The organism is Noviherbaspirillum galbum (genome assembly GCF_010974945.1).
In the GTDB taxonomy this organism is placed as follows: Bacteria; Pseudomonadota; Gammaproteobacteria; order Burkholderiales; family Burkholderiaceae_D; genus Noviherbaspirillum; species Noviherbaspirillum galbum.
On sequence record NZ_JAAIVB010000007.1, the window covers coordinates 1 to 56,100 of the forward strand.

Genomic DNA, 56,100 nt, shown 5'->3' on the forward strand with positions numbered 1-56,100 from the left:
TGACGTCCAGGCCGGTGCTCTGCAGGCCGGCGGCCAGGGCGGCGGCGAGCTCGGGTCCGGAGAGGCGGCCGTCGCGGCCGATGACGACGGTGCGCTCGCCCTTGGCCAGGGCGGCGGCGCCGAAGGCCTGGCCGATGCGCCGCGCCACCGAGGCGTCGAGCGTCTTGCCGATGATGCCGCGGATGTCGTAGGCCTTGAAGATGCTTTGGGAAATGTCGAGGGTCATGGCGTTGCGATGGGTTGGGTTGCTGCCGTAGACCTCTGGCATTCCCGTTCCTCCACTGTCATTCCCGCGAAGGCGAGAATCCCATTTTCACGCGCGCCGGACAACCGAAATGGGATTCCCGCCTTCGCGGGAATGACAGAGAGGACGCCGGAAACGACAGGGTCGCTGGCAATGACAGGAAAGCAATCACGGGATTGCCGGACGAAGGCGATACACCGATGTGTCGGAACAGGCCCATCGGGATTGCTCCGATGGGCCATGCCGGTCAGCGCGCCTCGATCAGCGGCGTGTTGCTAGCCGGCGCCGCGCGGTAGTTGCCATAGCCGTAGCCGTAGCCGTAGCGTCCCGGCCGCGACTTCAGGTCGTTGAACAGGACGCCCTTGGCGGCGAGGCCGGCCTGGGCCAGGCGCTTGAGCGATTCGTTGATCTCGCCGGGCGTGGTGACGCCGGCCCGGGTGGTGATGTAGATCGCGCCGACGTGCGAACCGATGATCAGCGTGTCGGCCACCGCCAGGATGGGCGGCGCGTCGATCAGCACCAGGTCGTAGCCGGAGGAAAGCTGCTCAAGCATGTCGGTGAAGCTCGGGCGCAGCAGCAGCTCGGCCGGGTTGGGCGGCAAGGTGCCGGTCGAGATGAAGTCCATGTTCTCGATCACGTTGCGGTGAATGACCTGGTCCAGGCCGCGTGCGCCGGCGATGGCGTCCGACAGGCCGTCCTGGCGGCCGAAGCCGAAGTACAGGTGCAGCAGGCCGTTGCGCAGGTCGGCGTCGATCAGCAGCACGCGCTTGCCGGTCGCGGCCATCAGCGCCGCCAGGTTGGCCGACACGAAGGACTTGCCCATGCCCGGCGTGGCGCCGGAAATCAGCACGATGTTGTTGCGGAAGGTCGGCATCGAGTGCTGCAAGGCGGCGCGGAAGCTGCGCAGGCTTTCGATGGCCGCGTCTTCCGACGACACCGCTGCCAGCAGCGGCACCTTCTGCTGCTTGCCGCTCACCGAGCGATACAGTTCCTTCTGCTTCTTGCTGTGCGGGATGGTGGCGTACACCGGCACCCCGATCATGTTTTCCACCTGCTCCGGCGTGTCGATGGTGCCGGTCAGCGACTTGCGGAAGAAGGCGATCAGCACGCCGAGGAACAGGCCGCCGATCACGGCCAGCGCCAGGATCATCGGACGGTTAGGTTTGACCGGCTTCTCGGGCAGCATTGGCGAGTCGATCAGGCGCACGTTGCTGACCTTGCCGACGGTGATCAGTCGGAGCTGCTGGGCGGTATTGAGCAACGCGGTGTAGAGGTCGGTGTTGACCTTCACCTCGCGCGTCAGGCGCACCAGGTTCTGCTCGAGCAGCGGCAGGGTCTTGATGTGCTCCTGCATCTGGTTCAGCTCGCCGTTGATCTCGCGGAGCTGGGAGTCGATGCCCTGCACCAGCGGATGTTCGGGCGTATAGCGGGTCAGCAGCTCGAGGCGCTTCTGCTGCAGCTCGGTCTTGCGCAGCTTGGCCTGCGACGATTGCTGCAGCGTGAGCTTGGACTCTTCGCTCAGGTCGACGGTGCCGTTGCTGTTGCGGAATGCGTTGTACTTGGCCTCGGACTGTTCGAGCTGTGTCTTCAGTTCGGGCAGCTGCTTGTTCAGGTAGGCCAGGGACTTCTCGGCTTCCTCGGTCTTGCGGGCCGCGTTCTGCTTGACGTATTCCTTGCCGATCTCGTTGAGCACCAGGTAGATGGTCTTCGGATCGGAGCCCTGCAGGTTCGCGCCGATGATGCCGGAGGTCTTGCCGCCCTGCTCCGTGACGGTCAGCGCGGTCTGGATGTTCTCGATGGTCGCCAGGCGCGAGCTGCGGTTGAGGCGGAATTCCACGCCAGGCTTGCCGGCGAGCTGGTCGACGCGCAGCTCGATCGGCCCTTGCGGCAGCTCGACGATGCTGGTCTCGCCCACCTTGCCGCGGAAGTCGACGCCGAAGTCCTTCTGCGTCACGCGGTAGTTGCCGTCGGCTTCGGCGGTCAGGATGAATTCGCGGTTGAGCATGGTGTCCGGCACGTTGAAGGTCGAGACGTCGATCTTCTCGCGGCCCCAGGCATAGCCGCCATAGCCGGCGACGCCCGGCGTGGAGAGCGACTTGTTGAAGCCGGAGAGCCAGTTGCCGACCACCGGGAAGCGCTTGGGCTCGGCGCCGATGTAGAGGCGCAGGTTGTCGATGGCGCGCGACACGACGAGGCGCGAGCGCAGCAGTTCCATCTCGGACGTGGCCGAGGACTTGACGTTGAACATCGAGGACAGGTCGCCGACGATGTTCTTGGATTCCTTCTGCCCCTCCTCTTCCACCTGGATGAGCATGTTCGCTTCGTACACCGGCTTGACGAAGAACGCGTAGGACGCGCCTGCCAGGGTAACGATCAGGGCTATGGTCGCGATCAGCCAGCGGCTTTCCCAGAGAATGTCGAAGTAGGTCGCCAACCCGATTTCTTGTTCATCTTGCCGTACGCTGGTAGGGCCGGCCAACAGGGGTATGGATTGATTCATCATAGGATAGTCTGAAAGAAGATTGATTCACACGGACCCGACTCGGCTTCGCCGCCACCCGCCAGCCCTGCGTACGGCAGGGCCGGTCTTCCGGCGGCGAAACTTTGAACGGGATCGTTACCTCTGCGTCGCCGGCGTGACCGCGCCGACCGCGCCGGAAAGCGCGCTGGGCAGGATCAGGCTGATGCTGCGGTGCCAGTTGGCCAGGGGCGTGGCGGCGACGAACACGACGTCCTTCGGGCTGAGCTCGAAGTTCTCGGCCATCGCGATTGCACCCGCCTTGCTGCCATCGAGCTGGTACACCACCTGGTTGCCGCCGTCGCGCCGGATCACGTAGATCTGGCTGCCATCGCCCGACAGCGGATTCACGCCGCCGGATTCGCCGAGCGCCTCGTTCAGCGTCAGGCGTCCGTTGTGCATCGGCAGCGCGCGCGGGCTGACCACCTCGCCGGAGACGAAGACCTTGCTTTCGTCACGCGAACGCACGCGCACCACGTCGCCATCCTTGAGCATGATGCTCGCCGGGTTCACGCCGCGCTGCACCAGCTGCGGCAGGTTGATCTGGTAGTTGACGCCGCTGCGGTTGACCACCACCTGGCTCTGGTCGCCGGTAGGCAGCACGCCGCCCGCCCGGTTGATGGCTTCCACCAGCGTCATCGGAATGTCGTTGATCGCCTGCAGGCCCGGCGTTTTGACTTCGCCGTCGACGTACACGCGCTTGCTGCGGTAGGACTGGACGCGCAGCGTGACCTTCGGATTACGCAGGTACTTCGACAGCTTCTGGCCGAGGACCTGCGATGCCTGGTCCTGGCTCATGCCGGCGACCTTGATCGAGCCGGCATACGGGAACTGGATGGTGCCGTCATGGTCGACCATGAAGCCTGCCGGCGGTGCGGTCGCGGCGGAGGTCGAGGCATCCGCGCCCTGCCCGCCGTAGCCGCCGACGGGAACGGTGGCGGAGTTGGACAGTTCGGGATGGTCCCAGACCACGACGGACAGCACGTCGCCCGCGTCGATCTTGTAGGACGAAGGCTTGGAAATGAGGCTGCTGATGTCCTGGGTCGCCTGCTTCTCGCGCGTCTCCTGCAGCGCCTTGACGAGCTGCGGCGTGATCGGCTTGAGTTCGGCGTTCATGTTCTCGCCGCCGGACGCGCTGGATGCGGCCGAGGAGCCGGATGAATTGAAAGAGCTGCGGTCGAAATGCATGCCGGGCACGGCGGACTGGCATCCGGCCAGCCACGGCAAAACCAGGACCACGCTCCATGTCGCGAGTGTTGCCTTGGAAGTGAAACGCATATGAAGACTCCACGTGAAGTATGCAAAGCTGCCAGGCACGATGGCGAGTGCAGTGTTTAGGGGATCGGGGCGAACCGTCGACAGTCGTGCCTTGCGGACAAGGCCCCTTGTCTGGTGTCGCGGATGGCGAGTTCACCGGAAGAACAACTCCACGCCGGCTCCGCATCCTGCCCAGTTCCTACCGGACTTATCTGATCTACAACTCTACGTTTCCTCCTGTTCGCTGTTTTGAGACGTATCAACCGTGCCCGAGATACGAAAACACTGAAAAACAAGCGTTGTAAATCGATCGCACGCACGCTTTTTTCCTCTTGCCGAAACGATTGATGCACAAAAGGAAAACCGGTGATGAAGGCAGGATAGTGTCGCGATGTCATGCGGAGCTTGCGCAAAAGCACGCGTGCACACAGTCCTGTTTAATTTGCATTAAGGCCAGCATTGGTCTTCATCGCCGCGCGGAAAGAAACGCAACGAATGCGTTGTTGGCGATGGAAAATAAAGTCAGGCGTGGAACGCTCGAATGGAGTGCTTGGCTTGGCTGATCGAAAAGGAATGCGAGGGATGAGCGCAGCCTGGAGCAGGCTGCGCTGAAACATCTGGATAAGAGTTTTACAAGCCGGCGAAAAGACGTCGGCTCAGTTTCCGCGCAGTGTCATCAAGGGCGGATGCTTGAGCACGTGGCGCAATCCTATCCAACCGCCCGCGAATGCGCACAGGCAGCCGACAAGCAGGCCGCTGACCCACACCGCCGGGCTGAATGTCCACTCGAAGCGGAACACTTCGCGCGCCAGCACCCATCCGATCGCGGCCGCGCCGGACGCGGCAAGCAAGCCGGCCAGTCCGCCGACGAGCGCGAACTCAATCCATTGCGCGCGCGAAAGCTGTTTCCTGGTCGCACCGAGCGCGCGCAGCAGGCCGGACTCGCGTATGCGTTCATCCTGGGAACCCACCAGCGCCGCATAAAGCACGAGCACGCCCGATGCGAGCGTGAAGAGGAACAGGAATTCCACCGCGCTGATGACCTGGTCGAGCACGCTTTGCACCTGCCTGATCATGCTGCCGACATCCACCACGGTCAGGTTGGGATAGTCGCGCGACAAGGCATTGGCGACGTCCTGCCTTCCCTTCGGCAAGTGAAAGGCGGTGATCCAGCTCTGCGGCGTGTCCGCCATCAGCGACGGGTTGAGGATCACGAAGAAGTTGACGCGCATCGATCCCCAGTCGAGCTTGCGCAGGCTGGTGATCTTTGCCTCGACCGCCTGCCCCGCGATGTCGAAGCGCAAGGTGTCGCCCAGCTTGAGTCCGAGGGTCTTCGCCAGGCCCTCCTCCACCGAGGCCTCAGGCGCGCGGTCATCGAACCAGCGGCCGGCGGAAACGGTGTTCTGCGGCGGCAGGTCGCGCATGGTGGAGAGATTGAATTCGCGGTCCACCAACCTGCGCGCGCGATCGTCCGCATACGAATCCAGCGTGACCGGCTTGCCGTTGATCTGGACGAGCCGGCCGCGGATCATGGGAAACAGCAGCGCCTTCCCCGCGCCGCCCTCGGCAAGGCGCTGCTCGATGCCGGCCTTCTGGTCGGGCTGGATGTTGATCACGAAATGATTGGGCGCATCGGCGGGCGTTGACTGCCGCCAGGCGCTGACCAGGTCTCCGCGGATGACGGTCAGCAACAGCAAGGCCATCAGTCCGAGCGACAAGGCAACGATCTGCACGATGGTGGCCGAGGTGCGCCGCTGGAGCGCGGTCACCGCGAAGCGCCAGGAAGGATGCTCGATGCCGGCGCGGGCAAGCCGCAGCGAACGCACGGCCAGCCAGCCGATGACGGCGAACACCGCGACGCCCGCGAGGAAGCCGGCCGCCGTCAGCAAGCCCAGCTTGGGATTGCCCGCCTGCCACAGCAGCAGGCCGATGAAGGCCAGCAGGCCCATGCCGTAGGTCGCCAGCGCCGCGGGACGCGGCGGATCCTGTTCGCGCCGGATCACGCGGTTGTGCGGCACGTTGCGCAGTTGCAGGATGGCAGGCAAGGCGAAGCCGACCAGCAACAGCAGGCCGGTAGCGATGCCCTGCAGGGCAGGCGCTAAGCCGGGCGGCGGAAGCACGTTGGTCACCAGGCGGCCCAGCCATTCCAAAAGCAGGAAATGCGCGGCGAAACCCGCCGCGACGCCGACCGCGCTGCCGGCCAGGCCGAGCAGCCCGAACTCCGCCAGATAAAGCATCGTGACCTGGTTCTGCGTCAGGCCGAGGCAGCGCAGCATGGCGCAGGCGTCGAGGTGGCGCAGCATGAAGCGGCGGGCGGCCATCGCCACGGCAACGGCCGCGAGCATGGCGGACAGCAGGCCGACGAGGGAAAGGAACTGTTCCGCGCGGTCGAGCGTGGCACGCATTTCGGGGCGCCCCGATTCCAGCGATTCCAGGCGCACGCCTTTCACGTTGTCGCCGGCGATGCGGGACTGCAGCCACGTCTGGTAGGCCGCCGTGTCGCGCGGCGCGCCCGCCACCAGCAGGCGATAGGTGACGCGCGAGCCGTTCTGGACCAGGCCGGTGGCGTCAAGGTCCGGCAGCGCGATCATCACGCGCGGCGCGAAGTTCATGAAGGCCGCGCCGCGGTCCGGCTCCACCGCGATCACTTCCGCCACGCGGAAGCTGGCGTCGCCGAGGCGCAGCGAATCGCCCTTGCGGACATGCAGGCCGGAAAGCAGGTTCGAATCCACCCAGGCGGTGCCGGCGGCCGGCGTCTCGCGCGTGTCGACCGGTTCCGCCTCGGCATCCGCTCCCTCGAGCTTGAGGTTGCCGCGCAGCGGGTAGTCCTTCGACACCGCCTTGATGGAAGCCAGCATCGACTGCGTGTCATCGCCGCTGCCGGCCAGCGCCATGCTTGGAAAGGCCACGGTTTCCGCCAGCTGCAGTCCGCGCCGCCTCGCCTCCTCGCGCCATGCCGACTCGATGGGCTGGTCGGCGTTGATCACGAGATCCGCGCCGAGGAGCTGGTGGGCATCGCGCTGCAGGCCCGCCCGCATCCGGTCGACGAAGAAGCCGACGGACGACAGCGAGGCGACCGCGACGATCAGCGCCACGAGCAGGAAACGGAGTTCGCCCGCGCGCCAGTCGCGCAGGGTCATGCGGAGAGCTTGCAGGAGCATCAGGTACTCAGCTTTCGGAACAGCCATCGCAGGCCGCGCCACAGCTTGGGCAGCAACCACAATGCAACGAGGAAAAAGATGGCGAGCAGGGTGAACAAGACCCAGGGATGGTAGAAGGCCGCCCACAAGCCGGACATGACCACCATGTCTTCGGAAAACGAGGCGGCCCAGTTGCTGAAGGGTTCCGGCGAGGTGTTGATCAGGGCGCGGCTGCCCGCCTTGGTGATGTGCGCGCCGGCCGCGAATGTGCCGCCGAGGATGGCGGCGATGGTGGTCCACTCTGGCGAGAGATGGCCCAGCGACGCCACCGCCAGCACGGCGCCGGCGGGAATGCGGATGAAGGTGTGGATGGCGTCCCATGCGGAATCGACGCCGGGGATCTTGTCGGCAAGGAATTCCAGGACCAGCAGCGCGCCCGTCACCATCAGCACCCAGGGCGATTGCAGTATCTGCAGACCGGCGGGCAGTTCTATCCAGCCGGCGCGGCCGAACCAGCCGGCGATGAAGAGGGTCATGTAGAGCCGCAAGCCGCTGGCCCAGGACAGGCCGCCGGCCAGCGCCGCGGCGGACATCGATTCAACCATGGCGGTCTCCCTCATCCGGTCCGCCCATGGGGCGGGACATGCGCGACAGGCGATGCCGGCTCTCGGGAATGGAGGGCGAGCGCGACACCAGCATCAGGATGCCGGCCGCGATCAGCATGACGGGGATGATGACGCCCCAGCCGACACGATAGGTTTGCCGGCAGAACGACATGAAGCCGGCGAGGATGAGCAGCGGACCGGAAATGACCGACGACTTGGTGAAGCCTTCGACGAGCAGGATGCCGACACCCGCTCCCGCGAGGCAGATGATCCACAACCAATGCACGTCCGGCAGCAGGTTGAGGCTGTGCAGCAGCCATCCCGCGCCAAGGACGATCAATATCACCGGCAGTCCGGCATCTCTCATCGCATCTCCGTCAGGGTATCAACCAGGGCAGGCACCGGGGCAGGCGTCCGGACATCGCGGGCGCCCTTCCCCTGTCCTCCGTAACGCTTCAGGCAAAGCAGGCGTCGACTTCGTCCACGAACGCCTTCTTCTTGTCTTCGTCGAGGAAGGCGGCGACGAAGCTGTTGCGCGCGAGCTGCCATGCATGGCGTCGTTCCAGCGGGAGCGCCTCGAACATGGCAATGAAATTGTCGTTCATGTAGCCGCCGAAATAGGCCGGGTCGTCGGAATTGACCGTGGCCGCCAGGCCGGCGTCGAGCAACGCGCGCAGGTTATGGTCGGCATTGCGGTCGAAGACACGCAGCTTGATGTTGGACAGCGGGCACACGGTGAGCGGCATGCCTTCCCTGGCCAGCCGCTCGGTGAGCGCCGGATCTTCCAGGCAACGCACGCCATGGTCGATGCGCTCCACCTTGAGGATGTCGAGCGCGTTGCGGATGTATTCCGGCGGCCCCTCTTCGCCGGCATGCGCCACCCGGTGCAAGCCAAGCTCGCCGCAGCGGGCGAACACCCGCGCGAATTTTTCCGGCGGATGGCCGCGCTCCGAGGAATCGAGGCCCACGCCGATGATCTTGTCGAGGTGCGGCATGGCCTGTTCGAGTGTCTTGAAGGCATCCTCCTCGGAAAGGTGACGCAGGAAGCACATGATCAGTCCACCGCTCATGCCCCATTGCGCGCGGGCATCCTGCAAGGCGCGGTGGATGCCGTTGATGGCGATTTCGAAGGGCACGCCGCGGTCGGTGTGGGTCTGCGGGTCGAAAAAGATTTCCGCGTGCCGCACGTTGTCCTGTCTTGCCTTCTGGAGGTAGGCCCAGGTCATGTCGTAGAAATCCTGCTCCTTGAGGAGAACGCTGGCGCCGGCATAATAAATGTCGAGGAAGGATTGCAGATCGGTGAAGGCATAGGCGCGGCGCAGCGCCTCCACCGACGGATAGTCAAGCTTGACCTGGTTGCGTTCCGCCAGCGCGAAAATCAGTTCCGGCTCGAGCGAGCCTTCGATGTGGATGTGCAGTTCCGCTTTCGGCATGCGTTGCAGCAGGTCGCGCAGGGCTTGGTCCATGGTTCTCCCTTTCAGATGTCTGGATGACAGCGATTGTAAAACGTTTCGCTTCGATCACGATTCCTTGCCGCCATGGCAACGCCGGCAAGGCATGCGTTGCCAGGAGGCGAATCGGGCATCGGAGCGCGCATCGTCCGTGTCATCCGGGAAAGAAAGCATCAATGGCAGCCTCCAGGATATCCGGCGGAGTTCCTACATCGTCGCGCCGCGCGCGCCGTCGGCGTGGGTCTTCTCGTACTTTTCCTGGCAGGCGATGCAGCGTTCCGCGGTCGGCTGCACCTGCAGGCGCTCGATGGGAATGTCGCTTCCGCAATCGAGGCACTCGCCATAGCTGCCATCGTCGGTGCGCGCCAGCGCCGCCTCGACCGCGCGCATCTCGAAGATGTCGCGCGACACCGCCGCGTTGCCGAGGTCCACCGCGAGGTCGGCGAACGAGGAATCGCCGGGATCCGGCACTTCGGACGCAACGTCGATATGTTCATCCTTGACGTCGAGTTCACGGCGGATATCATCGCGCAGTTCCTGCGCGCGGGCGCCGAGACGGTCGCGGAATGCATTCATCTGCTCTTCTGTCAGTGCTGCCATGGCATGCTCCTGTTTCGATTGTGTGGGGATGTCATCGGGAAATGCCCAGCGCCCTGCCGGGGGCTTCCTCCTGCCGCGAGCGCAGCCAGGCGCCGAGGGCGAAACCTACGCCGACCATGACCGCCATGGTCGTCCTGGGATGCATGGCGGCCTTGGTGTACAGGCTGCGCTCGAACACCAGGCCGCCCATGCCCTGGCGCTCCATCAGGTCCCTGCCCGGCTCGTGCAGGCTGTTCTGGCTGCGGTCGCGGGCTGGCGTGCTGGAGCGCTGCTGCTTCATGCCGACGCTGCGCATAATGGCATCCATCGCGCGCGGCGCGAAATGCGCGGCGGTAGAGACTGCCTTGGCGGCGCCGCCGACGAAGAGGTCGCGCACCGGATGCTCGGCCGCATGCAGGATCGCTTCGGCAACCACGTCCGGCGCATAGACCGGCGGCGGAAGCTTGGGCTCGACGTCCATGTAATTCTTGGCATGCTCGATGAACATGGTGTCGATGCCCGCCGGCTTGATCAGGGTGAGCGACACCGGCGCGCCTTCCTCCTCCAGTTCCATGCGCAGGGAATCGGTGAATCCCTTGACAGCATGCTTGGATGCGGAATACATGCCTTGCAGCGGCACCGCCCTGTCGGAGAGTTCGCTGCCGAGATTGATGATCGCGCCGCCCTTCTGCTTGAGATGCCGCGCCGCCGCCATGGAACCATGCACGACGCCCCAGAAGTTCGTCTGGAACAGCCGGCGCTGGTCTTCCAGCGACACGTCCTCGGTGCGACCGAAGATGGAGATTCCGGCGTTGTTGATCCAGGTATCGAAGCCGCCGAAGCGCGCGATGGCGGCGTCCGCTACCTTGCGCATGTCTTCCTCAATGCCGACGTCCGCCACCACGTGGACGACTTCCGTTCCGCGCTTGGTGAGTTCGTACACCAGCTGCTTGAGGGCATCCTCGTTCCGTGCGACAAGCACCAGCCTGGCGCCGCGCTGCGCGGCCAGGCGCGTGGTGGTCAGGCCGATGCCGCTGGTGGCCCCGGTAATGACGATCACTTGCCGGTCGATCTTTTTCAGGCTCGTTTTCATGGTCCCTTCCTTTCCGGAACAAGCGGCAGCGAAATCCATGCCCGGCATGCCCGGGCGGTTGCCGGTGGGACGCGTCGGAGGCGCCTCCTCCGGGGCATCCTCGCCATCCATCCCGTCGTTCACCGCTTCAAGGGCAGGCCTTCAGACAGGAACCGCCAAGTGAAACGGCCCGGAAACACCGCGCGAAGGAATTTTTTACCTTGCCAGGGCTCTTTTTTGCACGGCCTTGCATAAATCGGCGGCCGGCCGGAACCGTTTGCAGGATTGCCCCTGTCGAACCTTCGGACCCGATCTGCGCGCGAAGCCTTGCCCGGCGTGAACACCGGGACCGGCCGCGGTCCGGTTGAGGAAGGAGGAAAACAATGCGTGTTGCAAGAAACCAATTCGGTGTGCCGCAATACCCGGAGCATGATGCGCGCCGGCTGTTCGTTTTGCTTTCCGCCGTGGACCTGCTGGAGCGGCCCACCGTGTCGGCCATCGCCGACCTGACGGGCATGGAGCAGCAGGTCATCGACCAGGAAATGATGAAGTTGCGGGAACAGTTCGGCGTGGTGCTGCACAAGGTAGGGGAGATCTACCACATCGAGTCCTGGGGCGATGTCTTGCAGAAGGATGGCGTCAAGCGCTACCTCAAGGCCAGCTGACCGGGGCTGAGTCGCCGGGGCGCACGCCCCCTCCCGGTGCAAGCCGTTGTACACTTGCTTCCCATCTCGAAATGCCGCAGCCGGCCAATGGCGGTCGGTCGCGGCCTGTTTGCGCTTCATGTTTGCGCTGTCACTGGAGTTGATTGTTGAAGAACGCTGAAAACACGGCGGGCAGCTGGCAACGGCGCTGGCTTCCCCCGCCGCTTGCCGTGGATGCAAAGGAAAGGTTGCGCGCCTGCCTCGGTGCCTTTCTCGGCATCCTCATGACCGGGCTCGTGGTCCGTGCCGCCTTCGGCACGGGACAGGCCCTTCCGCTGTTGATCGCGCCGATGGGCGCATCCGCCGTCCTGCTGTTCGGCCTGCCGGCCAGCCCGATGGCCCAGCCCTGGTCCATGTTGGGCGGAAACATGCTGTCAGCCGCTGCCGGCGTGCTATGCGCCCGCCTCATTCCCGACCCGGCCGCCGCCGCCGGCATCGCGGTCGCCGCGGCGATCGGCGTCATGTTCGCAATGCGCTGCCTGCATCCGCCTGGCGGCGCGGTCGCCATGACGGCCGTGATCGGCGGGCCGGCCATCCATGACGCGGGCTTTTCCTTCGTGTTCTTTCCGGTGGGCCTGAACTGCCTGCTGATGCTGCTGGCCGCGATCGCCTACAACAACCTGACGCGCCGGCGCTATCCGCACCTGCCCGTGCACGATCACGCCAATACCCACCAGACCCGCGATGCCACGCCCGGCGACAGGCTGGGCTTCACGACGGAAGACCTGGACGAAGTGCTGAAGGAATACAACCAGGTGCTCGACGTCAGCCGCGATGAGCTGGAGTCACTGATCCTGCAGACGGAAATGCATGCCTACCGCCGGCGCTTCGGCGAGATCACCTGCGCCGATATCATGTCGCGCGACGTGGTCGCGGTGGAATTCGGCACCGACATGGAAGAAGCCTGGGCGCTGCTGCGGCGCCACCATGTCAAGGCGCTGCCGGTCGTCGACCGCGCGCGGCGCGTGATCGGCATCGTGACCGTCGCCGACTTCATGAAGCATGCCGACCTCGACCTCTACGAGGGCTTCGACGCCAAGCTGCGCCGCTTCATCCGCCGCACGCGCGGCACCGACTCGGACAAGGCCGAAGTGGTCGGGCAGATCATGACGCGGCAGGTCAAGACGGTGGCCGAGGACATGCACGTCGTGGAACTCGTGCCGCTCGTCTCGGAAGCGGAAATGCACCACATACCCGTGGTCGACAAGGAACGCCGGCTCGCCGGCATCGTCACCCAGTCCGACCTGATCGTCGCGCTCTACCGCGGACGGCTCAACGACATGATGACCCGCGAGGCGGGCAATGCGAAGCAGGCCGTTGCCTGATGCCGTGCCGCTCCGGGCGGCCTGATCAGCGCGCGCCGGACCCGGCGCGCGCCTCCATGACTTGCTGCAAGGCGAGCGACAGGCGTTCCAGCGGCCCCTGCCCCGATATCATCATGCTGGGCAGGCCGCAGTCGCGGATCGCCTTTTCCAGCTGGCGAAGGGCTTGCAGTTCGGCTTGCAGCGTCGTCACGTCTTGCATGGTCGTTTCCCGGTCAAATTCAAGAAGGTGATGCCTAGACAGTGACGCCAGGCATTCGTTCCGTAGTGCAATTCCTGCCTCGCCTCTCTTACTGCTTCCGCGCGCAGCGGCGACACTGCGCCGTCTCAAGGCCCGTGCATGCGCGGCTGCTAGCATCGCAGCAAAGGAGGCTTCATCATGCAGATAGAGAATGTCGGGCCTTACCAGCTTCACCTGATCGCCCACGAACTGTCGGCGCCCAATACCTGGGACCCTTTCGTGGAAATCTACCGCTTCGATGAAGCGATGCAGGACTTCAGGTGCGTGCAGGAAAAACAGCGTGCGTCGGCGGAGCCGTGCGCAAGCTACGAGGAAGCCATCGAGCGCGCACGCGAGGCCGGCAACGCCCTGGTGCGGAACTGGCAGCACTGAACTCGCGTTCAGGCTGCCAGCGTGGAATGGTTTGGCTGGCGAAGCGAGTTCGGCCAGCCGGTGCGTGCCATCAAGTCTATCGGTGACTTGTATAGCAGACCTGCCATCATGTCTATCGGTGACATGTATCGCAGATGAGTCCATCTTAGCGGAAAAGATTTCCTGGCCTCATGAAAAATAGGATTTTGCTACGCTAAAATCTGCGTCCCGATGTATCGCAAAAGCGACGGCGGAATTGGCGGGCCAGCCCGCGGAATTATCCCCGCAGGATGTGGGCAAGCTTGTGGACAACCGCGGTCCAAACTTTTTATGTCATTGATTCACTGAACAATATCCGACCTGATGAAAATCTCGGCACCCCACTCGCTTCATCGTCCGCGCCCGCGCCGCAACCAGCGCGGCCTCACCATCATCCAGCTCATGGTCGTCCTGTTTGCGCTCGGTATCATCGGCTATCTCGCAGTGGACTTCCTGATCGACCAGCGCTGCGCGGACTCCCCCCAGGCATCGCTCTGCGCGGACCGTCGGCCAAGCCGTTGACCGGACCCGACCCCGGCGGTTTCGCTTTTCTTTGAAACGCCAGGCGTGTAGTTGAGGCGGACGCGACCGGTCCGCCCGAGGGAAAAGGCGGCAAGGAAAACGGGAATTGGAAGAAGGAAGATGGCGTCCGGCAGGACGAGGTTCGCGCAGGCGTAGAAAATTTCCAGGGCCGTAAACCAGAAAAGGGTCAGACCTTGCGATCTGACCCTTTGAAAAACTGGCGCGGCTGGCAGGAATCGAACCCACGACCCCTTGGTTCGTAGCCAAGTACTCTATCCAGCTGAGCTACAGCCGCGAAAGACAAAAGTATAGCACCCTTTCTATCCAAAATGGAAGGCCCCGCTGCGGCTTTGCACGGAATTTTTTCCCCTGGCAATTTTTGCGGAAGTCGCGGCCGGCACACGGTAAAGCAACTTAACTTCTATGATAAAGTCCGAGAGGAAACGTCTTTCCGGACAGCATCGGAAATGACGGCTTGCCGCATGTGTACATTCGCGAAACCAGGGACCTTTCCTTACATGAATCGTCTGACATCTTTCCTCGGCGCGGCGCTCGCGCTCGCCTCTTCCTTCGTGCATGCGGCAGCACTCACCGTGCAGGTGACAGACAGCGCAGGACGCCCGCTGGCGGACGCGGCGGTCTATGCGGAACCGGCATCGGGCGCGGTCCTCGCCAAGTCGGGCAAGGCCGTCGACATCGAGCAGAAGGCACGCAAGTTTATGCCGCTCGTGACCGTGGTCCAGACCGGAAGCGACATCGCCTTCCCGAACAACGACACGGTCCGTCACCACGTATATTCGGTGTCGCCCGCCAAGCCCTTCGACATCAAGCTTTACTCGGGACAGCCGGCCAGCCCCATCCACTTCGACAAGCCCGGCACCGTTGTCATCGGCTGCAACATCCATGACCAGATGCTCGCCTACGTGCATGTCGTTTCCACACCCTGGTACGCGAAGACCGATGCCAGCGGCGTAGCCAGGATCGACGGCCTGCCCGCCGGCAAATACGAACTCAAGGGCTGGCATTACAGCCTGCCGCTCAATACCAGCCTGCCGGGCCAGCATCTGAACATGGGCGCCGCCGACATGACGGCGGCGGTCCAGGTCAACGTGAAAACGCCCGGAGCCAACTAGGAACACGCCATGCGCTTGCGCAGTCTGGAAAGCCGCATCGTTATTCTCTTCCTGGTGCTGATCCTCGCGGTGCAGCTCGCGGCCTTCCTGTCCATCCGTTCCGCCATCGACGTGAACGGCCGCGCCGCGGTCCGCAACGAACTCGCGGTGAGCGAGAAGGTTTTCAGCCGGCTCGTCGACCAGTACGCGCAGAACCTCACCCAAGGCGCCCGCCTGCTGGCCAACGAGTACGGCTTCAAGACCGCCATCTCCACCAATGACCGCGAGACCATCGAGTCCGCCCTCGCCAACCACGGCGACCGCATCGAGGCTTCGCATACCGTGCTGTTCAACCTCGACCACAAGGTATCCGCCTCGACCACCAGCCTGCAGGCCGACGTCGAAGCCTCGCTCAAGCGCATGGTGCTGAAGGCGGAACAGTCGGGCACCACCACTGGCATCGCCATCTTCGGCACCCAGCCGTACCAGATCGTCGTCGTGCCAGTCAGGGCGCCGGTAACGATCGGCTGGGTGGCGATGGCGTTCCCGATCGACAAGCGCCTCGCCAAGGACATGCGCGACCTCTCTTCCATGCAGGTGTCGATCTTCACCACCCGGGGCGGCGCCTGGATGCCCGACGAATCCACGCTGTCGCCGGATGAGTCGGCCGCGCTCGGCGCGCGGCTGCAGGAACTGAACGCCCAGCCCGGCTTCATGCCGCAGCTCCAGGTTGGCGGCAACGACTACAGCGCGCGCCTCATCGAGCTTGCGCAGAGCGGCGACGCGCGGGTCATCGCAGTGATGCAGCGGTCGATCAGCGAGGCCGTCGCGCCCTACCGCCGCCTGCAGCTCATCCTCCTGATCCTGACTGCCGTTGGCGTGATCATTGCCATCGGCGGCAGCATCTTCATCGCCAAGCGCATCACCGGCCCCCTCAAGAAGCTGGGCGAGACCGCACGCCGCCTGGGCGCCGGTGATTACCAGGGCGACATCGACGTCACCCGCGACGACGAGATCGGCGAACTGTCCAAGACCTTCGCCAGCATGCGCGACGACATCGCCAACCGCGAAATCGAAGTCCGGCGCCTGGCTTACTGGGATACGCTGACCGACCTGCCGAACAGGGCGCAATTCGCTTACCTGCTCCAGGGCGCGATCGAGCAGGCCGATGGCGGCGGTTCCTGCTTCGTGCTGATGATGGACCTCGACCGCTTCAAGAACGTCAACGACATCATGGGCCATGCCTTCGGCGACGCCTTGCTGCGCCAGGTCGCGCAACGGCTGCAGCAGCAGGTGGCCGCGCCGGCGCGTATCGCCCGCCTCGGCGGCGACGAGTTCGCCATCCTGCTTCCCGGCGCGACCCTGGAAGATGCCACCGGCCTCGCGGCGCGGCTCCTGAAGACGCTGGAACAGCCCATCGCGCTCGAAGACCAGAACGTCGACCTTGGCGCCGGCATCGGCATCGCCGGCTACCCGGAGCATGCGCGCGACGTCCAGTCCCTGCTGAGCCGCGTCGAGGTCGCCATGTACGCCGCCAAGAACGGCGGCAGCGGCGCGGTAGTCTACGATCCCGACATCGACAAGGCCAGCCAGCAAAGCCTGTCGTTGCTGAGCGAGCTGCGCCACGCCGCCGAACAGAATGAATTCCGCCTTTTCGTACAGCCCAAGGTCGACCTCGCCAGCGGCGTGGTGTCGGGCATGGAAGCGCTGGTGCGCTGGGTGCATCCGGAACGCGGCATGGTGTTTCCCGACAATTTCATTCCCTTCGCAGAGAAGACCGGATTCATCCGCGTGATCACCCAGTGGGTGATGGAAAAGGCGGCAGCCACGGCGAGCGAGCTCGCGCGCCAGGGCCTGCGGATGCGCGTGTCGGTGAACCTGTCGACGCGCGACCTGATGGACCAGGAACTGCCGCAGAAATTCGCAGCCGTGCTGGCACGCCACCAGCTGACGCCCGCCGCCTTCTGCCTCGAAATCACGGAAAGCGCCATCATGGACGATCCGGTCCGGGCGCAGCATACCCTTGAAAGCCTGCACGCCATGGGGGTGGCCTTGTCGATCGACGACTTCGGTACGGGCTACTCCTCGCTCGCCTACCTCAAGCGGCTGCCGGTGCAGGAACTCAAGATCGACAAATCCTTCGTGCTGAAGATGGAACGCGATGCCGGCGACGCGAAGATCGTCCGCTCCACCATCGACCTCGGCCACAACCTGGGCCTGAAGGTCGTCGCCGAAGGCATCGAAAGCCAGGCGGCCTGGGACATGCTCGCCGCGATGGGCTGCGACCAGGGCCAGGGCTATTTCATGAGCAAGCCGATGCCGGCTGAAGACTTCGCGGGCTGGCTGGCCCGTTGGACGCCGCCATTGAAGCAGTCCGCGGCCGCGCGGGAGGTGGCGTGATGACGCGCGCGCGCCAGCCCGAACCCGCTTCCGCGCACGCCGATCTCGCGCGCGAGCAGGAGCGCAAGCGGATCGCGCGGGAAATCCACGACGAAGTCGGGGGCAACCTGACCGCCATCAAGATGGCGCTGGCCCTGCTCACGAAACGCCTGCCCGGCGAAGACGTGGCGCTGACGCAGCGCGCGGACTACATCAATTCGCTGGTAGACCGCACCATCGAGGCGATCCACCGCATCTCGAGCGATCTCCGCCCAGCCGTCCTGGATTTCGGCATCGTCAGCGCCATCGAATGGCAGGCGCGCGAATTCGAGACGCAGTCGGGCATCGCCTGCAGCTTCACCAGCAACCGGCCCGAATGCGACCTGCATGCGGATCATGCGAGCGCCCTCTTCCGGATTGCCCAGGAAGCCTTGACCAACATCGCCAAGCACGCGCAGGCGCGCCAGGTCCGCATGAAGCTGGCCTACACCAGCCGCGCGGTCCAGCTCGACATCAGCGACGACGGCCGGGGCATTGCGGACGAGGACCGTCTCAAGCCGCAATCCTTCGGCATCCGCGGCATGATGGAACGTGCGCGCGCCCTGGGCGGCAAGCTGGACATCGCCCCCATGGACGGCGGCGGCACCACCCTCAGCGTGCGCATTCCGCTCGGGCGCCAGGGGAAGGCGGCGAAGGCAGCCGCGGTCGATGACATCAAGGGTATCGCGGCATGACTCCGACCACCATCAAGGTGCTGATTGCCGACGACCATGCCATCGTGCGCGAAGGCCTGCGGCAGATCCTTGCCGACACTAGGGACCTCGTCGTTGCCGGAGACGCGGAGAATGGCGGCGACGCCATCAAGCTCGCGCGCCGAGAGGAAGCCGACGTGCTTCTGCTGGACATCTCCATGCCCGACCGGAACGGCATCGACGTGCTGAAGCAGATCCGCAAGGAAGTGCCGCGCCTCGCGGTGCTGATGCTGTCCATGCACCGCGAGGATCTCTACGCCATCCGCTCCCTCAAGGCGGGCGCCGCCGGCTACATGAACAAGCAAAGCGCGCCGGCCGAACTGGTCGACGCGATCCGCCAGGTCGCGGCCGGCAGGAAGTTCGTCAGCCAGGCGCTCGCCCAGGAACTCGCGCGCCAGGTCGGCGACGAAAACCGGGACGCCGCTCCGCACGAAACCCTGTCGGACCGGGAATACCAGACGATGGTGATGATCGCCTCGGGCCAGACCGTGACGGACATCGCCAATGCGCTCAAGCTGTCGGTCAAGACCATCAGCATGTACCGCTCCCGCCTCCTGCAAAAGATGCAGATGCGGCACAACGCCGAACTCACCCACTACGCCATCAAGAACAAGCTGGTGGAGTGAGTGATGAAGTGAGTGGTGCGCCAGGCGCCCTCCCGATTCCGGGAAACCTGGCAGGCCTGTCAGCCCCCAACCGCCGGCGACGTCGCATTTCGAGACCATGCCGCCGGCATTCCAGGGATTGCCGCTTTTCATTTGGCCGGGCAGGCGCTACATTGGAAAACCGATGCTTCACTGAATTGCGCCATGGATGACAAGAAGAAAACGGAAATGAGTCCCGCCGATATCGCGCGCGAAGCCTTCAAGAGGCTGGCCACGCGGCGCATCGCGCCCACGCCCGACGCCTACACGAAGATCTACGAGGAGATCGCCGGCAGCGTCGAGCGGTCCGGCGCGGAAAAGGTGCTTGCCGAATTCACGTCCAACCTCGCGGGCGTCTCGGAGGACATGACCGTCCTCGCCATCGAATGCAGCCGCGCCCTGGAATCGCGCGACTGGCAGCAATTCAGCGACAAGCTCAACGGCATGCTGGAAAGGCATTTCAAGCCGACGCCCGCGGCAAGCCCGGCGCCGGCGGCTGCCCAGCAGGCCATCGTTGCCTCGACGCCGGCCCCGCAGAAAGCTTCGCTGCCGCTGGTGGACGACGCGCCAGCCCCGCCCCTCAAGAGCGCCGGCATTCCGCTCGTCGATCCTCCCGCGCCGGTCGCCATGAAGAGCGCGGGCATTCCCCTCGTCGATGTTCCCGTGCCGGAGAAAACGCCAGGAGTGCTATCCGCGCTATCCGTGCAGCCCGTGGCGGCGCAGGACGCAGTCCCGGCCGACAAGCCCGATCCGGCGCTCGAACGCCTGCCCCGCCCTCCTGAAGCCATCGTCGGCGAGAGCGTGCAGGCCCGCCTGCTCCGCGACCTGCTGGTCCGGACCCTGACGCTCGGGGTGGCCTCGCTGCTGCACAAGGTGCCCGACCTGTCGCAGGAATCCGAAGTGCTGGCCGATGCCGTGCGCAAGGCCATGTCTGAAAAGTCGCTCAACGACGTGAGCGCGAAACTCAAGCAGTTCTGCTTCCGCATCGAACTCAAGAGCGCAGACCTGGCGGAGGAACACGAACTCCTGCTGCGTCTGTTCAAGCTGCTGCTGGAGAACGTCAGCGAACTGCTCGACAACGATTCCTGGCTGAGTGGCCAGATCGCCAGCGTGCAGGCGCTGCTCGACGGTCCGATCAGCCATGCGGCCCTGCTTGACGCCACGCGCAGCCTGAAGGACGTGATCTACAAGCAGGGCGCGCTCAAGCACAGCCTGGCGGAAGCCAAGAGCAGCATGAAGACCATGATGATCACCTTCATCGACCGGCTGGGCGCGGTGGCGGCGAGTACGGGCGAATACCATGAGAAGATCGACGGCTACGCGCGCCAGATCAGTTCCGCGCGCGGCATTCCCGAGCTCAACAAGATCCTCGACAACGTCATGCGCGACACGCGCGCCGCGCAGGTCGAGGCGCTGCGCTCGCGCGACGACATGGTCGCGGCACGCCAGCAGGTGCAGTTCGCCGAAGCGCGCATCCAGCAGCTGGAATCGCAGCTGCAGGAAATGAGCGACCTGGTGCGGGAAGACCAACTGACAGGCAGCCTCAACAGGCGCGGACTGGACGATGTGTTCGATCGCGAGCTGGCGCGCTCGGACAGGCGCGCCTCGCCATTGTGCATTTCCTTGCTGGACCTGGATGACTTCAAGCGGCTCAACGACACCTATGGCCACGTCACCGGCGACCAGGCCCTGATCCATCTCGTCAGGGTGGTGAAGGACACCTTGCGCAGCATGGACGTGATCGGACGCTTCGGCGGCGAGGAATTCCTGATCGTATTGCCAGACACGCCCCTGCCCGAGGCCATCCAGACCGTGACGCGGGTGCAGCGCGAGCTCACCAAGCGCATCTTCCTGCACAACAATGAACGCCTGCTGATCACCTTCAGCGCCGGCGTGGCCTTGCGCCAGCCCGGCGAAGACCAGGTGTCCCTCGTCAAGCGCGCCGACGACGCGCTCTACAAGGCGAAGCGGGCCGGCAAGAACCGGGTGATCGCGGCGGACTGAGTTCCGCCGCCGTCACGCCACGCACCTCATGCAAGATAGCCGCCGTCGTCCTTCTTGACGAGGCTGGCGGCGAGCTGCGCCGATGCCATCCGCGATTCGGCGGATTTGTCTCCCACCCGCGCGATATCCTCATGGCTGCCGATGGCGGCAGCCATCTGGGCGGCGGCGCTCGTGTAACTGGCGGCATCGGTCAGCGGCAGCGCGGCGGCCGGCGGTTCGGCTGCGGCAGCCGCGTAGCCGGACATGGCTTCGACCAGCGCGCCGACCTGGCTGGAAAGATCCGGCTTCGAATCCACCACGAACCAGACGTCCGCCGTCGCCCTGCTCTGCCCGTCCGCCGTCGTGTAGGAACCGGCCAGCCCCAGCCAGTTGCCATTGTCCTTTTCCGAGACCGATTCCGCCTTCACGCCGATGCTCGCCACGCCGGCCTCCTGCAGGCTGCGCAACTCGCCGGCCTCGGTAATGCCATCGTTGTTGGCATCCACCCAGACCTGCAGCCTGCCATAGGCGGCATCCTTGCCGTCGATCACGCCATCGCCATTGGCGTCGAGCTCGGCAAGCGCCTGGTAGCCGTTCGCCGCCTTGCTGCCGTCGGCCATCAGGGTCGAGGTGCCGAACAGTTCGCTGCCGTCGTTGATCATGCCGTCGCCGTTGCGGTCGAGAACCAGCAGCGCATCGCCTTGGCCCACCCAGCCGGTGCGGACCGTGCGGCCGCTCGCGGTGAGGTCGAAGTTCACGCCTTCGAGGACGCTGCGGGTGTGCACGCCGTCGCCGTTCAGGTCGAGCACGATCGGGCTGGCCTGCGCCAATGCCGCGCGCTGCGCCGCGCTCATGCCGGCCAGCTGGGTGCTGGTCAGCGCCATCACCTGCGTCGGCGTCAGCGCGGCGAGCTGGGTGGTGGCGAGCGATGCGAGCTGCGATGGCGTCAGGGCCGCCACCTGCGCGGTGGAGAGGCCGCCGGCGATCTGGTCGGTCGTCAGCGCGATCAGCTGGGTTGCCTTGAGCGAGGCCAGGTCGCGGGTTTCGATGGCCGCAATCTGGACCGCGGTCAGGGCTGCGATCTGCGTCGGCAGGATGGCGGTCACCTGCACCGAGGTCAGGGCGGCGATCTGCGCGGCGCCGATGCCGCTGACCAGCTGGTCGGTGGTCAGCGCGGCGATCTGGCGCGCCGTCAAGGCAGTGATGTCCCGAGTCTCGAACGCGCTCAGCTGGGCGCTGGTCAGCGTGGCGATAATGTCCACCGTCAGGCCGGGAATCTGCCTGCTCGCGAAGGCCGCGATCTGTTCGTTTGACAATCCCGCTACCTGGTCGGCGGTCATCATGGACAACTGCTTCGTCGTGAAGCCCTGGATGGCGTCGGCCTCGATGGCGCCGATCTGCCCGGCGCTCAGGGAAGACAGCACGCGGGTGCTGATGGCGCCGACCTGGGCCGAAGACAGGCTGTTGATTTCCACCGTGGCGAGCGCCGCGATCTGGTCGCCCGACAAAGCCTGGATCTGCGCCGTGGTGAACGAGGGCAGGTAATTGTCGAGCAGCACGGTCAACTGGTCGCCGGTCAGGTACTGGATCTGGCGCGAACTCAGCGCAGCGACCTGCCTGGTGGTAAGCGCGGTCAGCTGCGCGCTGCTCAGCAAGGGCACCTGCACGCTGTTGAGCGCGCCGATCTGGCTGGTCTTGAGCGCTGCCAGCTGCTCCGGCGTGAGGCCGGTCGTGATCTGGTCGGCGGTCAGGACCGTGATCTGGCTGGTCCTCAATTGCCCGAAATCGGCGGGTGTCACGGCCGCCAGCTGCGAAGCGCTCAAGGCAAGGATGGCCTTGCTGGTCAGCGCGCCGATCTGGGCGGTGGTCAGGCTGGCGATTTCATCCGTCGTCAGCAGGCCGATTTCATCGGTCGTCAGCGCGGCGATCTGCGCCGAGCGCAGGCTGGGCAGGGACTGGTCCATGAATGCCGTGATCTGATCGGCGGTCAGCGCGGCGATCTGGCGCGTCGTCAGCGCCGCGACCTGGGCGGTGGTCAGCGCCACCAGCTGGTCGGTGATCAGGGCGGTCCATTGCGCGGTGCTCAAGGAAGCGACCTGGCTGGATTTCAGGCCCGGGATCTGGTCGGGCGTGAGCGCGACCAGCTGCGTGGTGGACAGCGCGCCCAGTTGCCGCGATGTCAGCGCGCCGAGGTCTGCGACCTCCAGTGCGGCCACCTGGTCCACGCTCAGGGAGGCGATCACCGCGGTCGGCAAGGCGGAAACCTGGGCCGACGTCAGCGCGGCGATCTGGTCGGTGGTCAGGCTGGCCGCCTGGTCCGTGGTCAGCGCGGCGACCTGGCTGGATTTCAGCGTCGGCAGGAAGGTGCCCATCAGGGCGCCGAACTGGTCGGTGCTGAGCAGGCCGACCTGCTTGCTGCTCAGCGCCCTCACCTGCGCGGTGCTCAGGGAGGTAATCTGGAAAGTCGACAGGGCGCCGATCTGGTCGCTGGTCAGCACGCCGAACTGCGCCGTCGTGAGCGAAGGCATCTGCGCGTCCGTCAGCGCCATCAGCTGGGTGGAAGCCAGGGCGACGAACTGCCTGGTGGTCAGCGCGGAGATGTCCGCGCCGCTCAGGCTGGCGATCTGGTCCGTGGTCAACGCCTGGATGGCGGAAAGCGACAGCGCCGACACCTGGCGCGTCGTCAGCGAGGCGATCTGCGAAGTCGGCAGGCTGACGATCTGGTCGGACGTCAGGGCGGCGATCTGCGTGGTCTTCAGGACAGGCAGGAAAGTCGCGAGGATGACGCCGAACTGCGACGAATTCAGCGCGGCGACCTGGGCGTCGGCCAGTCCGCTGACCTGTGCGGTCGTCATGGCGGTGATCTGGTCGGTCGTGAGCGCGGCGATCTGCGCCGATTTCAAGGCGGCGAACTGGCCGGTTTTCAGCGCGCCGACCTGTGCCGGCGTCAGGAAAGCCACCTGGTCGCTGGACAGGCCCACGATCTGCGAACTCCGGATCGCGCCGACATCAGCGAGGGTGATGGCGGCGATCTGGTCGCTGCTCAGGGCACGCAGCTCCGCCGTCGTCAAGGCGGCGGCCTGGCCGGTGCTCAGTGAAGCGACCTGGTCGGTGCTCAGCATCGCGATCTGGGCCGAGGTCAGGGCCGCGATCTGCGCGCTCTGCAGGGTGCCGAGGAAGCCGGCGAACAAGGCGGAGATCTGCCCGGTATCGGCAAACGCGGCGATCTGCTGCGGCTTGAGCGAAGCCACTTGGCCGGCGCTCAGTCCGGCGAGCTGGTCGGTCGTGAGGGCCGCGGTCTGCCGCGTGGACAGCGCGGCGATCTGCGACGAACGCAAGGCCGAGATCTGGGTCGAGGTAATGCCGTTCACCAGCTGGCTGGTGCTCAGCGCGGCGAGCTGGACCGAGGTCAGGGCGGCGAGATCGGCATTGACGAAGGCTGACAGCTGGGTCGAGGTCAGGCTGGCGATTTCACGCGTGGTCAGCGCCGCGACCTGCTTCGTGGTCAGCGAAGCGATCTGCGCCGTGTTCAGGCTGGAAACCTGGGTGGTGGTCATGCCCGCGATCTGCGAAGTCTTCAGGACAGGCAGGTACACGTCGGCGAGCGCGCTGATCTGGTCGGTGGAAAGCGCCTTGATCTGGGCCGTGGTCAGGGCGCCGGCCTGGACCGCCGACAGCGCCACCAGCTGGTTGCTGGTCAGGGCTGCGACCTGCCTGGTCGACAGCATGGAAATCGCCGACGACTTGAGCGCGCCGACCTGGTCCGTCGTCAGGCCGAAGGCGATCTGCGAGGTGGTGAGCGCCGCGATCTGCGACGACTTCAGCGCACCGATGTCTTCCACCGGCAAGGCCGCGATCTGGTCGGTCGTCAGGGCGCCGATGACGCTGGCCGACAGCACGCCGATCTGGCCGGTCGTCAGGAGGGCTAGCTGGTCGGTTCCGAGGCTGGCGATCTGCGTATCCGACAGCACGGAAAGCTGGGCCGAGCGCAGCGTCGGCAGGAAGGCGCTGACCAGTTCGTTCAGCTGGTCCGAGGTCAGGGCACTCATCTGCGCCGTGGTCAGCACGGCCACCTGCGCGGTTTTCATCGCCGCGATCTGGTCGGTGGTCAGCGCGGCCACCTGGGAAAGCGACAGCGACGCGATCTGGTTCGTGAGCATGGCGGCGACCTGCGCGGTGCCGAAGCCGCTGGCGATCTGCGCGGTGGACAGGGCCGCGATCTGCGTGCTGCGCAGCGCCACCACGTCGCGCGTCTCGATGGCGGCGATCTGGTCGGTCGTGAGGGACGCGACGGCACGCGGCGCCAGCGCCCCGACCTGCGAACTGGAAAGCGCGGCGATCTCGGCGGCCCCGAGGTTGGCGGCCTGGGCGGTGGTCAGCGCAGCGATCTGGGAAGTCTTGAGCGCGGCCTGGAACGAATCGACCAGCGCATTGATCTGGCCGGTGCCCATCATTCCGATCTGGCGCGTCGACAGGCTGGCCACCTGGCCCGTGGTGAGCGCCGCGAGCTGGTCCGTGGTCAGGGCGCGCGTCTGGGCGGATGACATCGCTGCCATCTCCGCGCTCGTCAGGGCGTACATCTGGTCGGTGGTCAGGCCGTAGGCGATCTGGGCGGTGGTCAGCGCCGCGATCTGGCGGCTCTTGAGCGCGGCCAGGTCTTCGGCTTCCAGCCAGCCGATCTGGTCGGTGGTCAGCGCCGCGATCGCGCCCGCGCTGAGCGAGGTGACCTGGGCGGTGGTGAGCGCGATGACTTGGTCGCTTCCCAGGGTCTGCACCTGGCTGGTGGTCAGGGCCGCGATCTGCGCCGGCTTGAGCGCGGCCAGGAAATTGCCCGCCACTTCGCCGAACTGGTCCGTCGTCAGCGCTACCAGCTGGGCCGTGGTCAGCGCCCCGATCTGGCTGGTGGTCATGGAAGCGATTTCGCTGGAGGCGATGGCCGCGATCTGCGCCGCCGACAGGCTGGCCAGCGCGGTATTCGACAAGGCCTGGAGCTGCACGGCGGTCAGGCCGTTCGCGATCTGGCTGGTGGTGAGCGCCGCCAGTTCGCCGGTGGTGAACGCCGCCATGTCCTGCGACTCGATCGCCGCGACCTGGCTGGAGCTCAGCGCCGCGATGAAATCGGTGGAGAGCGCCGCCGCCTGCGTCGAGGCGAGCGCGGCAATCTGCGCATCCTGCAGCGCGGCGATCTGGGCCGCGGACAACGCAGCGATCTGGGTTGATTGCAGGCCGGGAATCTGCGCCGTGGTCAGGCCGTTGGCAATCTGGTCGGTCGTCAGGGCGGCGATCTGGTCGCTGTTCAGCGCCGCGAGGCCGGCGGTGCGGAAGACGGCGATCTGGGTCGGATCGAGGCCGGCGATTTGGTCCACCGTCAGCGAAGCGGCCTGCGTGGACGTCAGCGCGGCGATCTGCGCCGTCGTCAGGCTCTGGGTCTGGCCGATGCTCAGGTTGGCGACCTGCGCCGGGCGGATCGCGGCGATCTGGGCCGTGGTCAGCGACGAAAGCTGGGTCGTGTCCAGCGCCAGGAGGGCGTCCGATCCGAGCGCCGCGAAAGCCGAGGTCTTCAGCGCCGCGAGCTGGGTCGTGGACATGGCCGTCACCTGGCTCGCGCCGAGGGCGGCGACCTGGACGCTGCCCAATGCCTTGACCTGGGAGGTCGTCAGGGCGGATAGCTCGGCGCTGGTCAATGCGGTGACCTGGGCGCTCGTCAGGGCGCCGATGCCCGCCGTGATCAGGGATTGCACCTGCGTGCTGGAAAGGACGGCGAGCTGGCTGGCCGACAGTTTTGCGACCTGGGCGGTCGACAGCACGGCGATCTGGTCGGTCGACATGCCGCTGGCGAATTCGGAGGCGCGGATGCTGCCCAGGCTTGAGGACTGGATCGCCTTGACCTGGGCGGTGGAGAATGCCGCGATCTGCGCCGACGACAAGGCGGACATGTCGTCCGTGCCGAGCGAAGCGATTTGCGACGTCCGCAGCGCGGCGATCTGCGCAGTGGACATTCCAACCAGGATCGAAGCCATTCCCATTTTCCTTGTGACCGGCCCGTCGCCGGGCCGCCGCAGGACGGCGAAGACATTGCGCCGACCTGATGATGACAAATCATTCTACTATTTCCCTAAGGAAATATATAGCTGATTCAACCACACCTTCCCTGCCCTAGGGTCGAGGACCAGCCATCAGCCGATTCCCTTCAACCCGCCTGGCGATGCCAGCAGTCCGCCGCCATCCTCCGGCTTGCGCGCCGTCCGGCTTGCCTGGTCCAGCACGCCTCCCAGCCCGGCGGCAGAACGGTCGCCGCCCTCGAACCGCTGCAATGCCTCGGTCAAACCCGTAACGCCAGCAATCAAGGGCGACATCCGGGCGGAGGCTCCATCCAGCCATTCCATCCCCGACCTCGCGCCGTCCGCGGGCACGGCGGCATCCGCGAAGCCGGCGATTGCCTGAACGAGACCGCTGACCGCACCGGACAAATCCTGCACGCCTTGCGCGTCTTGCGGCTGCGCCTTGTCAGCCACGAACCAGACATCCGCCATGTCATGGACGCTGCCGTCCGTGCCGCGATAGCTGGACGCCAGGCGAATCAAGTTGCCATTGTCCTGTTCCAGCACGACACGGGGCGACGCGTCGAGCGAGGCGATTCCGAGTTGGCCAAGGGATTTCAGCTCGCCGGCCTGGCTCACGCCGTCGGCATCCGCATCGACCCAGACGCGCAGCGCGGAAAACGCGGCGTCCTTGGCATCGATGACGCCGTCGCCGTTGCCGTCCAGCGCCCGCAGCGCGGCATAGCCGTCCACCGCGTTGCTGCCGTCGGCGAGGCGGGTCGCGCTGCCGAACAATTCAGCGCCGTCGTCGATCGTGCCGTTGCCGTTGCGGTCGAGCGCCAGCAGGCCGGCGCCCTGCCCCGTCCAGCCGGTGTGCACCTTGCCGCCGGTGGCATGGAGGTCGAATTCCACGCCGGCCGTCACGCTGAGCGTCTGGATGCCCTGCCCGCCGAGATCCAGCACCAGCGGCGTGGCATAGCGCGTCGACGCGGGATCGAGCGCCATGGTCTGGGCGATCGACATGGCCGACACCTGGGCATTGGTGAAGGCCGAGATCTGGCTGACGCTCAAGGCCGCCAGATCGGCGGTTTCCAGCGCGCCGATCTGCGCGGTGGTCAGCACCGCGATCTGGGTATTCGTCAGCGCCTGCATCTGCACAGTCGTCAGGGCAGCGACCTGGCTGGCGGACAAGGCCGTGAGCTGTCCGGCCTTCAGCAAGGGAATCTGCGTGGAGGTCAGCGCGGCGATCTGGCCGCCGTCGAAGGCTGTCATCTGCGCGGACGTCAGCACGCCGAGCTGGGTGGCCGTCAGCGCGGCTACCTGTGATGTCAGCAGCGCGGCGAGCTGGTCATTGCCAAGGGCGGTCACCTGGCTGATCTTGAACGAGGTCAGCTGGGCGGTGCTCAGCGAGGTCAGCTCCAGCGCCGTCAGCACGCCAACCTGCGTCGAGGTCAGCGCCGACAGCTGGGCCGTGGACAGGGCCGCCACCTGGGCGCTGCCGAAGGCAACCACCTCGTCGAGGGTCAGGGCGGCGATCTGGCTGGGCTTGAGCGCGGCCAGCTGGCTGCTCGCCAGGGACGCGATCTGGCCGTTGTTGAAGGAAGCGATCTGCGCGGGCAGCAAGGCGGCGAGCTGCGATCCGCTCAGCGCGTTCACTTGGGTCGCCGACAGGGCCGCGAGCTGGTCGCCGGAAAGCAGGATGATCTGCGCCGTTTTCAATGCCGACACCTGCCCCGGCGTCATGGCGGCGACCTGTTCTGCCGTCAGCGCGCCGATCTGGCCGGCCGTAAAGGCGGCGACCTGCGCGCTGCCCATGACGGCCAGCTGGGCGGTGCCGAGTGCAGAAATCTGGTCCGGCGTCAGCGCGGCGACCTGCCCCGTCTTGAGCGCCGCGATCTGTGCATTGCTCAGGCTGGCGAGGTGATCGGCATCCAGCCCGGCGAGCTGCGCCGTCGTCAGCAGCGATACCTGGCTCGTCGTCAAGGCCTGCACCTGGGTCGAGGACATTGCCGCGAGCTGCGCATCGGTCAAGGCATCGAGTTGGGCGCTGCCCAGCACCACCAGGTCCGCCGTGCCCCATGCGGCGATCAGGTCCGGCGACAGATAAGCGATCTGGCTGGACCGCAGGGCGACGGCCTGCGCGGTGGAGAGCACATTGAATTGCGCCGTCGACAGCGCGCCGAGCGCCGCGGAACCAAATGCCGCAATCTGCGCGCTGACCAGGGCCGCGACCTGGTCCGTGCCCAGTCCGCTGACCTGATCCGGCGTCAGCGCCGCGATCTGGGTCGATGCCAGCGCCGCGACGTGCGTTGTATCCAGCGCAGCGATCTGGCCGGCGGTCCAGCCGCTCCCGATCTGCGCCGCACTGAAGCCATTGAGTTGCGTCGTGCCGAGCGCGGCGAACTGTGCCGTGGTCAGGCCGGACGCGATCTGCGACGCGCTCAGGGCCGCGACCTGGGTCGTGGTGAGCGCATTCAGGCTGGCAGTGGCGAAGGCATTCAGCTGGCTGGAACCGAGCGCCTGGATGGCGGCGGTGCTCAGCGCCGGGGCCTGCGCGCTGGTGAGCGCCGTGATCTGATCGGTACCGAACCCTGCTCCGACCTGCGCAGCGGTCAATGCCGCGATCTGCGCCGGCGTCAGCGCCTGGATCTGGGAAGCGGCAAACGCGGCGATCTGGCTGCTCAGCAACGCCTGGACCTGCGCCGCCTTCAGCGCCGCCAGGTCGGCGGTCTGCAATGCCGCCAGCTGGGACGTGGACAAGGCATCGAGCTGCTGGCTGTTCAGCGCCTGGGTTTGCGCGGTCGTGAGCGCCGCCACCTGGTCGGTGGTCAGCGCGGCGATCCGGTCCGTGGCGAGCGCGGGCAGCTGGGTCGATGACAGCGCCGCGAATTGCGCCGGTGCCAGAGCCGCCACCTGGGCTACGGAAAAGGCGGACACCTGCATGGTGGTCATTGCCGCCAGCTCCTGGGTCTGGAGCGCCGCGAGCCGGCTTCCGAGCAAGGACCTGATCTGCGCGCTGGTGAGCGCCGCGGCCTGGGCCGTGCTCAAGGCGGCCACTTGCGCGGTCGTGATGCCGTTGGCGATCTGCGCGGGCGTCAGGGCGGCGATCTGCGCGGTCTTCAGGCTGGCGAACTGGCTGGTGCTCAAGCCATTGGCGAGCTGGCTGTTGCTGAGCGCGGCGATCTGGCTGGTTTTCAGCGCCGCCAGCGTTGCCGTGCTCAGTGCGGCCACCACGGCATCGGGCAGCACCGACAGCTGCGCGGTGGTGAGCACCGGCGTCTGGGCGCTGTTCAGCGCGGCCAGTTGGGCGGTGCTCAGGCCGTTGGCGATCTGGCTGGTGGTCAGGGCGATGAGCTGCGCGCCGCGCAAGGCGGCGATGTCGCCGGTCTGCAGCACGCCAAGCTGTGACGTCGACAAGGCAGCGATCTGCGCACCCGTCAGGCCGCTTGCCTGCGAGGTCGACAAGACCGCGATATGGCTGGTGCTCAGGCCGGCGATCTGGTCGGTAGTCATCGCGGCGACCTGCAGCGCGCCAAGCACGGAAAACTGGGCCGTCGACAGGCCGGCAGCGACCTGGCTGCTCGCCAGCGCCGCGATCTGCGCGCCTTTCAGGGCGGACAGCTCGGCCGTCGTCAAGGCGGCAATCTGGTCGCTTCCCAGGCCGGCCATCTGCAGGGTGGTCAGGGCGCCCACCTGGGCGCTGCTCAAGAGGCCGATCTGGCTGGGCAAGAGACCAGCAACCTGGCTTTGCGAGAGGCTGGCAAGCTGCGAGGTCTTCAGGGCAAGGAGATCGGCCGAACCGATCGCCGTCAGTTGCGCCGTGCCGAAGACCGCGAGCTGGGCCGTGTTCAATGCCGCGACTTGGAAGGTATTGAAGGCGGCGACCTCGGTGGTCGTCAGCACGCCGATCTGCGCGCTGGTCAGGGCTTGCACCTGCACGCTGCCCATGTCGCCGGCATGGCTGTCGAGCAGCGCCTGGACCTGGCTGGAAGACAGAGCCGCGACCTGCGACGAGGTCAAGGCGCCAACCTGCGCCGAATTCAGCGCGGCGAACGGCCGCGTGCCAAGCGCGCCGAACTGCTGCGTGGACAGGCTGCGCAAGGCGGCGCTGCCGAAGGCGGCGATCTGCGCGGTGGTGAGTCCACTGGCGAGCTGATCGGTGGTCAGCGCCATGACCTGGGTGGTGCGCAAGGCGGCGACGTCCGCGGTGCCGAGGGCGGCGAGCTGTCCGTTCGCCAGCCAGGCAATCTGCCTGCTGCCGAGTGCCGCCGCCTGCGCCGTGGTCAGCGCGCCGAGCTGTACCGTGGTCAAGGCGCCGATCTGATCGCTGCCCAGCACGGTGAGCTGGGCGGTTTTCAGGTTGACGATCTGTGCGCTGCTCAAGCCCGCGCCAAGCTGGGAAGCGCTCAAGGCGCTTATCTGGCGGGTCGACAGCGCCCCCAGAGCATCGGTACGCAAGGCAAGCAGCTGGCTGGTGCCCAAGGCCGCCACCTGGGCCGTGGTGAGTGCCGTGGCCTGGCCGCTGCCGAGCAGGGAAATCTGGGCGGTCGACAAGGCATTGGCGATCTGGCTGGTCGTCAGCGCGGCAATCTGGGTGCTCTTGAGGGCGACCAGGTCGGCGCTTTCCAGCGCGCCCAGCACGGCATCGCTCAGGACGGCGATCTGGTTCGTCTTCAATGCCTGCACCTGGGCCGTGGTCAGTGCGACGGCCTGGGCAGTGGTCAGTCCGCCGGCAATCTGGTCGGTGGTGAGCGCCATGACCTGCGCCGTCTTCAGCGCGGCAATGTCCGCCGTCTGCAGCACCGAGAACTGGTCGGTCGACAGCTGGGACAATTGCCTCGTGGTCAGGGTGCCCGCCTGCGCCGTCGTCAGCGCGGCAAGGTGGCTGGAATCGAGAGCCGCGATCTGCGCCGACGTGAGAGCGGTAATCTGGTTGCTGCGCAGCGCGGCGAAATCGACGGTTTCCATGGCGGCCAGCGCCGCCGTCGTCAACGCCGCCACCTGCGCGGCGGTAAGCGCCGTCACCTGGGTGCTGCTCAGCGCCGCAAGCTGGCTTGCGGTCAGGCCATTGGCGACCTGGGCAGTGGTGAACGCAGCAATCTGCGCCGAGCCGAGGGCGGCGAGTTGCGCCGTCGCCAGGCCGGAGGCGATCTGGTCGGATGTCAGTGCCGTGATCTGGCTAGTCTTGAGCGCGCCGATGTCCGCGCTCGACAGGGCCGCGATCTGGCCCAGCGACAGGGTCGCGATCTGGCGCGAAGTCAGGCTTGCCGCCTGCGCCGTGCCGAAGGCACCGATTTGCGCGGTCGTCAGTCCGTTGGCGACCTGGCTGGTGCTCAGCGCCGCTACCTGCGCTGAAGTCAATGCCGCGACCTGGCCCGTCGTCAGGCCCTGCCCGATCTGGTCGGTTGTCAGCGCGGCGACCTGCGCGGTACGCAGTGCCCGGATGTCGTCGCTGCCGAACACCGCGATCTGGCCGACGCTCATCGCGGCAAACTGCGCGGTCGTCAGGCCGGCGACCTGGCCGGAGGTCAGCGCGGCGACCTGGTCCGTGCTGAAGCCGTTGACGAGCTGGTTGGTGGTGAGTGCGGCAAGCTGAGCGGTTTTCAGGGCCGCGACCTGGGCGGTACCGAGTCCCGCGGAAATCTGGTTGGTGTCGAGGGCGCCAATCTGGGCGGTGCCCAGCGCGGCAATGACAGCGGTGCGCAGCGCGGCAATCTGCTGTGTCTGGAGGGCGGCGATCTGTGCGGTCCGCAGCCCGCCCGCCTGGTTTGCGCCCAGCGCCGCCATGTCGCCGGCGGAAAGGCCGCTGACGATCTGCGCGGTGGTCAGGGCGGCAAGGCCACGGGTCGTCAGGGCGGCGACCTGGGCAGTCGTCAACGCCCCAAGCTGGGTGCTGGTGAACGCCAGCATGTCGGCCGTCGACAAGGCCACGACCTGTGTCGTCGTGAGCGCCGCGATCTGCGCCGTCGTCATGCCAACGATGATGGAAGCCATGCTTTGTGTTCCCGATTTCTGCGATACGGATGATCGATCCCGGCGGATGCCCGCCTTTGTCCCAGTTCTTGTTTACGGCAAGCGGCTTGACCAACTTGAGCGGATCCAGGGCGGAATCGTCTGGATCGATGCCAACGAATCCTTGGAACAAGACCGGGACTTCCACGTTAATCGCAAAAACGAAACCCTCCGCGCGCGACGACAATCGGCTCATGATTGCGGCTGGAGCGCCAGGCCGGGGCGTCGGCGTTCGGGCTGACTCGGTGGAGACTGAAGCAAGCAGGATCGATAGAGGGCGGACAGGCAGGGTGAACACGCGCTAAAGATCTTCGGCTGGCGGCCGTTGCCTAGACAGCATCATGACGCCGCATGGCCGCAACACATCGCCGAAGATGAACAAAATGCCAACATTGAAAAAAAGCGCAGCTTCCACTTCCCTTGCCGCTGAAGCCGCCGAGCCCGGAGTCTTGCCGTTCGAGCGCGCGATGTCCGCCGCGACGCTAGGCACGCTTCCGTTGATCGAACTGGTCAGCGCCGCCGAGGCGCTGGTCGCAGGCAAACAAGCCAACGATGCCTGCACGCTCTACCGCGCCTGGCTCAAGCACACCGTGTCGCCGGCGGCGCATGCGATCCACTTCAACCTGGGTGTGGTGCTGGTCAACCTGCAGGACCACGCGGGCGCGGAAGCCAGCTATCGGCAGGCGATCGGCCTGCTTCCGGAATTCGTGCAGGCCTACCTCAATCTCGGCACCGTGCTCGAGCGCACCGGGCGCGTGGAAGAAGCGATCGCTACCTGGCGCAAGGCGCTGGCGCTGACCGATCCGGCATCGCCCAACGACAGGCCCTTGCGCATCCATGCCTGCAACAACCTCGGCCGCGTGCTTGAAATGCGCAGGCAGTATCAGGAAGCCGAAGCCATGCTGACCGAAAGCCTGATGCTCGACGCCGCCCAGCCCGACGCGGCTGCGCACTGGCTGCACCTGCGCCAGAAGCAATGCAAATGGCCGGCCCTGACACCAATCAACGGCATCAGCAAGGACGAGTTGCTGCGCTCCGCTTCCGCCCTCGCGCTGCTGAGCGCCAGCGACGATCCGGCCTTGCAGCTCGCCTCCTCGCGCGCCTTCGTCGCAAAGAAAGTCATGCCGCCGGCCGCGCCGCTCGCGCCCGCCGACGGATATGCCCACAAGCGCCTGCGCATCGGCTACCTGTCGTCCGACCTCTGCTCGCACGCGGTCTCGATCCTGACCGCCGAACTGTTTGAACTGCACGACCGCTCGCGCGTCGAGGTGTTCGCCTTTTCCTGGAGCCGGGAAGACGGGACGCCCTTGCGCGCCCGCGTGGTCAAGGCCATGGATCATTACATTCCCATCCACGAGCTTACCGACGAGCAGGCAGCCAAGCTGATCCGCTCGCACGAGATCGACATCCTGGTGGACCTGCACGGACTCACGCTCGGCACACGTTTCAACATCCTTTCCTACCGTCCGGCGCCGGTACAGATCACCTATCTGGGTTTTCCGGGCACCACCGCCCTGCCCTGCATCGACTATGTGATCGCGGATGAATTCCTCATTCCACCGGAACTCGCGGACTTCTATACCGAGAAGCCGCTCTACATGCCGGAGTGCTTCCAGGTCAACGACCGCAAGCGCAAGGTCGGCGAGGCGCCGACCAAGGCGGAGTGCGGCCTGCCGGAAGACAAGTTCATCTTCTGCTCGTTCAACAACAACTTCAAGTTCACGCCCGAGGTCTTCGGCGCATGGATGCGCGTCATGCAGCGCGCGCCGGACAGCGTTCTGTGGCTGGTGGCGGACACGGAGTGGTCGCAGGACAACCTGCGCAAGCAGGCGGCGGCGCATGGCATCGATCCGCAGCGCCTGATCTTTGCCGGTCGCGTGGCGCCGGAACAATACCTGGCGCGCTTCCAGGTCGCTGACCTATTCCTCGACACCTATCCCTTCAATGCCGGCACCACTGCCAGCGATGCCTTGTGGGCCGGACTGCCACTGCTGACCTACACCGGCCGCGCCTTCGCATCGCGCATGGCTGGCAGCCTGCTGCGCGCGGCCGGCCTGCCGGAACTGGTTGCCTTCAGCCTGGAAGAATACGAGGAAAAGGCCGTCGCGCTGGCGCTGGACCGTTCCCGGGTGGATGCCATGAAGCAGCACCTGAAGGAAACCCGCTTCACGTGTGCGCTGTTCGACAGCCCGCGCTTCGTCCGCGCACTGGAAGACCGATTCGAAACCCTTGCCAAGCGCCCCGCCGGCGCGGCCGCAATCAATGAACAACCTGAGGAGCCACGCATGCAACTGCCTAAGATCACCCCGATGGAAAATCCCGCGCGGGTGCAGAACTTCATGGTGCGCACCGTCTGGGGCCTGACCGATCCGGCGCGCTTCTACGCGCTGATGGACGAGGCCATGAAGCTGGTCGTTCCCGGTTCCTACCTTGGCGATAACCTGTTCACCTGGGGCCGCAGCAACTCGCTGTTCGAGGACGGCCCCTTCCGCGAAGCCTGGCAGAACAACGTCCAGAACGACGCCGACCGCGCCATCGCCTGGCGCCGCTATATCCTCGCCTGCTCCGCCTATCATTGCGCGCAGCTCGAAGGCGATTTCGTCGAGTGCGGCGTGTACCGCGGCACCGGCATCAAGACCGTCATCGATTACTTCGGCAAGGACAAGTTCACCAAGACCTACTGGGGCTACGATACCTTCGACTACAACCCGGTGCAAAGCCACAAGTTCGAAGGCCAGGAAGACGGCCTGTTCGACGAAATCAAGAAGCGCTTCGACGGCTATGAGCAGGTGCGCCTCGTCAAGGGCCTTCTTCCGCAATCGCTGGAAGGCAATTCGCCCGAGAAGATTGCCTTCCTGCACATCGACCTCAACAGCGCCGAATTCGAGATCGCCACGCTCAATGTTCTCTTCGACCGGCTCGTGCCGGGCGGCATGCTGATCCTGGACGACTATGAGTGGTCCGGCGAATATCGCTTGCAAAAGATCGCCGAAGACGAGTGGTTCGAAAAGCGCTGCTATCGCGTGTTCCCGCTGCCGACCGGCCAGGGGCTGGTGATCAAGCGCTGAAGGACCGGTCCGCCGACATGGAGAACGTCTTCATCATCGTCAGCGACCACGACGTACCGGCGGCGCTTTCCGCCGCCGCGACGCTCGAGCGCTACAAGACCTTCGTCTTCGATCCCAGCCTGCTGGACCGCCTCGTGGAAAAAGGCCTGTCCGATGTGCAATACATCGAATGGCCCGAAGCGCGCGACTACGCGGAACTGGTTCGTGGCGCGCGTGCGCGCGCCTCGCAGATCGAAGGCGAACTCACGCGCGCAGCGCAAGACTTCCTGCCCGGCGGCTCGCTCGCCGGCTGGCAATTCCTGAACCTGTATTACCTCGGCATGGCGGCGGGTTGGTACCAGACGCTGTGGAGCAGCGTGGCCCGCCATTTCGAAGGCACGCTGCCGCATGTCTTCGTCTGCGACAATCCTTCGCATTACTACTGGCCGTCCTTCGTGCCGACGCTGTCCTTGCTGGAGGTGCTGAAGAGCCGGGGCATTGCGTTCAAGGCTTTCCAGTACGGCGAGCGGCCCGCCGAAAACGATCTCGTTCCCGCGCTGTTCGGCAGCAACGCTGGTCCGGAACGATGCCAGGTCGTCGCCCACCTGCCTACCTGCTTCTACGATTATCGTTACTTCGGCAGCGAGATCCGCGGCAGCGGCCTGCGCGCCATGAACCTCGTCGCGAAGCAATGGGGGCCGCCGGTCGAACTCGACCAGCAAGTCGATCTCTTCCGCTGGAGCGACGCGCCTTCGCGCTTGCCGGACGGGCTGGAGCCACGCGCGCAGGCATTCGCGGAGCGCATGCAGGCGGTGCTCGAACAGGAGCTGCGCACTTGCATCCGCACCGACAGCTATCGCCATCGCCAGGCCCGGCACCTCGCCAGCCTGATGAAATCCCAATTCATCATGCACGGCATGCTGCAGGCCTACTTTGCCGGAGCGCTGCCCGAACGCCTCGTGCTGTCGGATCATGACGCGGGCTTCCACGGCCCGCTGGTGTCGTTCGCGGAACAGCACAAGCTGCCTGTGCTGCTCGTGCCGCACTCCAAGATCACGGTTGACCTCGAATTCCGCTACCGCAACATCACGTCGCTGGTTCACCCCATGCAGGGAGAACCGATCGTGGACGCGGGCGGACGCAGCGTGCCGCAGCATCTCCTGACCTACCCCGAAAATTTCACGGCAACGAGCGCCTTTCCGGCGCCGCTGAAGTCGGTCGGCCTGCTGCTGAACGCCCTGTCGCTCAACGGCGTCTGCGCGGGACGCTACCGGCCTTACATCGATGGCATCCGCGAGATCGTTCAATGGGCGCGCAAGCAGGGCATTTCGCTCAGCGTGCGCTGCCGGCCCGGCCATTCGATCATCCGCATGCTGGAAGCGGAATGCGGCTTGTCCGCAGCGGATCTGAAGCGCTGCCTGGCGCAATCCATGGCCGAGTTCGCCAACAGCCATGATCTTTGCCTCATGTACGACACCCCGACCACGGGCGCGATCGATTACCTGCGCAATGCCATTCCGATCCTGAACCCGGTTCCCGAAGACCTGGCTCGCATCGAGTCCTGCATCAGCAATCCGCGCCTGATTCCCCGCGGAAGCGTCGGCACCACGCTGGAATTGCTGGAGACCTTCGCCTCCGATCCGCAGTGCCTGTTCGAATTCCGGCGCCGGCAGTTCGGCGACTACATGGCGCTCTTCGCTCAGGCGCAGCCCATGCGGAAGTTCCTATAGACCAGCGACACCATCTTCTTTACCGGAACCCAACCATGCTACCTTTCTTTGCCGACAATGGATTCTGCACGGCGCCCGGCGTGTTCACTCCCGCCGAAGTGGCCGACATGCGCCGCGTGCTGACGGACATCTTCGACAACGCCCCCGCGCAACCCGGAGACATGAACCATCCGCGCTATGGCATGGTCAGGCCGAACCTGCTGCGCTATCCGGAGGTATATCGCCGTCTGTTCACGCCGCGCGTGATGTCGGCCTGCCGGCAACTGGTCGATGAACGATTTGCAAAGCCCGATGAGCATTTCGTGATCATTCCCGAGCATGGCTTCCACCGCAACGGCTTCGGCACCTGGCACAAGGACAGCGATGCCAACGAGCGCGCCGGCCTGGATTTCCACTGGCATCCGGGCTATTCGCCGGTGCAGATCGCCATTTACCTGCAGGACAACAGCGTGGAATTCGGCGGAGGCATTTCCGTCAGTCCCGGCAGCCACAAGATTCCCAACCCGAACAACCTGCTGCAGAAGCCGGAAATGCGCGAGATGTGGTACCAGGACAAGAAGCGCGGCGCGGTATTGTCCAAGGCCGGCGACCTCGTGGCCTTCGACACGCGTCTCGACCATTGCGCCACCGAGCGCAACCCGCACCAGGCCGCGCCCTGGGGCGACAAGCTGGCGCTGTTCTTCGTCATCGGCCTGCGCGACCAGCATGCGGAACGTCTCACCGCCTTCCTGCGTTCGCGCCCCGACTATCGCTTCCTGCAGGAGTACAGCATTCCGGAAGAAGCAGCGGCCATTGCACGGGAGCACAAGTTCGGCTTCTTCCTGTAGCCGTCGATCACGGTTCAACGGCGGCAGGCGCGCTGCCTGCCGCCGCGTTTATCTATGGAACCGGGCCCGGATCATCGACACCGGGCATAGCGGATTCACGCCCAGCAGGTTCTCTTCGACCGCCTCGATCCTGAGCAGGCCGCGTTCTTCCGCCTCTTGCAGGGAGCCGAGAATCCTTCGGCTGTAGTCATTGAATTCGTAGTAGCGCTTGCGCATCAGGCCGAGCAGGGAGTCGGGACGGTAATGCTCCACGATCGGCTCGAACAGCAGCATGGATGCCGGCCGGCGCAAGGCAAGCGCCTCCCAGAAGCGGTAATCCAGTGCCTGCGCGTATGCGATGGCAAAGGAACTGAAGAGCACCGCGTTTTCCGGAATCGCCAGCGGCGATGCGCTGACGTCATTGAAGTCGAACAATCCGGATGCGATGTCCAGTCTTTCCCGCCTTGCCAGGTAATCGATGATGCGCACGCTGGATGGCGAAAAATCGCCGGCATAAAAGCGCATGCCGCCGAAACGTGGATCGCGCGCCATGCGAGCGACGAGTCCCCCGGTGCCCGCGCCCAGCTCGGCGATACCGGCGGCGCCGTCGCACTCTTGCGCCAGGCGATCGCCGATCAGCGTGGCCAATGCCTGGCGAACGACAAGCGGTGGGGCAAGGAACAAACCGTCGCCGGCGGAAACGGCAATCGGTTTGGCGCTCGGATACTGCAAGCCCTCGATCTCGTCCAGCCCGGCGTCCCGGGTTTCAATCGCCGCGAGCAGCGACGACCATTTTTCCTTCTCGTATTCGCGGTATATCTCGTCCTTGCTTTTGAAATAGCGTACCGCTTCCTCGGCCTCCAGCAAGCGCTGCGGCCATGCGCTGTATCGCGGCAGTTCATTCAGTCCAAGCCGCTGGACACCAGCTTCCTGTGACAGGAGTTGTTCTACGGATTTCATGATGGCAAGGACTCTAGGTTCGTGATGACGGTCATGCGCCCGTCGGTCAGCGGACAAGCCGTCCTGCGCTGCGGCTGGAGGCTGATGACCGGTATGGCGCAGGCATGCGCCTCTAGCAGGAAGAACGAACGCATGCCGAGGACCAGCCCGGCGCGCGCCAGCGATTCAGCACGGCTCAGCTCGTCCCACACGACGGAAACGTCGCCGGGCAGGCGCGGCAGCCAGCGTTCCCGGCCGTCGCGTGGATGCAGGCGCAATACCAGGGTGGCGCCCGGATGGCGCCGGCGGACCAGCTCGACCGCCCAGTCGAAACTGTCCTCGTCGTTGAAACCGTTGATGGCACGGTAGGCATCGAGGTCGGCAGCCGGTTCGGTGGCGAACAGGATGCGCGCGGGCTCGGCCTGGATGCCAGCTTCGCGCAGCGCCTTGACCTGGCGCTGGATGTTGGCCAAGGCCGGACTGCCCGATACATGCAGGGCCACGCCCTCGGGCGCGATGGATGCCGCCATTTTGAGGTCGTGTTCATCGAGGACAGCAAGATGGTCGGGCCAGTCGTCGCGCGTCATGCCGGGAAAGCGTTGCTCGATGTTGACCCACTGATCGAGATAGCCGAAATTTTCCACGCCGCGCTTGCGCGCCTCGCGCCAGTAATAGGCATCCGCTTCCGCCTCGGCGGAGGTGCCCGTCAACAGGAAGCTGGCGTTATCGATCTGCTCATGGAAGCGGGCCCGCGCCTCGTCTTCGTCCTGCACGACATGCAAGGCATACCGATCCGCGCGCCGGGCTATTTCGCGGCAGGTCGACGCCGACGGCGGAAAGGCAATGACGGTCAGATGGCAATCCGGCTCGGACTCGGCAAGCTCGTCCGCCACGGGCAGCAAGGCCGCCGCCGATCCGGCTTGCCGCACGATGATGATGCCCTTCGATGCCATCACCGCAGCTCGCGCAATTCATCCCTGTTGTCGAGCACCTTGGCGATGGCGTCCGCGAGATCATCCATGTCGCGCTCGTGCAGCGGCTCGCGCACCAGCGGCGTCAGCATCATCTGCCGTTCATGCATGCGTTCCACGACCGGGCACGTGCCCTTCTCGTAGCGGTAGTCGACGTCCGGATTCATCGTCCACGGGAAGCCCTTGCTGCCGATGGCGATTTTCTTCTGGTAGACCTGGGCGAGGTACAAGGGACGCACATAGGCTTCGATCAGGCCCTTCTGTTCGGCGTGGCCGGCCGGCGGCAATTCCGCATTGACAGCGCGCACGAAGCGCTCGCGCGGCACGCCCACGGCTTCGGGATGGTAAAGAATCGGATAGACATAGTAGGCATGTCCCGCGCCCTCGGCGAGCTTGGGCGGAGAAACGCCATCGAGCCCGGACAGGCGCCTGCTCAGATGGTCCGCCAGGCGCTGGCGGTGCGCGAGGTAGGCGTCCAGCCTGTCGAGCTGCACGCAGCCGATCGCCGCCTGCAATTCGGTCAGGCGGTAATTCGAACCTACCATGTTGGACAAGCTTTCCGGCTGGTAGGCCTCGACGAGGTTTTCCGCATGGTTGCGGATCATCTGGCAGCGCAAGGCCAGCTGGCCGTCGTTCGTGACCAGCATGCCGCCTTCGCCCGTATGGATATGCTTGTGGTAGTTCAGGCTGAAGCTGCCGATGTCGCCCAGCGTGCCGACCGGCCGCCCCTTGTAGTACACGCCCGGGGCCTGCGCCGCATCCTCGATCACCTTCAGGCCATGCTTGCGCGCCAGCGCCATGATGGGATCCATGTCCGCGGCCTGGCCGAAGATGTGCACCACCATGATGGCCTTGGTACGCGAGGTGATGCACCTCTCGATGGTCTCCGCCGTGATGTTGAAGGTTTCCGGATCGATGTCGGCGAAGACCGGGATGCCGCCATAGAACAAGGCCGATGTGGCGCTTGCCGACATCGTGTATGGCGAAACGATGACTTCATCGCCAGGTTCGACGCCGACCGCGCCGATCGCGGTGGTCAGCGCCGTGGTGGCGGAATTGACCGATATTGCATGCTTGAATCCGTATTTGCGCGCCCACTTATGCTCGAATTCCTTGACTTTCTCGCCGCCCAGCCACTGGTCTCCGGGGCTGCCGAAGAAGGCGGACAGGTTGTCGCTCGCCATGACGTCGAGGACGGCGCGGCGCTCCTCTTCGCCCATGGTGCGGCGCATCTTGAATTCCGCGGTGCGCAGCGGCGTGCCGCCGGCAATTGCCAATTTCGCCATGTTCTTTCTCCCTGATTCACTATTCATTCGCCAATGCTCATCCATTGGCCGCCTTGCCGGTCGGACTGTTTAACCGCTTCCACCGCCATCGCGGTGCGCAAGGCCGTCTGCGCGTCGCAGGCCGGATGGTCGAGCGCGCCGTTTGCCAGCATCACCGCTTCGTCGGCCATCAGCTGCATGGCATCGAGCAGGCCGGATGCGATCGGCTGCGCATCGCCCGGGATCCGGTAGCCCGGAAAGTTCGGGTCTTCCGTGACCGGCGTACGCAACAGTCGCCGCCCGCCCTGCGACATCTCGACGATGGCCTTGGTGCCGATGATCCGCAGCTCAAAGCAGGTAAAGGCGCTGCAGTCGGTGCCGAGCAGGCTGAGTTCGATCTCTTTGCCATCATCGCCATCATTGCCGAAGACGACCTGCGCGTCGAACGCCCTGTCGCCGGTCGGCGACCACGCGGATTCGCCGGAAGGCAGCGGCGAGCCGAGCGCCCGCGCGCGCAATGGACGTCCGCCGCACAGGAAGCCTGCCAGGTCCAGCATGTGCGAGCCGCTGTTGACCAGACCTTTTCCATAATAGCCGACGAATCGCTGGATGCGGCCGAGTTCGCCATGCCTGATCGCATCTCGCAAATCGCGCATCGCGACATCCCAGCGCCGGGAATAATTGACGATCGCCCGCGCGCCCGCCGCTTCCAGGGCGGTAGCAATGCGCTGGCTTTCCTCGAGGCTGGTCGCCAGCGGCTTTTCGATGATGAACAGCCTGACGCCTGCCGCCAGTGCAGGTTCGATCACGCTCCAGCGCGCGTCGCTCGATGCGGCGACCACCACCAGGTCAACGCCGACCGCCGCGAAAAGGCGTTCCGGCTCGGTGAACGCGCGGCAATTCCAGCGCACCGCGGCGCGCTCCGCGCGCGCGGCGTCGCGGTCGCACATGGCAACGATGCGGCTGCCGGCATTGCGGCTGAAGGCCGCCGCGTGGGTTCTCGCAGGGTGACCGCCATCGCTGTCATGATCCCATTCCGAACCGATCAGGCCGCAGCCGAAGATGGCGACGCGTACAGGCTGATTGCGTGTTTCCATGTCGGTCCAGCGTCAGCCGAGAATCGCGTCCCAGTTCAACGCAGTGCCGCGGCGCAGGTCCTTGGCCGCCAGCTTGCCGATGAACATCTCGATATGCTTGGGAGGCAGGCCGAAACCCGGACGGATCGCGCGCACGTTTTCCCTGGTCAGCGGCTCGCCTGCGGCGATGTCTTCCACCACGTACAGGGAACGGCGGTAAGCCTTGCTCTTTTCTTCCGCCGCGGTCGCGCCATAGCTGATCGTTCCCAGGCTCTGCCAGGCGCGCTCGGTTTCGACCACCAGCGAGGCGAGTTCCGCCGGTTCGAGCGAGAAGGTCGAATCGACACCGCCGTCGGCGCGCGCCAGGGTGAAGTGCTTTTCGATCACGGTCGCACCCAGCGCCACGCTGGCGACCGACACGCCGACTCCCATCGTGTGGTCGGACAAGCCGACCTCGGTTCCGAACAGCCCGCGCAAATGCGGAATAGTCAGGATGTTGGTATTTTCCGGCGTGGCGGGATAAGTGCTGGTGCACTTCAGGAGGATCAGGTCGCGGCAGCCGGCGGCGCGCGCCGCCCGCACGGTTTCGTCGAGTTCGGCCACCGTGGCCATGCCGGTCGAAATGATCATCGGCTTGCCGGTGGCTGCAACCTTGCGGATCAGGGGCAGGTCGGTGTTTTCGAACGATGCGATCTTGTAGCAGGGCACGTCCAGCGATTCGAGGAAATCCACGGCAGTTTCGTCGAAGGGCGTGCTGAATGGAATCATGCCGAGCTCGCGGGCGCGGTCGAAAATCGGCTTGTGCCATTCCCACGGCGTATAGGCTTGCTGGTACAGCTTGTAGAGCGAGGTTCCCTGCCACAGGCTTTTCTTGTCGGCGATGAAGAAATCACCATCGTCGATCGGCAGCGTCATGGTGTCGGCAGTATAGGTTTGCAGCTTGAGGCCGTGCGCGCCGGCTTTCGCGGCCGCTTCCACGATCTCCAGCGCGCGGTCGAGCGACTGGTTATGGTTGCCGGACATTTCCGCGATGACGAAGGGCGCGGCCTCCGGACCGATGGTGCGATGAGCGATTTTCATTCCTGACTCCTGATTCGCTTGGAATAGATTTCATACCGGGGTTCGTAACCCGCGTCCTGGAAAGCGCTGCGGGAAGCATGGTTCTCTGGCTTGATCCAGGCGTCGATTGCCTCCACGCCGTGCCAGTTGCCGGCAATCCATTCATTGCCATTTCGCAGCAGCTCCGGTCCCAGCCCCTTTCCCTGCTGGCCGGGCACCAGATATACCGAGACCGTCGCCCGTGTTCCTTCGCGGTCATAGCGCAGCACGCCGACGGGATGGCCTTCCTGCTCGCCGATAAGGATCACCCGGTCGGGATTGGCGAGCGTCTTCTCGAACCAGGAGGCATGCACGGCGTACTCGATGGGCTGGCCATCGCCCGAAAAGCGGCGCGTGCTTTCGTGATTGCGCCATTGATGAAGGTCGGCGCAGTCTTGCGGACGGGCGCGCCTGAGGCTGATGTCGCCGGCCAGCAGCCGTCTTGCGACGCGGCGCGCGCCATGACCGTCCACTAGCGCTGATGCCGACTGCCCGAGATGTGCAAGGAGGCCCGGACTGGCATGACACAAGGCGATCGCCTGCGCGATGAGATCGACGGAGACATCTGCGCTCCTGCCAAGGTACAGAGCGTTGCCGCTGCGCGCGGCCGCCTCGCTGCCAGGTTCCTGGTTGGCTGCGACGCTGATCAGCAGGCTGGGCAAGCCAAGGCAGCAGCGTTCCAGCATCGCGCCGCCGCCTGCGCCGATGGCGAGGTCCGCCCTTGCCATCAGTTCGGCGATGTTGTCGACCTGCCGGTACAGGATCGCTCCCGGCAAGTCGGCGCACTGCGCCTCAAGCGCGGCGGCATGGGGATTTGCCCTGCCGATCACGACGTCCACCGCAACCTCGGGGCTGCCGGCGTGTGCGATGGCGAGCAAGGCTTTGCCGGTCTCATTGTCGGCATCGATGCCGCCGAAGAACACGAAGATGCGCCTGATCGTGCCGTCGCGCGTCCGCAGGGTCTTGCGCGCTTGCGCGAATTCCGGACGCAGCAGCGCATAAGCCGGACCGGTCAGCATACCGCAGGCGGCGGGCACCATGCCCGCATAGCGATGATCCATGCCGGGATTCATCCCTTGATCGAGAAGCAGATCGCATTGATGGCTTCGGTCCGCCAGGTCGTCCAGCACGAGCAGGTGCCTGGCATGCTTTCGAGCCGCCGATTCCCAGCGGGCATCGATGCCGTAGTGGTCGGCGATCAGCCAGTCGCAACCACCCATCTTCGCCAGGGCGGAAATGGTTTCTTCGGCGTCATGCTGCTGGGAGACGCCAAGCCAGCCCGAATGGAAAAGATCGCCGGATATCTCATCGTTGCCCGACGGAAGCCGGACGACCGGATAGTCCTTGCCGGCGACGAGGTCGCAAAGGTGCCCGGGATGCAGACGTGATATGAAAATGACTTCCGCGCCGCCAAGACGCAACTGGTCGGCCAGCGTCAGGCAGCGCATGACATGCCCGGAGCCGATTTTCAAGGAAGCGTCGGTACGAATGACGGCAAGCATGCCTTGCCTTTCTAGCCGGCGTCACGCCGGTTGATCATGCGGTACAGCACTTCGGCGCGTGCCCAATCGTCCGGCGTATCGATATCTACCGCACGCCACTCGGGGATGACCAGGCCCTTCCCTGCCTGGTGCGGCGACCGGCCGCTACGCCAGGCGTCCACCGTTCCCCAGTAGAACTGGCCTGCGTCGTAATACCCGGGTTCCAGGTCCTGGGTTCGGGTCCGCACGAACTCCGGGTAGAACGGCGCCATGCGGCCATCCGCTCCCCGCTTCAGGGCGCGCTGGATGGCGGCGGGAAAGCTGGTCACGGTAAAGGCATAGTCCGCCCCGCCCTCTTCCAGCATCTTGCAGGTGTCGCGCAAATCGTCGACCTGGATCAGCGGTACGCCGGGATAAATGCAGCAGGCGACGCGGACGTCCCAGCCAAGCGATGCGCAGGCATCGATCGCATGGGCGATCACGGGGACCGTGCCGGCATGATCATCCGACAATTCGGCCGGTCGCTTGAAAGGCACTTCCGCACCGAGGCCGCGTGCGATGCCGGCAATCTCGTCGTCATCCGTGGTGACCACGACGTGTTCGAACAGCCCGCATTCAAAGGCAGCGCCGATGGCATAGGCAATCATCGGCTTGCCAGCGAACTCTTTGATGTTCTTGCGCGGAATGCGCTTGCTGCCGCCCCGGGCCGGTATGACTGCGATCCTCACGACAAGGCTCCCTTGACCGCCGCGACGACCTGGTCCTGCTGTTCGTCGCTCAGAGAAAAATAAAGCGGCAGGCTGATCGCGCCGCGGTAATAGCGCTCCGCTTCCGGGAACTGGCCTTCCGCGAAACCGAGTTTCCGGTAATCGGGCTGGAGCGGCACGGGAATGTAAAGCACGTTGACGCCGATGCCGCGCGCGCGCAGATCGTCGAACACCGCCCTGCGGCTGCGTCCCGCCTTTTCCTCGTCGATCCAGACTGGATAGAGATGGAAGGCCGATACGCCATCCGGCGCCTGGTAAGGGGTGCGCAGAGGCAAGCCGGCGAGCATCGCATCGTAGCGGCGCGCAAGCGCGCGGCGGCGTGCGACGAATTCCGGCAAACGGCGCAACTGGCTCAGTCCGAGCGCCGCCTGCAGGTCGGTCATCCGGTAGTTGTAGCCGAGTTCGATCTGCTCGTAGTACCAGGGGCCTTCATCCTTCTTTTCCATCGCCGCCGGATCGCGGGTGATGCCGTGCGAGCGCAGGCGGCGCAAGGCATCGCAAAGTTCCGGGCGGTTGGTCAGCACCATGCCGCCTTCCGCCGTGGTCAGGATCTTGACCGGGTGAAAGCTGAACACGGTCATGTCGCTATAGCGGCAGTCGCCGACCTTGCCATCGAGATAATCCGCTCCCACCGCATGGGAAGCATCCTCGATGATGCGGAAACCGTATTCCTGCGACAGAGCATGGATGGCCTGCATGTCGCAGGACTGGCCGGCGAAATGCACTGGAATGACGACCTTGGGCAGCGCATTCACCGCCCTGGCGTGCCGCAACTGGTCTTCGAGCGACGACACGCTCATGTTGTAGGTGCGCGGATCGATGTCGACGAACCCGATGGTGGCGCCGCAATAACGGGCGCAGTTCGCCGAGGCGACGAAGGTATTGGGCGAGGTCCACACGATGTCGCCTTCGCCGACGCCGAGCGCGAGGCAGGCGATGTGCAGCGCCGCCGTGGCATTGCAGACCGCGACGGCATACGCAGCGCCGCAGTATTCGGCGAGCGCCTGTTCGAAGCGATCGATCGCGGGGCCTTGGGTCAGCCAGTCGGAGCGCAAGACCTCCTCGACCGCACGGACATCATCATCATCGATCGATTGGCGGCCGTAAGGAATCATCTCATTGCCCGCGTGATCAGTTCGCGAATCTCGGGAACGGTGAAGAATGCCGAATTGGTGCCGGAGTTATATTCGAATCCCTGCACGACCGGCTTGCCGGTTTCGCCGAGATTGTTCACCGAATAATCGGAACTGGTAGTGAAGCTGATGGAAGGCTTGATCACATAATGATCGTGGAACTCGAGCGTCAGGTGGGAATCGTCCGCCGGGCACATGACTTCATGCAGCTTCTCGCCGGGGCGGATGCCGATGATCTTCGTCGGCAGATCAGGGGCCATGGCCTTGGCCAGATCGGTGATCGTTGCCGATGGAATCTTGGGAATGAAGATTTCGCCGCCATGCATGCGCTGGAAATTCTTGATCACGAAATCGACGCCATCCTGCAGGGTGATCCAGAAGCGGGTCATGCGCTCGTCGGTGATCGGCAGTTCCTTCGCGCCTTCGTCCAGCAGCTTTTGGAAGAACGGCACGACCGATCCGCGGGAACCGACCACGTTGCCGTACCTGACAACCGCAAAACGCGTCGAGCGGTTGCCGACGATGTTGTTGGCGGCAACGAAAAGCTTGTCGGATGCGAGCTTGGTGGCGCCGTAGAGATTGATCGGGCTGGCTGCCTTGTCGGTCGACAGGGCGATCACGCGATGAACGCCGGTCTGAAGCGCCGCCTGGATGACGTTTTCGGCGCCGTAGATGTTGGTCTTGATGCACTCCATCGGGTTGTATTCCGCGACGGGGACATGCTTGAGCGCAGCCGCGTGGATGACGTAGTCCACGCCGTCCATGGCCTGCTTCAGGCGGGCCTGGTCGCGAACGTCGCCGATGAAGTAGCGCATCCGTTCATCGTTGTACACCTGGGCCATTTCATACTGCTTCAGCTCATCCCGCGAATAGATGATGATCTTTTTCGGTTTGAACCGCGCGAGCAGCGTCTTCACGTACTGCTTGCCGAAGGAACCGGTGCCGCCGGTGATCAGGATAGTCTTGTCGTTCAACATGTTTTTGCCCAGGTCGTTGTGCATCGACCGGCGCGCCGGAGTGACTCGGGGTGCCAGTTTTTCTTATTCATTATTCCCCCGCCTGCCGCAAAAGAAGCCCGGAACAGATTGGAAAACCTGCTCTTGTTCGCGTTACGGCTCGCGGATCGCCTCGTCGAGGCCTTTTGTCAGCGGCCACATGAGGTAGGACATGACGGTGCGCCTGCCAACCACGATTTCCGCCGCCAGCGACATACCGGGCAGCAGGCGTGATTTGTTGCTCATGTTCTTCAACTGGTCGGCCTTGAAATCGATCTGGCCGAGATAGAAGGAATCTGTTCCGGCAGCGGCGGGCGTGTCGCGCTTGAACGCGTCTTCGCTGATGTTTCGCACCGCACCTTCCGCCGTGCCATGACGCTGGAATGGAAAGGCATCGAACTTGAGATGCACCCGGTCGCGCGCCTTGACGTAGCCGACATCGAGGGAATCGATCTGCACTTCCGCTTCCAGCGGACCGCCCAGCGGCACCAGCGTGAAGAGTTGTTCGGCCTCCTTTACCACCGAGCCTTGCGAGAGCTTTGCGATATTCAGCACGACCGCATCCTGCGGCGCAGTCAGCGTAACCAGCTTGTTGCGCTTGTCGGCCTTGGTCAGCTGTTCGTTGATGCTGTCGCGTTCGCGCGAGATGGCCAGAAGGTCTTCCATCATCTTTTGCCGCCAGCCTTTGCTGAAGGCGGAGCGGTCTGCTTCGGCGGCGCCGAGCTCACGCTTGATTTCCTGTTCGCGGTAGCGTGCCGTCTGCAGGTCGCGCTCCACCTCCAGGCGCTTTTCCTGAGCCGCCAGGTAATTTGCGCGCGCGCCGAAGTTCTGTTGCAGCAAGCGCTCTTGCATGGCTTCTATTTCCCGCAGCGACTTGACGCGGGCGTCGAGCACGGTCTGGTCATGGCGATTGGTTTCCAGAGAGGCATGGAGCCGGGCGATGTTTTCGTTGAGCTTGAACTGCTGTGCACGAAGATTGGCCTGGCGCTCCTCGGAGAGCATGGCCTGCAGCTTGCCGTCGGCATTAACCGAACCGGCCGCCGCGCTGCCGCCGGTCAATTCGGTTTCAATGGTCTTGATCTGCGTATCCAGGCTGGAAAGGCGGCTGCGCAACTGCGCTTCGTCGGCATTGGCGAAGGTTGCATCCAGCGTGGCAAGACGGTCTCCTTTCTTGACCACCTGGCCGACGCGCACGTCGATGCTTTGGATGATGGAGGTTTCCAGCGGCTGCACGACCACGTTCGGCAGGTGGGTGATCAGCTTCCCGCGCGCCACCACGATTTGTTCGATCTCGGCCAGGCATGCCCAGATCACGAAGCTCACCAGCACGGCCAGCATGATGTGCAGGGTATAGCGTAGATAAGGAGGCAGCGGCCGCCGCTCCAGCTCGTCGGCATCCGGCAGGAATTCCGTGACCGTCGCTTCCGCCCGCTCCTTCTTCCGCCGGCGTGCGAGCTCTACAAATGGCTTGTCTGCTGGTTCCATAGCTGTTGGTAGGTAGAGCAGCGCGCAAGCAATTCCTCATGGCGGCCTGCGTCCATCAGGCTGCCGCGCTGCATGACGAGGATGGCATCGGCATTCACCAGCGTCGACAGGCGATGCGAAATCATGACGACGGTGCGGCCGACGGCGATACGGGAAAGATTGCGGATGAAAATGGCCTCGCTTTCCGGGTCGAGCGCGCTGGCGGCTTCGTCCAGGATGAGAATGCGCGGCTGGGCCAGCAGCGAGCGGGCAATGGACAAGCGCTGTTTCTGTCCGCCGCTCAGGTTGGAAGCGTTCTCTTCGAGCAGCGTGTCATAGCCATGCGGGAGCCGCTCGATGAATTCATCCGCGCCGGCGGCCTGCGCCGATGCCACGATTTCCTCGAACGACGCATCAGGCTTGGTGGCGGCGATGTTTTCACGCACCGTGCCGCGGAACAGGAAATTTTCCTGCAACACCACGCCGACCTGCCGGCGCAGGTGCGACAGGTCAATCTCTCGCGCATCGATGCCGTCGAAGCGGATCAAGCCTTCCTGGGCGTTGTAAAGTCCCTGGATCAGCTTGGTGACGGTTGTCTTGCCCGACCCGCTGCGTCCCACGATGCCCACGACCGAGCCGGACGGAATCGTGAACCTGGCCCTGTCGAGGGCGGTGTGAGCCGCGCCGGGATAACGGAAGGTCACGTCCTCGAAACGTATTTCTCCCTTGAGCTGCGGACGCAGACCGCCGGTGGTGCCGCGCCCTTCCGACGGCCGATTCATCACTTCGCCGAGCATGCGTACCGACAGCGCGGTTTCCTGGTATTCGTTCACGAGTCCGACGATGGCGATCAGGGGCTGCACCACGCGGCCGGACAGCATCTGGAACGCGATCAGCGCGCCGACCGACAAAGTTTGGTTGAAGACATCCTGTGCGCCGATGATGATGATGACGACCGGCAGCAGCTTGCCGAGAAAATCGGTGATCGCATTGCCGGTGATGGAAATCTGTCCGACCCGGAAGTGCATGTTGATGGCGTCCGCCGAACGCTGGTCCCAGTTCTTGCGCTGGGTCGGCTCGATGGCAAGCGCCTTGACGGTGCGCATGCCATGGATGGTTTCCACCAGCAGCGCCTGGCGTTTGCCCTCGGCCGTGTAGAGCTGGTTCAGCCGCCCCTGGAAAGTCGGCACCAGCGCGGCCACGATGCCGCCGATCAGCACGGTGAAGAACAACACCAGCATCGCCAGCTTGACCGAATAGGTGAACAGGATGGGCAGGAAGATGACGAGCGCCGTGCAGTCGAGCGCAGTAAAGAAGAGCCTGCCGGTGAGGAAGCCGCGGATGCGTTCGAGCTGCTGCATGTGACGCACCACGACGCCGGCCGACGTCGTCTCGAAGTAATCGATGGGAAGCGAAAGCAGATGCGCGAAGGTGCGCCGGGTAAGCCGGATGTCGATGCGGTTGGTGGCGGAGAGCGTCAGCATCTGCCGCAGGTATCCGAAGGTGGCATCGAACACCAGGGCCATGATTATCCCGATTCCCAGCACCCAGAGCGTGGAGGAGCTCTGATGCACGAGCACCTTGTCGATGACGAGCTGGAAGAACATCGGCGACGCCAGCGCCAGCAAGTTGACTGCTACCGCGGCGAGCGCGATGTCGCGAAAGGCGGATTTCTGCTTGAGGATTTCGGGAATGAACCACCGCAGTCCAAATGGCTGGCTGGCATCGGACATGGCGTGCTGGCGCTTGAGGAAGACCAGCTTGCCGCTCCACCCCAGGCAGAATTCGGCTTCTTCCATCAAAGTGACAGTGGCCTGGCTCTTGATCGGATCGAGGATCGCCACCTTGCCGCCTGACGGCTTGCTTGCTTCCTTGGCATTGGCGTCGCCATCCGTTTTCGCGCCGACGACGATCACGCAATGACCGTCGTTCATGCGCGCCAGCAGGGGAAACACGCCGCTCTGTGCGAGCAGCCCCTTCCATGTCAGGGAACGCGCCTGCGCCTTGAGTCCCAGCTCCGTTGCCATCCTGAGCAACTGGCCCTCGGTCGGCTCCTCGGCGCCAAGCGCATTCTGCTCTATCAGGCGCTCGGGGTTAACCTGAACCCCGTGATGCCGCGCAATGGCGGTCAGGCACTGAATTGCGGTGTGAGGAAATTGATCACGCTTCATCTTCGGATTCTGCTCTTGCGGCGCGGCCCCCTTCAGCCTTGTTCGCCTGTTTTCACTTTCTCTGACACCGGGTTCCATGAGGCGGGAACGCCTTGCAGCTCATCCTTGCCGGCTACTCATGGCTTCTTGCAAATAAATTTTCCGATAGTCGAAGTGTAAGTCGCATTTCTGCAAGGCAACCCGCAAACAGACCGATAAATCCGTCGTTGTTTTACTGATCTTCCCGGTACGCCGCAAAAATCAAGGGCGACAAGACTTTCCAGCCTTGCCGCCCTCTCGTGCGTGCCTGACCCTACTGGCTAGGCAGGCTTATTTCCCGCCAACCGTCAGGAACCCCGCCGGCTGCTGTTGCAGGGACTTGCTAAGCGATTCCGCCGCCGACGCAATATCCGTCGGTGCACCCAGGGCCTTGCCGTTCGCGTCGAACTGCTTCAACACATCGACCATGCCGTTCACGTTCGCGGCGACCTGGCTGCCGTTCAGATCAGGCGCTTCCAGCTTCGGCGTGCTGACCGTTGCCTCGCTGGCGCTGTCGAAGCCGTTCATCGCCTGCACCAGGCTGCCCACGTTGCTGCCTAGGCTGCCGGACGACGACTTGTCAGCCACGAACCAGACGTCGGCCGTGTCATGCGTGCTGCCGTCCGTCGTCGTGAAGCTCGACGTCAGGCCGATCAGGTTGCCGTTGTCCTTGGCGCTCGACTTGGTTGCCGTCGTGCTGATGCTTGCGATCTTCAGTTCATCGAGCGTCTTCAACTCGCTCGCCTGGCTGACGCCGTCACCATTGCCGTCCACCCAGACACGCAGGTCCTTGAAGGCCGCATCCGAGCTGTCGATCACGCCATCGCCGTTGGTATCCAGTTCGCGCAGCGCGGCATAGCCGTCCTTCGCACTGGAACCGTCCGCCAGCTTGGTCGAGGTACCGAACAACTCCGAACCGTCGTCGATGCTGCCGTTGTGGTTACGGTCGAGTACCAGCAGGCCGTCATCCTTGGCAACCCAGCCCGTGTCGACCTTGTTGCCGGTCGCGAACACGTCAAACTGGACGCCCTCGGTGATGCCCAGCGTTTTCACGCCATCGCCGTTCAGGTCGAGCACGATCGGGCTGGCAAGGTGCAGCTGCGGCACCTGGTCAGTCGTCAAGGCCGCGATCTGCGAGCTGGTCAGCGCGAACACCTGGGTTGTCGTCAGGGCCGCCACGGCATCCGTCGTCAGCGCACGAACCTGGTCGGTCGTCAGCGCGACGATCTGGCTCGTCCTCAGTGCCTTCAGATCGGCCGTTTCCATCGCGGCGAACTGGGCGCTGGTCAAGGCGGTGACCTGCGAAGTCGTCAGCGCCTGGATCTGCGTGCTTGCCAGATTGACGATCGTGTCCGTCGTCAATGCCTGGATCTGCGTCGTCGTCAGAGCAGCAAGCTGGCTGGTCTTGAGCGACTGCAGGTCCACCGTCTCCATCGCGGCGAATTGCGACGATGTCAGGGCTTGCATCTGCGCCGTGGTCAGCGACTGGATCTGCGTGCTCGACAAGGCGACCACATTGTCCGTCGTCAGCGCTGCGACTTGAGCCGTGGTCAGCGATGCGATCTGCGTGCTCTTCAGGGCTTGCAGGTCCACCGATTCCATCGCGGCGAACTGCGAGCTCGTCAGGGCTTGCAACTGGTTCGACACCAGCGCCTGCACCTGCACCGTGCCCAGCGCGACGATCTGGTCGGTCGTCATGCCCTGCACTTGCGCGGTGGTCAGCGCGGCAATCTGAGCGCTCTTCAGCTGGCCGATCTGGTCGGTCGTCAGACCGGTGGCGATCTGCGCGGTCGTCAGCGCGGCGATCTGACTGGTCTTGAGCGACTGCAGGTCGTTCGAGTTGATGGCCGAGATCTGGTTGGAGATCAGTGCCTGCATCTGGCCGGTGGTCAGACCCTGCACCTGTGTGGTTGCCAGCGCGGCGATCGTGTCAGTGGTCAACGCTTGGATCTGCGTCGTCGTCAGAGCGGCGATCTGGCTGGTCTTGAGCGACTGCAGGTCGACCGTCTCCATGTTGGCGATCTGCGCTGAGGTCAGGGCTTGCATCTGTGCCGTCGTCAGTGCCTGGATCTGCGTGCTCGACAAGGCGACCACATTGTCCGTCGTCAGCGCTGCGACTTGAGCCGTGGTCAGCGATGCGATCTGCGTGCTCTTCAGGGCTTGCAGGTCCACCGATTCCATCGCGGCGAACTGCGAGCTCGTCAGGGCTTGCAGCTGGTTCGAGACCAGTGCCTGCACTTGCGTCGTTCCCAGCGCGACGATCTGGTCGGTCGTCATGCCCTGCACTTGCGCGGTGGTCAGCGCGGCAATCTGAGCGCTCTTCAGCTGGCCGATCTGGTCGGTCGTCAGACCGGTGGCGATCTGCGCGGTCGTCAGTGCAGCGATCTGGCTGGTCTTGAGCGACTGCAGGTCGTTCGAGTTGATGGCCGAGATCTGGTTCGAGATCAGTGCCTGCATCTGGCCGGTGGTCAGACCTTGTACCTGGGCGGTTGCCAAAGCGGCAATCGTATCGGTCGTCAGTTTCTGCACCTGGTCGGTCGTCAAGGCAGCGATCTGGCTGGTCTTCAGTGCTTGCAGATCGACCGTCTCCATGTTGGCGATCTGGGCCGAGGTCAAGGCTTGCATCTGGGCCGTCGTCAGCGACTGGACCTGCGTGCTCGACAGGGCGACGATGTTGTCGGTGGTCAGCGATGCGACTTGAGCCGTGGTGAGCGCTGCGATCTGCGTGCTCTTCAGAGCTTGCAGGTCCACTGATTCCATCGCGGCGAACTGCGAGCTCGTCAGGGCTTGCAGCTGGTTCGAGACCAGCGCCTGCACTTGCGTCGTTCCCAGCGCGACGATCTGGTCGGTCGTCATGCCTTGCACTTGCGCGGTAGTCAGCGCGGCAATCTGAGCGCTCTTGAGCTGGCCGATCTGGTCGGTCGTCAAGCCGGTAGCAACCTGTGCGGTCGTCAGCGCGGCGATCTGGCTGGTCTTGAGCGATTGCAGGTCGTTCGAGTTGATGGCCGAGATCTGGTTCGAGATCAGTGCCTGCATCTGGCCGGTGGTCAGACCCTGCACCTGGGCGGTTGCCAAAGCGGCGATCGTGTCGGTCGTCAGCTTTTGTACCTGGTCGGTCGTCAGGGCAGCGATCTGGCTGGTCTTGAGCGACTGCAGGTCGACTGTTTCCATGTTGGCGATCTGCGCCGAGGTCAGGGCTTGCATCTGGGCCGTCGTCAGTGCCTGGATCTGCGTGCTCGACAAGGCGACCACATTGTCCGTCGTCAGCGATGCGACTTGAGCCGTGGTCAGCGATGCGATCTGCGTGCTCTTCAGGGCTTGCAGATCCACCGATTCCATCGCGGCAAACTGCGAGCTCGTCAGGGCTTGCAACTGGTTCGAGACCAGCGCCTGCACTTGCGTCGTTCCCAGCGCGACGATCTGGTCGGTCGTCATGCCTTGCACTTGCGCAGTGGTCAGCGCGGCAATCTGAGCGCTCTTGAGCTGGCCGATCTGGTCGGTCGTCAGACCGGTAGCAACCTGCGCGGTCGTCAGAGCAGCAATCTGGCTGGTCTTGAGCGACTGCAAGGTGGTGGAGTTAATGGCCGAGATCTGGTTCGAGATCAGTGCCTGCATCTGACCGGTGGTCAGACCCTGCACTTGCGTCGTTGCCAGAGCGGCAATCGTGTCGGTCGTCAGCTTCTGTACCTGGTCCGTCGTGAGCGCGGCGATCTGGCTGGTCTTCAAGGCTTGCAGATCGACCGTTTCCATGTTGGCGATCTGGGCCGAGGTCAGCGCCTGCATCTGTGCTGTCGTCAGTGCCTGGATCTGCGTGCTGGACAAGGCGACCACATTGTCGGTTGTCAGCGATGCGACTTGCGCGGTCGTCAGCGATGCGATCTGCGTGCTCTTCAGAGCTTGCAGGTCCACCGATTCCATCGCAGCGAACTGCGAGCTCGTCAGGGCTTGCAGCTGGTTCGAGACCAGTGCCTGCACTTGCGTCGTGCCCAGCGCGACGATCTGGTCGGTCGTCATGCCCTGCACTTGCGCGGTGGTCAGCGCAGCAATCTGGGCGCTCTTGAGCTGGCCAATCTGGTCAGTCGTCAAGCCGGTAGCAACCTGCGCGGTCGTCAGCGCGGCGATCTGGCTGGTCTTGAGCGACTGCAGGTCGTTCGAGTTGATGGCCGAGATC

The 56,100-nt window shown here is 64.7% G+C and carries 36 protein-coding genes, 1 tRNA gene and 1 pseudogene; 13 read left to right on the plus strand and 25 right to left on the minus strand.

Annotated elements, in window-relative coordinates; all coding sequences use genetic code 11:
* The 9 genes and pseudogenes from G3574_RS00940 to G3574_RS00980 form a co-directional block, all read right to left on the minus strand.
* A pseudogene (locus G3574_RS00940) lies at window positions 1-268 on the minus strand (hypothetical protein); the annotation flags it as partial.
* A 223-nt stretch (window positions 269-491) separates the two neighbouring features.
* The gene (locus tag G3574_RS00945; protein ID WP_328804682.1) at window positions 492-2,747 is read right to left on the minus strand and encodes a polysaccharide biosynthesis tyrosine autokinase; all 2,256 of its coding nucleotides are present in this window, start codon (window positions 2,745-2,747) and stop codon (window positions 492-494) included.
* Window positions 2,748-2,861: 114 nt separating this feature from the next.
* A complete protein-coding gene (locus G3574_RS00950) occupies window positions 2,862-4,040 on the minus strand; it encodes a polysaccharide biosynthesis/export family protein (protein WP_235952864.1) in 1,179 nt (392 codons plus the stop codon).
* 635 nt (window positions 4,041-4,675) lie between these two features.
* On the minus strand, window positions 4,676-7,180 hold the full coding sequence (locus tag G3574_RS00955) for an ABC transporter permease (RefSeq protein WP_163959979.1): 2,505 nt from the start codon (window positions 7,178-7,180) through the stop codon (window positions 4,676-4,678).
* The gene (locus G3574_RS00960; protein ID WP_163959981.1) at window positions 7,180-7,764 is read right to left on the minus strand and encodes a DUF4126 domain-containing protein; all 585 of its coding nucleotides are present in this window, start codon (window positions 7,762-7,764) and stop codon (window positions 7,180-7,182) included. Before G3574_RS00960 ends, G3574_RS00955 begins: the two co-directional genes overlap by 1 nt.
* A complete protein-coding gene (locus G3574_RS00965) occupies window positions 7,757-8,131 on the minus strand; it encodes a LiaF transmembrane domain-containing protein (RefSeq protein ID WP_163959983.1) in 375 nt (124 codons plus the stop codon). Before G3574_RS00965 ends, G3574_RS00960 begins: the two co-directional genes overlap by 8 nt.
* A gap of 88 nt (window positions 8,132-8,219) precedes the next feature.
* Window positions 8,220-9,230 (minus strand): adenosine deaminase, encoded by a 1,011-nt coding sequence (locus G3574_RS00970; RefSeq protein WP_163959985.1) that lies wholly within the window; start codon window positions 9,228-9,230, stop codon window positions 8,220-8,222.
* Between the two features lie 192 nt (window positions 9,231-9,422).
* Window positions 9,423-9,815, minus strand: coding sequence for a TraR/DksA family transcriptional regulator (locus G3574_RS00975; protein ID WP_163959987.1), 393 nt, complete (start codon window positions 9,813-9,815; stop codon window positions 9,423-9,425).
* Window positions 9,816-9,846: 31 nt separating this feature from the next.
* A complete protein-coding gene (locus G3574_RS00980; protein WP_163959989.1) occupies window positions 9,847-10,887 on the minus strand; it encodes an SDR family oxidoreductase in 1,041 nt (346 codons plus the stop codon).
* Between the two features lie 362 nt (window positions 10,888-11,249).
* Between G3574_RS00980 and G3574_RS00985 the strand changes: the two genes are divergently transcribed.
* Both G3574_RS00985 and G3574_RS00990 read left to right on the plus strand, forming a co-directional pair.
* Window positions 11,250-11,531: a hypothetical protein gene (locus G3574_RS00985; RefSeq protein WP_163959991.1), complete on the plus strand. Its 282-nt coding sequence runs from the start codon at window positions 11,250-11,252 to the stop codon at window positions 11,529-11,531.
* Between the two features lie 146 nt (window positions 11,532-11,677).
* Window positions 11,678-12,895, plus strand: a complete 1,218-nt coding sequence (locus tag G3574_RS00990; RefSeq protein WP_235952866.1) for an HPP family protein — start codon at window positions 11,678-11,680, stop codon at window positions 12,893-12,895.
* Window positions 12,896-12,920: 25 nt separating this feature from the next.
* Here G3574_RS00990 and G3574_RS00995 read toward each other — a convergent pair whose 3' ends face one another.
* Window positions 12,921-13,094 carry a hypothetical protein gene (locus G3574_RS00995; protein ID WP_163959994.1) on the minus strand — a complete coding sequence of 58 codons (174 nt, stop codon included), beginning with the start codon at window positions 13,092-13,094 and terminating at the stop codon, window positions 12,921-12,923.
* 177 nt (window positions 13,095-13,271) lie between these two features.
* Here G3574_RS00995 and G3574_RS01000 point away from each other — a divergent pair, with 177 nt between their 5' ends.
* Both G3574_RS01000 and G3574_RS01005 read left to right on the plus strand, forming a co-directional pair.
* A complete protein-coding gene (locus tag G3574_RS01000; RefSeq protein WP_163959995.1) occupies window positions 13,272-13,505 on the plus strand; it encodes a hypothetical protein in 234 nt (77 codons plus the stop codon).
* Between the two features lie 342 nt (window positions 13,506-13,847).
* Window positions 13,848-14,045, plus strand: a complete 198-nt coding sequence (locus tag G3574_RS01005; RefSeq protein ID WP_163959997.1) for a type II secretion system protein — start codon at window positions 13,848-13,850, stop codon at window positions 14,043-14,045.
* Between the two features lie 218 nt (window positions 14,046-14,263).
* On the opposite strand, the gene G3574_RS01010 is transcribed toward G3574_RS01005, so the two are convergent.
* Window positions 14,264-14,340: transfer RNA gene (locus tag G3574_RS01010), tRNA-Arg, on the minus strand.
* Between the two features lie 223 nt (window positions 14,341-14,563).
* Here G3574_RS01010 and G3574_RS01015 point away from each other — a divergent pair.
* The 5 genes from G3574_RS01015 (at window position 14,564) to G3574_RS01035 (ending at window position 20,936) form a co-directional block, all read left to right on the plus strand.
* The gene (locus tag G3574_RS01015; RefSeq protein WP_163959999.1) at window positions 14,564-15,178 is read left to right on the plus strand and encodes a methylamine utilization protein; all 615 of its coding nucleotides are present in this window, start codon (window positions 14,564-14,566) and stop codon (window positions 15,176-15,178) included.
* A 9-nt stretch (window positions 15,179-15,187) separates the two neighbouring features.
* Window positions 15,188-17,557 (plus strand): putative bifunctional diguanylate cyclase/phosphodiesterase, encoded by a 2,370-nt coding sequence (locus G3574_RS01020; protein WP_163960001.1) that lies wholly within the window; start codon window positions 15,188-15,190, stop codon window positions 17,555-17,557.
* Window positions 17,557-18,270, plus strand: coding sequence for a sensor histidine kinase (locus G3574_RS01025; RefSeq protein ID WP_163960043.1), 714 nt, complete (start codon window positions 17,557-17,559; stop codon window positions 18,268-18,270). Before G3574_RS01020 ends, G3574_RS01025 begins: the two co-directional genes overlap by 1 nt.
* On the plus strand, window positions 18,267-18,914 hold the full coding sequence (locus G3574_RS01030) for a response regulator (RefSeq protein ID WP_163960002.1): 648 nt from the start codon (window positions 18,267-18,269) through the stop codon (window positions 18,912-18,914). The genes G3574_RS01025 and G3574_RS01030 overlap by 4 nt, the downstream gene beginning before the upstream one ends.
* 207 nt (window positions 18,915-19,121) lie before the next feature.
* The gene (locus G3574_RS01035) at window positions 19,122-20,936 is read left to right on the plus strand and encodes a GGDEF domain-containing protein (protein ID WP_235952875.1); all 1,815 of its coding nucleotides are present in this window, start codon (window positions 19,122-19,124) and stop codon (window positions 20,934-20,936) included.
* A 26-nt stretch (window positions 20,937-20,962) separates the two neighbouring features.
* On the opposite strand, the gene G3574_RS01040 is transcribed toward G3574_RS01035, so the two are convergent.
* Together G3574_RS01040 and G3574_RS01045 are read right to left on the minus strand one after the other, a co-directional pair.
* Window positions 20,963-26,935 carry a beta strand repeat-containing protein gene (locus G3574_RS01040; protein WP_163960004.1) on the minus strand — a complete coding sequence of 1,991 codons (5,973 nt, stop codon included), beginning with the start codon at window positions 26,933-26,935 and terminating at the stop codon, window positions 20,963-20,965.
* Between the two features lie 156 nt (window positions 26,936-27,091).
* Complete coding sequence (locus G3574_RS01045; RefSeq protein WP_163960006.1) at window positions 27,092-32,950, minus strand: beta strand repeat-containing protein; 5,859 nt, start codon at window positions 32,948-32,950, stop codon at window positions 27,092-27,094.
* Between G3574_RS01045 and G3574_RS01050 the strand changes: the two genes are divergently transcribed.
* The 4 genes from G3574_RS01050 (at window position 32,928) to G3574_RS01065 (ending at window position 38,572) form a co-directional block, all read left to right on the plus strand.
* The gene (locus G3574_RS01050) at window positions 32,928-33,209 is read left to right on the plus strand and encodes a hypothetical protein (RefSeq protein WP_163960008.1); all 282 of its coding nucleotides are present in this window, start codon (window positions 32,928-32,930) and stop codon (window positions 33,207-33,209) included. The genes G3574_RS01045 and G3574_RS01050 overlap by 23 nt on opposite strands.
* A 142-nt stretch (window positions 33,210-33,351) precedes the next feature.
* Window positions 33,352-36,036: an O-linked N-acetylglucosamine transferase family protein gene (locus tag G3574_RS01055; protein ID WP_163960010.1), complete on the plus strand. Its 2,685-nt coding sequence runs from the start codon at window positions 33,352-33,354 to the stop codon at window positions 36,034-36,036.
* A gap of 17 nt (window positions 36,037-36,053) precedes the next feature.
* Window positions 36,054-37,745, plus strand: a complete 1,692-nt coding sequence (locus tag G3574_RS01060) for a hypothetical protein (RefSeq protein WP_163960012.1) — start codon at window positions 36,054-36,056, stop codon at window positions 37,743-37,745.
* A 35-nt stretch (window positions 37,746-37,780) separates the two neighbouring features.
* Window positions 37,781-38,572 (plus strand): phytanoyl-CoA dioxygenase family protein, encoded by a 792-nt coding sequence (locus G3574_RS01065; RefSeq protein ID WP_163960014.1) that lies wholly within the window; start codon window positions 37,781-37,783, stop codon window positions 38,570-38,572.
* A gap of 48 nt (window positions 38,573-38,620) precedes the next feature.
* Here the strand turns inward: G3574_RS01065 and G3574_RS01070 are convergent, their stop codons facing one another.
* The 12 genes from G3574_RS01070 to G3574_RS01125 all read right to left on the minus strand — a co-directional run.
* Window positions 38,621-39,511, minus strand: a complete 891-nt coding sequence (locus tag G3574_RS01070) for a class I SAM-dependent methyltransferase (protein ID WP_163960016.1) — start codon at window positions 39,509-39,511, stop codon at window positions 38,621-38,623.
* The gene (locus tag G3574_RS01075; RefSeq protein WP_163960018.1) at window positions 39,508-40,446 is read right to left on the minus strand and encodes a hypothetical protein; all 939 of its coding nucleotides are present in this window, start codon (window positions 40,444-40,446) and stop codon (window positions 39,508-39,510) included. Before G3574_RS01075 ends, G3574_RS01070 begins: the two co-directional genes overlap by 4 nt.
* On the minus strand, window positions 40,443-41,747 hold the full coding sequence (locus tag G3574_RS01080) for a DegT/DnrJ/EryC1/StrS family aminotransferase (protein ID WP_163960020.1): 1,305 nt from the start codon (window positions 41,745-41,747) through the stop codon (window positions 40,443-40,445). Before G3574_RS01080 ends, G3574_RS01075 begins: the two co-directional genes overlap by 4 nt.
* Window positions 41,748-41,770: 23 nt before the next feature.
* Complete coding sequence (locus tag G3574_RS01085) at window positions 41,771-42,823, minus strand: Gfo/Idh/MocA family protein (protein WP_163960021.1); 1,053 nt, start codon at window positions 42,821-42,823, stop codon at window positions 41,771-41,773.
* Window positions 42,824-42,835: 12 nt separating this feature from the next.
* Window positions 42,836-43,882, minus strand: a complete 1,047-nt coding sequence (pseI, locus tag G3574_RS01090) for a pseudaminic acid synthase (protein WP_163960023.1) — start codon at window positions 43,880-43,882, stop codon at window positions 42,836-42,838.
* Window positions 43,879-45,402, minus strand: a complete 1,524-nt coding sequence (gene pseG, locus G3574_RS01095; protein WP_163960025.1) for a UDP-2,4-diacetamido-2,4,6-trideoxy-beta-L-altropyranose hydrolase — start codon at window positions 45,400-45,402, stop codon at window positions 43,879-43,881. The genes pseI and pseG overlap by 4 nt, the downstream gene beginning before the upstream one ends.
* Window positions 45,403-45,413: 11 nt before the next feature.
* A complete protein-coding gene (pseF, locus tag G3574_RS01100) occupies window positions 45,414-46,109 on the minus strand; it encodes a pseudaminic acid cytidylyltransferase (RefSeq protein WP_163960026.1) in 696 nt (231 codons plus the stop codon).
* The gene (pseC, locus tag G3574_RS01105; RefSeq protein ID WP_163960028.1) at window positions 46,106-47,263 is read right to left on the minus strand and encodes a UDP-4-amino-4,6-dideoxy-N-acetyl-beta-L-altrosamine transaminase; all 1,158 of its coding nucleotides are present in this window, start codon (window positions 47,261-47,263) and stop codon (window positions 46,106-46,108) included. Before pseC ends, pseF begins: the two co-directional genes overlap by 4 nt.
* Window positions 47,260-48,258, minus strand: a complete 999-nt coding sequence (pseB, locus tag G3574_RS01110) for a UDP-N-acetylglucosamine 4,6-dehydratase (inverting) (protein ID WP_163960030.1) — start codon at window positions 48,256-48,258, stop codon at window positions 47,260-47,262. Before pseB ends, pseC begins: the two co-directional genes overlap by 4 nt.
* Before the next feature lie 132 nt (window positions 48,259-48,390).
* Complete coding sequence (locus G3574_RS01115) at window positions 48,391-49,761, minus strand: HlyD family type I secretion periplasmic adaptor subunit (RefSeq protein ID WP_163960032.1); 1,371 nt, start codon at window positions 49,759-49,761, stop codon at window positions 48,391-48,393.
* Window positions 49,734-51,911, minus strand: a complete 2,178-nt coding sequence (locus G3574_RS01120; RefSeq protein WP_163960034.1) for a peptidase domain-containing ABC transporter — start codon at window positions 51,909-51,911, stop codon at window positions 49,734-49,736. Before G3574_RS01120 ends, G3574_RS01115 begins: the two co-directional genes overlap by 28 nt.
* A gap of 309 nt (window positions 51,912-52,220) precedes the next feature.
* On the minus strand, window positions 52,221-56,100 hold a 3,880-nt coding region (locus G3574_RS01125; protein ID WP_163960036.1), incomplete at its 5' end, for a beta strand repeat-containing protein.

Bases quoted from the DNA above. Each gene is read 5' to 3' on its own strand.
- G3574_RS00945 (WP_328804682.1), bottom strand. From the start codon at position 2,747: ATGATGAATCAATCCATACCCCTGTTGGCCGGCCCTACCAGCGTACGG.
- G3574_RS00950 (WP_235952864.1), bottom strand. From the start codon at position 4,040: ATGCGTTTCACTTCCAAGGCAACACTCGCGACATGGAGCGTGGTCCTG.
- G3574_RS00955 (WP_163959979.1), bottom strand. From the start codon at position 7,180: ATGCTCCTGCAAGCTCTCCGCATGACCCTGCGCGACTGGCGCGCGGGC.
- G3574_RS00960 (WP_163959981.1), bottom strand. From the start codon at position 7,764: ATGGTTGAATCGATGTCCGCCGCGGCGCTGGCCGGCGGCCTGTCCTGG.
- G3574_RS00965 (WP_163959983.1), bottom strand. From the start codon at position 8,131: ATGAGAGATGCCGGACTGCCGGTGATATTGATCGTCCTTGGCGCGGGA.
- G3574_RS00970 (WP_163959985.1), bottom strand. From the start codon at position 9,230: ATGGACCAAGCCCTGCGCGACCTGCTGCAACGCATGCCGAAAGCGGAA.
- G3574_RS00975 (WP_163959987.1), bottom strand. From the start codon at position 9,815: ATGGCAGCACTGACAGAAGAGCAGATGAATGCATTCCGCGACCGTCTC.
- G3574_RS00980 (WP_163959989.1), bottom strand. From the start codon at position 10,887: ATGAAAACGAGCCTGAAAAAGATCGACCGGCAAGTGATCGTCATTACC.
- G3574_RS00985 (WP_163959991.1), top strand. From the start codon at position 11,250: ATGCGTGTTGCAAGAAACCAATTCGGTGTGCCGCAATACCCGGAGCAT.
- G3574_RS00995 (WP_163959994.1), bottom strand. From the start codon at position 13,094: ATGCAAGACGTGACGACGCTGCAAGCCGAACTGCAAGCCCTTCGCCAG.
- G3574_RS01000 (WP_163959995.1), top strand. From the start codon at position 13,272: ATGCAGATAGAGAATGTCGGGCCTTACCAGCTTCACCTGATCGCCCAC.
- G3574_RS01005 (WP_163959997.1), top strand. From the start codon at position 13,848: ATGAAAATCTCGGCACCCCACTCGCTTCATCGTCCGCGCCCGCGCCGC.
- G3574_RS01015 (WP_163959999.1), top strand. From the start codon at position 14,564: ATGAATCGTCTGACATCTTTCCTCGGCGCGGCGCTCGCGCTCGCCTCT.
- G3574_RS01020 (WP_163960001.1), top strand. From the start codon at position 15,188: ATGCGCTTGCGCAGTCTGGAAAGCCGCATCGTTATTCTCTTCCTGGTG.
- G3574_RS01025 (WP_163960043.1), top strand. From the start codon at position 17,557: ATGACGCGCGCGCGCCAGCCCGAACCCGCTTCCGCGCACGCCGATCTC.
- G3574_RS01030 (WP_163960002.1), top strand. From the start codon at position 18,267: ATGACTCCGACCACCATCAAGGTGCTGATTGCCGACGACCATGCCATC.
- G3574_RS01035 (WP_235952875.1), top strand. From the start codon at position 19,122: ATGAGTCCCGCCGATATCGCGCGCGAAGCCTTCAAGAGGCTGGCCACG.
- G3574_RS01040 (WP_163960004.1), bottom strand. From the start codon at position 26,935: ATGGCTTCGATCCTGGTTGGAATGTCCACTGCGCAGATCGCCGCGCTG.
- G3574_RS01050 (WP_163960008.1), top strand. From the start codon at position 32,928: ATGCCAACGATGATGGAAGCCATGCTTTGTGTTCCCGATTTCTGCGAT.
- G3574_RS01045 (WP_163960006.1), bottom strand. From the start codon at position 32,950: ATGGCTTCCATCATCGTTGGCATGACGACGGCGCAGATCGCGGCGCTC.
- G3574_RS01055 (WP_163960010.1), top strand. From the start codon at position 33,352: ATGCCAACATTGAAAAAAAGCGCAGCTTCCACTTCCCTTGCCGCTGAA.
- G3574_RS01060 (WP_163960012.1), top strand. From the start codon at position 36,054: ATGGAGAACGTCTTCATCATCGTCAGCGACCACGACGTACCGGCGGCG.
- G3574_RS01065 (WP_163960014.1), top strand. From the start codon at position 37,781: ATGCTACCTTTCTTTGCCGACAATGGATTCTGCACGGCGCCCGGCGTG.
- G3574_RS01070 (WP_163960016.1), bottom strand. From the start codon at position 39,511: ATGAAATCCGTAGAACAACTCCTGTCACAGGAAGCTGGTGTCCAGCGG.
- G3574_RS01080 (WP_163960020.1), bottom strand. From the start codon at position 41,747: ATGGCGAAATTGGCAATTGCCGGCGGCACGCCGCTGCGCACCGCGGAA.
- G3574_RS01085 (WP_163960021.1), bottom strand. From the start codon at position 42,823: ATGGAAACACGCAATCAGCCTGTACGCGTCGCCATCTTCGGCTGCGGC.
- pseI (WP_163960023.1), bottom strand. From the start codon at position 43,882: ATGAAAATCGCTCATCGCACCATCGGTCCGGAGGCCGCGCCCTTCGTC.
- pseG (WP_163960025.1), bottom strand. From the start codon at position 45,402: ATGCTTGCCGTCATTCGTACCGACGCTTCCTTGAAAATCGGCTCCGGG.
- pseC (WP_163960028.1), bottom strand. From the start codon at position 47,263: ATGATTCCTTACGGCCGCCAATCGATCGATGATGATGATGTCCGTGCG.
- pseB (WP_163960030.1), bottom strand. From the start codon at position 48,258: ATGTTGAACGACAAGACTATCCTGATCACCGGCGGCACCGGTTCCTTC.
- G3574_RS01115 (WP_163960032.1), bottom strand. From the start codon at position 49,761: ATGGAACCAGCAGACAAGCCATTTGTAGAGCTCGCACGCCGGCGGAAG.
- G3574_RS01120 (WP_163960034.1), bottom strand. From the start codon at position 51,911: ATGAAGCGTGATCAATTTCCTCACACCGCAATTCAGTGCCTGACCGCC.